The organism is Leptolyngbya sp. AN02str (genome assembly GCF_050565595.1).
GTDB lineage: Bacteria > Cyanobacteriota > Cyanobacteriia > Elainellales > Elainellaceae > Kaiparowitsia.
The window spans coordinates 1-57671 of the sequence record NZ_JBNXVR010000018.1 but is presented as its reverse complement, the minus strand read 5'-3'; the positions used below and the strand labels follow the sequence as shown (position 1 = coordinate 57671).

Genomic DNA, 57671 nt, shown 5'->3' with positions numbered 1-57671 from the left:
CTCGATTTCCTCTTGAATTCGCTGGCGGCTCCAGTCAAAACAGTAACAAACGGGAACAGCATCCCTTTGATCTTTCTGAAACACAGAGACTTTCACATCAGCCGTCGTAAATTCCTGTCCCAATTCTGAAAAATAGACCATTGGACAATCAGTATGAGCACAGAAAAAATATGGCTGCTGTGGGTCTAGCTGTTCCAATGCGATAGGCTGAAGCAAGCTTTTGAGCGTAATGAGTTTAACAGGTTTCCCCTTGCTGCCATCACGAGGGCAAACCGATTGGTTAGAAGGTGTGGAAATGTCTGGAGTTGAACAACAATCGTGCATCTTACAATCCTCTATTCGTAATCGTGTTCCTGCTTTTAGCAGGAGAGAGACTCCCCCTCCTGCGTTTCTGCTCTAAGGCAAGGGGCTATTTTTGCCCAATGCCAGCCGCGACCAAGGCTTCACGAGAAATCGGCTGCTGGTTTTGGCAACACTCGGCTAGCTTCCCATTCACCACCACTGCCGGAACTCGATGAATCCCGTATTGGGTTGCTTTTTCCAGACCTTCAGGGGTTGAATTGCCTTCCCGCAAATCCCACACCTGAATATCACAGTTCTCACACGCAAGCGATCGCACCAGTTTGAGGGTTTCGTCGCATAGCGGGCAACCTGCCGTAAAGACTTCTACTAGACGTTTAGCCATTTCCAAATGTCTCCTTTTAGTGCTGGCTCTAGCGTAAACCCTATACCTGACTTCAAGGTCAAGGGGGGGACTGTAAACGGCTACTGTCAAGCGTCAGCTTTTCATTGCAATTTCATTTTTACGTATTCCATTAATCGACAGTTCTAATAGCAATGGTGTTCTATTCCTTGATGAAAGACTTGACTCTAAAGCCAACCTCAGGCTTTATGATGCAGTTCAAATGATGTGATGTGTCACTAAAACGCTTGAGTTCTATAACCTTCGGCGAACTTGGCTGAAGTAAGAAACTAACGCTGCAAACCGAGGGCTGAAGGAAGTACACATCACATTGGTTCAATCATTTCATTTAGTTTAGGAGTGTTTTTCAATGAAACGCATCATGTTTTCTAGCCTATCCATGCTAGCTATTTTTGCTATCGCTAATCCTGTGTTTGCCATGACTGAGGGATTTGAGCGCGAAGATTTATTGACTGAAAATGGGAAGGATCGAATTGACAACGTTCAGCAGGAAAACCTGAATCAACAAATCTCAACGGAAACACACCTCAACGAACGATTTAGGGAAGCGCGTCGGAGGCAATTGGATAAATAAGTCAGCTTTGGAAGTTAAGACTTAGTTGGGCAACTGTAGTGTGGGCATTCTTTCTGACATAGATAGGATGCCTAACTACAGAATCGCTAAATGTATCTTTGGCTTTGCATAACCTTGTTGAATTGAGTGTCTGTCAATCTATTGACTCTTAAGTTGACTTGAGGGTTTAGTATGTTTCTTCGGTAACTTGTCTGACTCATCATTGAGGAGTGCGAATGAAACTTTCTAAACTGGTTCTCATCGTTTTCAGCGTGACTGGGCTTACCTTCTTGGCAGCTTGCGGCAATGGGCAATCCACGGGTTCAGGCAGTCGCCCAACGGCTGCTTCAGATACGACTGGAAAAACCGAAGCATCTAGCCTCAATATTCAACCTGTGACTCAAACCGGAAATGCGCGGATGACCCTGAGCGAACTGACCATGCCACTGCCGCAGGGAAAGACCACCTTGAGGCTGGTTGTGGCTGATCCAACGGGTCAACCTCTAGCGGTTCAAGGCATTGAGGCTGAAATGACGATGTCTGAGCAAGCGATGGAAGCAATGGGGATGAAGGGGATGGGAGCAGGTTCGGCAAAAACCGAGGTGAAATCAGCTGCTTCACCCGGCACCTATGACATTGAAACGAACTTTCCATTTGGTGGAGATTGGCAGTTAACGGTGGCACTCAACGATGCTCAACCGCCTGCTCGCGCGGTCTTTGATATTCCGGTGCAACAGTAACGTCCTGAAGCAAGGAATGGTCTCACACCCACAGTTGACATAATTCTTCATGCCGCTACTCTTGACTCTATAGGTGACTTGAGAGTTTAGACTAAGGCGATTCACACGCTAAAACAGAAAATGACCAAACCTGCGATCGCTCAACTCACGACGGAATTAGGCAACCATAAACTGTTAAAAATCGGAGAACTGGCGGCTCAAACTCAGGTTGCGGTTGCCACGATTCGCTATTATGAAACCTTAGAATTATTAGCACCTACGACAAGAGCGGATAGCGGCTATCGCTATTATGACGACGAAGCGGTGCAACGGTTGCAGTTCATCAAAAAAGCGCAATCGCTGCAATTCTCCCTCTCAGAGATTCAACAAATTTTAAAGGTGCGATATCAGGGCTGTCCGGCTTGTTCGGTGGTGCGGGAATTGCTCGATCGCAAAATTGATCACTTGAACGAGCAAATTCGTCTCATGCAATCTCTGAAGGGAGAGCTAGAAACCTATCGCACTCGCTGGGCCGATCGCCCGCTTGATGATCCAGATAGCCGAGAGCTTTGCAGCCTGATTGAAGAAGTCGCTTACCAAAGCATCCCTATTTCCAAACCTTGAGGAGAGTTGAATATGCCGCCTGTCCCTAGCCTTGCTGTACTGTTAACGGCTGAATTAACGGCTGAACGGATTGCACAGGCACCGCACAGTATGGAAGAGATGCCAGAAGCAATGCCAGAAGCAATGCCGATGCAGCAAAATTCTGGCAGCCTAATGACAGCTACTGGCCTAGTTTTAGGTGCAGTAGTATTGATTGTAGGAACGGCGATCGTTACAAGAGCGATCGTCACAAAAACACTGCGATCTAAACAAAGAGTTACTTTTGATCAGAATATTAATCATATTGCTCAGGATATAGATAAGGATATAAATCAAGATATAAATCAAAGTATTGCTCAGACCCATCCGGTGAATCCGCCAGATCAGGAGTCTGCTCAGTTGACTGACAATCAGCCCCTCACCCATCAGCCCCTTACCGATCAACCCGTGAGGCGATCGATTTTATCTGTTAAAACCCTCTCGGCGCTAGGAGTTTTTGTGGTGTTGACGGGGGGAATTGCAACCGCCACCAGCTTGCTCAAACCTGCTTCTCTCATGGCAGGCATGGACGGCATGGAGGGGATGGCAGGCATGTCGATGGAGGACATGATGCGCGTGGATGGTTCCTTCAATCCCGTGCCTGTAACGGTCGAAACGGTTGAACCTAGCCTACTAGAAACCAGCGTTCGCTATACGGGGTCTGTTCGTCCTTACCTGGAAGTTGCGGTCTATCCCAGAGTGGAAGGGCAGTTGACGGAATATACCCTCTATCCAGGTGATGCCGTGGCGGCTGGTCAGGTTTTGGCGCGTCTGAATGCAGCGGAACGATCGGCAGATGTGGCGGAGATGATCGCTGAAACCCGCGTCTCTCAGGCAGAGTTGCAGGTGGCACAGGCGGAAATTACTGAGCAGCAACGGGAAGTAGAGCGGATGGCAGCCGAGTATGATTTTTTGGCGAAAGAGGTCGTGCGCGCTCAGGTTTTGGTGACACAAGGGGCGATTTCTCGTAGCGAATTTGATCGAAAAGACAGTGAAGCAACGGCTGCACGAGCCGCCTTGAGCAGTGCCCAAACCAAGCTGGAACGAATGCAGGCTCAGGTGAACGCGGCGGCAGCTAAGGTAGCTCAGACTCAGGTGAGAAGCGATCGCGCCACGATTCTGGAGAACTATACGGCCATTACTGCGCCGATTACGGGCATTGTCCAGGAACGGATGGTAGACCCTGGAGTCTTCGTCCAGCCGGGAATGGCGATTCTTAAAATTGGTGACTATCGTCGAGTGCGTCTGCAAGCGAATGTAGCGCAACAGGATGCCCTGCAAATCAAAGTGGGTTCTGCGATCGTGGCACGGCTGCCGGGAGCGGGGACGGAAACGATTCCAGGCAAAGTTACCAGCATTTTTCCAATGGCGGGGGAAGCAACCCGAACGGTGATGATCGAAGCGGTGGTTGATAATCCAGGTCAGCGACTGGCGGCAGGGCAATTTCTAGAGATGAACATCATCACCGCTCGTAAACCGGGTGCTCTCTCCGTGCCGCAATCGGCAATCACGCTGTCAGAGGAAGAATCAACCGTTTGGGTCATGGAAGATGGCATGGCGAAGCGCAGAGTTGTCACCACTGGGCTGATGAGTGGCGATCGCATTGAAGTCACTCGTGGGCTAAAACCTGGGGAATTGGTGATCACGACTGGCAGCAGCCGATTGGTTGAAAATGCCAAAGTTGTGGCGATCGATGCCTCTGGCAATCCGGTTGCGAGTCTCAATGACGCGAGCCAGGGTAGTGTGCAGATTCAGTTAATTAGCCCTGAGGGTACGGTAGCAATGGGAGACAATCAACTGATTTTGCAGGTACAAGATGCGACTACAGGTGAACCGCTCCCTGTGCGTGAATTAAACGTGAATGTTGCAATGCCCATGCCGAATATGGCTCCGATGCAAACTGAGGTGGAGGTCAAACCTGCCGATCAACCAGGTCGATTCCAGGTCAACACCTATTTTGGGATGCGCGGTACGTGGCAAGTCACCGCCAACGTTAAAGACGAAGAACAGCAAGGGCAAGCAACCTTTACGCTAGAAGCTCAATAAACTACAGCACTTGACTTCTATCCTGCTAACTCGCTCCATACTCCCGGTTTACTCCAATTCCCCCTATGAAAACGTTTCTAACTCGCTGGTCAATCAAGCATCCGGTGGTGGTGGCGGCCCTGTACATCGCGGTGGTGGTGCTCTCGATGCTGACGCTCGTGCTGCTTCCCGTGCGGATGATGCCCTATGTGGAAAGTCCGCTGGTGTCGATCGTGACGATGGCACCGGGTTCTTCGCCAACGGAGGTGGAAACCTATATCACCAAGCCGATCGAGCAGCGCCTGACGGTATTGGATGGGGTGCGGTTCATTCGCTCTAGCTCGCAGCAGGATATGTCGCTGGTGACGATTCAGTTTGCTTGGGGCGACGATATTGGCAAAGCGGTGCAGTCGGTGCAGAGCGTGATGACAGCGGCAGAGGGAGATATTGAACTCGATGGCTTTAACTCGCGTTCCTATTGGGTGTTGCCGATCGATCCGCTGAACCGTCCGGTGCTGACTTTGGCGCTGCGAGGAGAAGGCTGGGACCCCGTGCAGTTGCGGGAATTTGCCGACAATACTTTGGTGGATCGGCTGACCCAGGTGCCAGACGTGCAGGCGGTGTCAATCTTTGGCGGCTATCGACGGCAGCTTCAAGTGGTGGTCGATCGGCAAAAGTTGGCTGCCTACGGACTCTCCATTTTGCAAGTGCGGGATGCGATCGATGCCAATAACGTCAGCCAGGGGGCAGGTGTGTTGACCCAGGGCGACTCCGAAATCCTGGTGCGATCGGATAAACGGGCGTTGAGTGCTGCCGATGTAATGGACTATCCGGTGCTGGAGCAGGACGGGCAGGTGGTCTATGTGCGGGATGTGGCGATCGTCAAAGACACCGCTGAGGAACGGCGCAGCAGCTATCGTTATAACGGCGAGGCTGCCCTGGCCGTCAATGTGATTCAGCAACCCAACTCCAGTTCGCCCCAGGTGATCCGGCAGGTGCGGGCAGAATTGAAGCGAATTCAGGCGGCAAACCCTGGACTGACCTTTGAGGAAGCCTATGACAACTCCTATCTGGTCAACATTATCCTGAACAGTACGTTTCAAGAGTTGCTGATCAGCGTCTTGCTGGCGGGGCTGGTGATTCTGGTGTTTCTAGAAGATTTTCGCGCCACGGCGATCATTATGATCTCTATCCCCCTGTCGCTGGCGCTCTCAACCCTGCCCTTCATCCCCATCCAGATGTCGCTCAACTCCTCCACGCTGATTGGCATGATGATGGCGCTCGGCAAGCTGGTAGATGATTCCATTATTGTGATTGACGCGATCGATCAGAAACTGCGGGGCGGATTGCGTCCGTTACAAGCCGCCATTCAGGGCACCGGGGAAGTGTTTCTTGCCAGTGCGGCAGCGAGTTGCGTCATGATTGCGGCATTGATACCGACTATTCTGGCGGGAGGGCTGACTGGGCTGATGTTTGTGGGCATTGTTTGGCCGATGGTGTTCGCCTTTGTTGCCTCGCTGTTGGTGTCAGTGACGTTGATTCCGTTAATTGCCGCCTTTGTGCTGAAGCCGCCCCAGTCTCAGCCACGCCGAAACGGGTTGCAACGGTTGCTGCTGCCGGTTCAGGTCGGGTTTCAGCGCCTAGAGCAGGGCTATGGCTGGCTGCTCGATCGCTGCTTGAACAATCGGGAAATGACCCTGGCGATCGCTGCTGTCTCGATTGTGTTAGCCGTTGCCCTCTATCCCTTTGTGCCGCAGGAAATGATGCCCCTGGGCGATTCCGGTCAGTTCATGGCATCCCTGGAGATGGAGGCGGGCACGTCCTTTGCCAAAACCGACGAAAGTACTGCCCGCTTTGAGCAAATTCTGCTGGCGCAGCCTGACGTTGAGAAAGTCTCGTCCCAGGTTGGCTTTGAGTTCACCCGCAACAGCACCTACTTCAGCGGCTACAGCATGGATAGTGTCAACGCCGCGTCCCTGACGGTTACTCTCAAGGACAACCGCGATCGGGATATCTGGGAAATTATGGACAGCGTTGCTGCCGAAGCCCATCGCACCATTCCCGGACTGCGCCGCATTGCCCTCAAAGAAATGGGCGTTGATTTGATGTCTACCTCTGCGGCACCGATTCAGCTTGCGGTTTATGGCGAAGAGTTGGACACCTTGCACCGATTAGCGGCAGACGTGTTACGCATTGCCGAAGCCACCCCTAGCTTAGTCATGGCGCAAACCAGTTCGTCCCTAACCCAGCCCGAATATCAACTCACCGTCGATCGCCGCCGGGCTGAGGAGTTGGGCATGAATGTGCAAATGGTGGCAGAACAAGCCCGCTATGCGCTCAGTGGCGGCTTTACTCGTCGCTACTATAACCGTCCCAACCTGCGCCAAAACTCAATTCTGGTGCGCTATGATGCCGCCGATCGCGCTACGCCAGACGATTTAGCCGCTACCTACATCACCACGCCCCAGGGACAGCAAGTGCCGTTGAGTACAGTAGCTACACTGGAGCGCCGAAATGGCCCGACGTTGATTGAGCATGTGAATGGGAAACGGGTCGTGTATGTCAACGGGTACTACCGCAAGGGCGCTCCGGCTTCGATGGATTTGTCGATGGCAGTGGCGATGCGGGCAGGCACGGATCTGAATTTCCCGCCCGGTTACGGACTCGATTCGATGGGCGACATGACCGACATGATGATCGAGTTCAGTCGCTTGCTCAAGGGCTTACTGGTGTCGCTAATTTTGATCTACCTGATTCTGGTGATTCAGTTTGGCTCCTTTATTCAGCCGCTGATTATGATGGGAGCGATTCCCTTGCAATTGGTGGGGGTGTTTGGCGGTCTGATCCTGGCTCAACAAACCCTTTCGACCGTCTCGATTCTGGGCATTGTGATTCTGTCAGGATTATCGCTGTCCGCCGCGATTCTGTTGCTAGAACTGGTGTTGGCAAAGCGGGCCGAAGGAGTCCCGCGCGATATCGCCATCCGCATGGCTGGACCCGTCCGCTTAAAAGCCATCACCATGACCACCCTGACGACGATGATCGTAATTGTGCGACTCGCCTTCTTCCCCGACATTGGCATGGATGCCTACTCACCGATCGCCACCGTGATTTTAGGAGGGCTGACGATCTCAACATTGCTGACCCTGATTGTGATTCCCGTTATGTACAGCGTTGTAGACGATACGATTCAATGGTTTGTTCACCTGGAGACAAAAATAAAAAGGCATAATCATTGGACGAGAGGATAGCGCAGGAGATTTGGCAGGATATCACCTTTATTTCGGGTTTGACCGTCGGCTGACCATAATTAAATTGCTAACAATTTGGTGTTCAGTAGTTATTTCATTGAAATTTTATTTTTCCGCACTATCTATAGAGATAGAAACACTAATAACTATAGGGATTAACTGTCTAGTCAATTGGAGTGTTTAGAGTAGTAGACAGAGTACGAAAATCTCTAGCTGATCGTAATTTCAGTAAGGTTAGAAATTATTATGAAACTTCGTCGTCGTCATTTTCTGACTTTTAGTGCAGCTAGTGCGGGTGGCGTTTTACTCTCTCGTTGGGTGATTGGGCGGAATCAACCTTTACAAGCTGTAGTTCTCTCCCCCGATCTATATAAAAGCAAGGATGGCCTGCTAGAGCTAGATTTGGAAGCAGGCAACCATTCTCTGATAGTGGGCGATCGCCAAGCGCAACTTTTGAGTTTTAATGGTCAGTTTCCGGCTCCGCGATTGGAGGCAAAGCCAGGAGACACAGTACGGATTCACTTCACCAACAAACTCTCGCAGCCGACAAATCTTCACTATCACGGGCTACACATCACCCCAACTGGCAATGCAGATAACGTATTTTTGAGCATTCCGCCCAATGAACGTTTGACCTACGAATTCACCATTCCACAAGATCATCCTGCCGGAACGTTTTGGTATCACCCTCATCATCACGGGAACGTTGCAGAACAAGTGTTTGGCGGATTAGCAGGTCTCTTTATTGTGCGAGGAGATTTAGATGAAATTCCAGAGGTAAAAGCTGCTCAAGAGGAATTTCTCATTTTGAAAGACTTTGATCTCGATGCCAATGGGCGAATCAATCCTCCGAATCACATGGCATTGATGATGGGGCGGGAAGGCTCATTGATGACAGTGAATGGACAGGTTAACCCTACACTCTCCATGACTTCTGGTGGCTTATTGCGTCTGCGACTACTGAATGCCTCCCCATCTCGTTTTTATCGCTTGGCGTTAGAAGACCATCCTTTTTACCTGATTGCCACTGATGGAGGGGCGATCGCAGAACCTATTGAACTAACTGAAATTTTGCTAGCACCTGGAGAACGGGCTGAGGTTTTAGTGAAAGGCGATCGCGCTCCTGGAGAGTATCAACTGCTCAATCTTCCTTACAATCGCGGTGGTATGGGCATGATGGGGGATGGCATGATGATGCCAGGCAGGAGTGGAATGGGGGGCATGATGCATCACACGACTCAATCTCAATCATCGCAGCCGTTAGCGACCCTTACTTATCAAGGTTCTACAGATCCCCTACCCTTACCAAAAACGTTGGCTGACGTGGAAGTGTTGCCAGAATCAAATCAGATCCGTCGCATTGAGCTGTCAATGGCAATGGGCATGGGCAGTGGTATGTCATTTCTCTTCAATGGCAAAACCTTTGATCCACAGCGAATTGATGCAGACGTAAAGCTTGGTACGGTAGAAGATTGGGAATTGGTTAATGTTGATCCCGATCGGATGGATCACCCCTTTCACTTGCATGTCAATTCATTTCAGGTGATGTCTCGTAACGGTCAACCCGCACCTTATCGCGCCTGGAAAGATACTGTGCTAGTCAAAGGTGCAGAAACGGTGCGGATTCGGATTCCGTTTAGAGATTTTGTGGGAAAGACTGTCTATCATTGTCACATTCTCGATCACGAAGATTTAGGCATGATGGGGCTTTTAGAAATTGAGGCATAGCTAAAATCTTCTATTCCAACTTCACTCGCCGTAGCAACATCGCGTTGATTGCAACCACAACCGTAGAGACACTCATAAACAAAGCACCAACTGCTGGGGAAAGTAGAATTCCTAATGGATAGGCAACTCCAGCGGCAAGGGGAATACCAATGATGTTGTAGCCCGTTGCCCAAAACAAGTTCTGGATCATCTTGTTGTAAGTAGCCTTAGCTAACTTCAAGGCATAGGTTGCATCCAGCGGATTACTTTTCACCAGTACCAGATCCGCAGACTCGATCGCCACATTTGTCCCTGCACCGATCGCAATTCCCAAATCAGATTCAAACAAAGCAGGGGCATCATTAATGCCATCACCGACAAATGCGGTGGGTTGTTCTGACTTTAACCGCCGTACTAACGCCGCCTTATCTTGAGGTAGAACACGGGCATAATAGCGATCGATTCCCAGTTGCTCTGCAACCGTCTTTGCGACTGCCTCTGCATCTCCGGTAATCATCACCACCTGCACATCCATTTTTTGCAGTCGTTGTACTGCAATACGGGCTTGTTCACGAACTTGGTCAGCTAGTCCAAACAGAGCAAGAACCTGCTGGTCATTGAGCAACACAATCGCACTTTCTCCTTGTGATTCTGCTGTCTTCAGTCCTTCTCGAATTGGATTTGAGACAGTTAATCCCAATTCTTCTGCCCATTCGGGTCGCCCGACGCGGTAGCGTTTACCGTTTACCGTTCCCTCAACACCTTTGCCCGCAACCGCTTGAAACTCGCTCCCTTTTGGTAATTCCAACTGTCGTTTGTTGGCTTCCTGTACAATCGCTTGTGCCAGAGGATGCTCTGATAGGGATTCTAGGGCTGCTGCGATCGCCAAAGCCTCTGTCTCGTCAATTCCTTCGGTGAACGTGTGCTGTACGCCAAAGCGTCCCTCTGTGAGCGTGCCCGTTTTATCAAAGGCGATCGCTCGAATATTCCGCGCCCGTTCAAATGCTTCTCGTTTACGAACTAAAATGCCATGTTTGGCGGACATCGATGTGGCATTTACTAAAACTAGAGGAATTGCTAAGCCCAGTGCATGGGGACAGGTAATGACCAATACTGTCACTGCCCGATTAATCGCAAACGTGAGGGCTGGACCAACTGCCAACCAAACGACAAATGTTAATGCTCCAATTCCAATTGCAGCCAACGTGAGCCAATAGGCAAGCTGATCAGCCAAGGCTTGATACCGACTTCGAGAAGTTTGCGCCTCTTCTACCAAGCGCATAATCTGACTTAATGTAGTTTGTTCTCCAGTGCGGGTCACTCTTACAGTTAGTGCGCCTTCACCACTGACAGATCCTGCAACCACCTCATCCCCAACCTGTTTTGTCACTGGACGAGATTCTCCTGTCAAAAAGGCTTCGTTGACGCTGGAACCGCCTTCAATTACCTCACCATCTATTGGAATTTGCTCACCAGGACGAATCAAAATTGCGTCATTTTCACCCAGTTCACTCACCGAAACATCTTCAATACGTCCATTCACCAAGCGATGAGCAACAGAAGGGACTAGATCGGCTAAATGCTCTAAAGCACGACTGGCTCCTTGCACCGATGCCATCTCAATCCAATGCCCCAAGAGCATCACATCGACCAGCGTTGCCAGTTCCCAGTAGAAGGGTTCTCCCTCTAATCCGAAAGTAACCGCCACGCTGTAAACAAACGCTACGGTGATCGCTAGCGCAATCAGCGTCATCATTCCAATCTGGCTGCGTAGCTCGTACCAGGCTCCTTTGAGGAAAACCCAACCTCCATAGAAGTAGATGATGGTGCTCAGTATTGGACTAACCCAAGCAGCACCCGGAAACTCGACAGCTTGATAGCCAAACCACATTTGAAGGTGAGATGCAAAGTAAAGAATGGGCAGGGTCAGCAGCAAACAGATAAAGAAGCGACGTTTGAAGATTCCTGGGTTATGACCTGCGTGCTTATCGTGACCCATGTGGTTACCATGCCCCGCATGGTGATCTCGTGCGGATGCAAGCTGTTGCTGGTGTTCATAATGCCCAACATACTCTTCTGTCTGCTGAGGCTGATGATGCTCATGATGCCTCACGTGGGAGCTAGAATTTTGATGCCCGTGCTCGTGGTTGTGCTGCATGGAAGCCCCCTGTAAATGCTAGGAGTGTAATGCGAAACCAGATATCACTACCTGAGACGGAAGTACCTTTTGCCATAGCAATGTTTCTTCTACTTCTCAATTCGCACATAAAAGTGAAACAGGAATGAAATTTCTAGGGTTGTTTATAATTCGTTATTCTTAAATCGCTTTGTTGCTTTCATTTTGATCTGATATTCCCTTGCTGGAATAGAGGCGCTGCATCTTAGCCGAACCACTAGCAGAGGATATTTTGCGCCGAAATTTCATCCTGGTTTTATATTTACCTGCAATACTACTCCTGAAGTTTTGTTAAAACCTTCACCTGTATCATTTTCCCTGCTCTAGGAGATGCCAATGGCTCTTACTCTGAAACACGCCGGTTTGCTACCTAGCAGTCGCATAGTGGGCACATGTCTCACCCTACTGCTACTGACAACTTCGGTCAGAGTACTCGCTCATACTGGGCATGGTGATGAATTCAATCAGAACCAGTCATCTCAACCAGCAGGAGCGATCGCAGTAGACAGCACAACAGCAGAGCAGATTGGGTTGAAAGTAGAACCTGTCACTCGTCAATCTCTAGCATTTGGCGTACAGGCAACTGGACAGATTGAAGCCTCCCCCAGTCGCAGAGTAGAGGTGACAAACCCTGTAGGTGGAACGGTGGTCAAGTTGCTTGTGGAACCAGGAGACGGGGTTGAAGCAGGACAAGCTCTAGCTGTGATTACCAGTGGGGAACTGGCAGAACTGCGCGTTACAGCGCTAGAAAATTCCGCAGAGCGACAAGGGGATGTGCAACAGGCTGAAGCCAACTTGCGGTTGGCTCAACAAAGCTATGAAAGACAACAGCAAATTGCTCAAACTGCCGTTGACCAGGCAAAAACGGAACTGCGCGTTGCTCAAGAGCAGTACGATCGGGATAAAGAACTCGCAGAGCAAGGAGCCATCCCCAGACGGGAATTTTTGGAGTCAGAAGCACATTTAGCATCAGCACGACAAGCAGTGACGGAGGCTGAAAGTCGATTAGCAGTGTTGGAAGCCCGAACTGAGGTAGAACGCGCTCAAGCTGCCCTTCAGGTGGCTCAATCTCGTGCTCAACTGAGTGCAGGAACATATCAAACTCGATTACAACAACTTGGTGCAGAAGCCAATCCAGACGGCACGATTACGATTAGAGCACCGATTTCAGGGACGATCGCCGATCGTACTGTCACATTAGGACAATCGGCACAAGATGCAGGCGCAACGTTGATGTCGATTGTAGACGATCGCACTGTGCTAGCCACTGCCAACATTTACGAGAAAGATTTGAATCAGGTTTCTCAAGGTCAGCGAGTGCGGGTTACAGTGTCGAGCTTGCCGAATCAAATTTTTGAAGGACGCATCACAACAATTGGATCGGTCGTAGAAGGAGAGAACCGAGTGGTGCCTGTAAAGGCAGAGTTAGACAACGGGGATGGCATACTCAAACCGGGAATGTTTGCCGAATTAGAAGTGCTAACCGATCGCACTCCTGAACCCGTTGTTGCGATTCCTCAATCAGCGATCGTTGAGGCAAATGGTCAGCCACTTGTTTTTGTCCAAAACGGTAATACATTTCAACCCATTGAAGTAGTGCTGGGTCGTCAAGCGGGGAATTTAGTGGAGATAGAGAGTGGATTGTTTGAAGGCGATCGCGTCGTCACCCAACGCGCCAATCAACTTTATGCCCAATCCTTGCGAGGTGGCTCTGCTGAACCAGAGGAAGCAGAAGCAACAGAAGTGACAGAAGCAAGCGGCGCTGGTAGAACATTGCCCTGGTGGATTTTGCTGCCAGGGAGTGGGGCACTGGCGATCGGTACGTTTGCAGCAGGTGCTTTCTGGTCAAATCGCCGCAGCCGCAAACAACTGGCTGCAACCCTCAATTCATTAGAACACCTCGACGATCAGCACAATGGACATCACAGTGTGAGCAAAGCGAATCACGAGGCTGCTCTCCTCTCGGCAGATGCTCATCAACCAGATTCTGAGGTGTAAACGCTGTCCCAAATTTGGTAGCAGTGCCCAATTCAACAGCCTATTTGACACAAAGGATGGCTTTGAATTGACAGGGGAACTAATAGTGCCAAAGCGATTAGAGATAAACTTGGTATGCTTAACGCGATTCTAAAATGGTCGATCGTCCAACGATGGTTAGTGGTGATTGGAGCGGTAATCGTCACCGTTTTAGGCACCTACAATCTCACAAAGATGCCGCTGGATGTGTTTCCTGACTTTGCGCCACCGCAAGTCGAGATCCAAACTGAAGCTCCAGGATTGGCTCCTGAAGAAGTAGAGTCATTGATTACGCTACCCATCGAAAGTGCGGTGAATGGTACTCCTGGTGTAGAGACGGTGCGATCGTCTTCTGCGGTGAGCATCTCAGTGGTTAGGGTCATTTTCAATTGGGGAACTGATGTTTATCGCGCTAGGCAGCTAGTCACAGAACGATTGCAGCAAGTACAGGAGAAGTTACCAGAGGGAGTCGGAACCCCGCAGATTTCTCCGGTTTCATCTCCGATTGGCACGGTCTTAATGTATGCCTTTACCGCCGAAACAACTCCACTAATGGACGTGCGACGATTGGTGGATCGAGATGTAACAAACCGATTGCTGGCAGTTCCAGGGGTGTCTCAGGTGATTGCTTACGGTGGGGATGTACGGCAGTATCAAGTCTTAGTTGATCCAGCAAAGCTGACTGCTTTTAATGTCTCGTTGCAAGAGGTGACAGAAGCTGCGGAAGCCGCTAACGTCAATGCTGCTGGAGGGTTCCTGACGACTCCCGATCAGGAAATGATTATTCGAGGGGTGGGACGGCTGGAATCAATTGATCAATTGGGAGCATCGGTTGTCACCGCTCGTGATGGACAACCTGTATTGCTGCGCGATGTGGCACAGGTAAATGTGGGAGCTGCATTGAAACGGGGAGATGGTAGCTTTAATGGTCAACCCGCCATTATTGTGGTGGTGAACAAGCAGCCGATGAATGATACGCCGACGGTGACACGGGCGATCGCACGAGCAATGGAAGAGGTGAAAGCCGGACTGCCCGAAGATGTGACCGTAACCGAAACGTTTCGTCAGGAAAACTTCATTCAAGCATCAATTGAAAATGTTCTCGGTTCATTGCGTGACGGCATCATCATCGTATCCATCATCCTGCTGTTATTTTTAATGAACTGGCGAACCGCCGTTATTACCCTCAGTGCCATTCCCCTATCCATTCTGGTAGGGATGCTGATTTTGAACGCCTTTGGACAGGGTATTAATACGATGACGTTGGGTGGCTTAGCGGTGGCGATCGGGTCAGTAGTAGACGACTCGATTGTGGATATGGAAAATGCCTATCGGGGACTGCGAAAGAACCAATTAGCAGGCACTCCAGAACACCCGTTTAAGGTGGTCTACGATACCTCTGTCGAAGTACGGGTGAGCGTCATTTTCTCGACGGTGATCATTGCGGTGGTCTTTGCTCCGATTTTCAGCCTCACAGGTGTGGAAGGACGGATTTTTGCCCCAATGGGGGTTGCTTATTTGGTGTCAATTTTTGCCTCAACCTTTGTGGCGATGACCCTTTCACCTGCTTTGTGTGCCATCCTGCTAGCAAACCGTCCTCTCCCTAGTGATGAAACCTGGGTAAGTGCCTTTTCTCAGCGGCTCTATCGCCCTGCCCTCACGTTTGCGATGCGTCGCGCCAAGGTTGTGCTGATGATTGCAGGGGCTTCATTAATTGCATCCCTGATTGTGTTCTCCAGTCTGGGACGAGTGTTCTTGCCGGAATTTCAAGAGCCTTCCCTGGTAAATGCGATGTTGCTCTATCCCGGTGTTTCTTTGGAAGCAACCAATCAATCTGGGATAGCGGTGCAAAATGCGCTCAAGGATGATCCGCGCTTTGCTACTGTGCAGTTACGAGCCGGACGTGCCCCCGGAGATGCTGATGCAGGTGGGGTGAACCTGGGGCATTTAGATGTGGAACTGAGTCAGGAAGGGTTGAAAGACCGGGAAGCATCGCTGGAAAAAATCCGTGAAGAATTTGCCCGCATTCCAGGAATTGCACCGAGTGTCGGTGGTTTTATCACCCACCGAATGGATGAGGTGTTATCAGGAGTCAGGAGTGCGATCGCTATCAAGATCTTTGGTCCTGATCTGGACGAACTCCGCTCCATTGGTAGCGAAGTCGAAGCGGCAATTCGAGATGTAGAGGGCTTGGTCGATCTGCAACTGGAACCCCAAGTCCCAATTCGGCAGGTGCAGATTCAGTTCGATCGCTCAGCCGCCGCTCGATATGGTCTAACGGTGGGTCAAATTTCTGAGATAGTTGAAACAGCACTCAATGGTCGCGTTGTCTCGCAAGTATTGGAGCAACAACAGCTATTTGACCTGCTGGTCTGGTTGGAAGACGAATCTCGAAACAATCTAGATACCATTCGCAACTTGCTGATTGATACACCCACAGGTCAAAAAATTCCCCTGGCTCAAGTTGCCCAGATTGATTACGGAACAGGACCGAATACGATTAACCGTGAAAATGTCTCTCGTCTCATTGTGGTATCTGCAAACGTGGCTGGACGAGATTTAGGGTCTGTTGTGAATGAAATCCAGTCCAAGGTAAAAGAAACTATACCGCTTCCCTCTGGATACTTCATTCAGTACGGAGGTCAGTTTGAGTCAGAGCAACGGGCAAGCCAAAATTTGCTGATATTTGGTGGGTTGGCGATTGTCGTGATTTCGATCCTGATGTACTTTGCCGTGAAATCCGTTGCCGGAATGCTGATGATTATGATTAACCTCCCTCTTGCCCTAGTCGGCGGCATCTTTTCAATTGCATTAGGAGGAGGGATCGTTTCCGTTGCCTCACTCGTCGGCTTCATTACCCTGTTTGGGGTTGCCACTCGCAACGGCTTGTTGCTGGTTGACAATTACAACAATAAATTGGCGCAGGGAATACCACTTCAAGAGGTAATTGTCGAAGGTTCAATGGAGCGACTAGTAGCCATTCTGATGACAGCACTCACTTCAGCCTTGGGAATGGTTCCTTTGGTCATCGGCACGGGAGCCGGGAAGGAAATTCTGCAACCATTGGCGATCGTAGTTCTAGGTGGTTTATTTACCTCTACAGCGTTGACGTTGCTGGTGTTACCTGCCCTCTACTCGTTGTTTGGACGATATCTAATTCCAAAAGAAGCGGCAACATCTGTTTCAACCGATGTCTTTCAGGATTCTATTCCTGACGAAGTTCCGATTGCATAAGTTCAATTCCATTTCCTAAAGAAAGGTTAAACCCATGAAATTCAGTCAATCCTTTGCCACTGTCACTGTTAGTTTAGGGCTGCTGCTGGGAGCCTGTGCTAGCGGTGGAGAGCAAGCTACTTCAGAAAGCCCTGCAACAACTTCACCTGTGGCAAGTTCACCTGTCGCCGATCCCACTACATCTCCTGAAGTAACCGATCATTCTGCACCGGCTCAAGGAGGACAGGTAGTTGAAGCTGGACCATATCACTTGGAGCTAGTCACCGCATCAGAAGCTAGTGGAACTCACTTAGATCTTTTCCTACAATCTGGAGATACCCATGAAGCAATTGAAGGGGCAACCGTCACAGGTCAAGTTCAGTTGCCAGATGGCTCTCAGAAAGAGATCGATTTTGAATATGATGCTGAGGGCAAGCACTACACAGCACTGCTACCTGAAACAGCATCGGGCGAGTATCAGGTTGCTATCTTAACCGATATTAGTGGCGAAAAAGTTAATGGGCGCTTTAGCTTTACTAAGTAGATAAGTTACTGTTAAAAATTCTGACTGACAGATTCTTCAATTATTAAATGAAGCGGGAGGCATTTCTGACTTTAAAGCGGAGAATGCTTTCCGCCTCTTTAATTTGGGTAAATTTTTTATAATTAATAGTAACTCCTACTTTATTGGAAAGAAACAGTTTTTTTGATGGATGAGTTTAATATTATATTTAGCACTTTGCTAGTTATTGATTTCGACAAAAAGTGTAAATTCAATCACAAATTTCATCTTCGTTTTACTTTCTTCCGCCATACTTAAAGGGGTAAATCGAAAGGAGTACATTCATGAAAACAGTAATTTCTGCATGTCTTATTGCTGCTACTCTTGCTGTTGTAATTTTGCCTGCTAACGCTGATCCTGGAAAACATTCTTCTCAAGAAGAACATCGTAGGCATCATCGTGAACAGGTTCTTAATAACTAACAGTTTATAGCCAAGTAGCCAACTTAATAGTTTGATGCTCTACTCAATTTTTTATAAACTTTGGGTAGAGCACTTATCAATAAATATATTTAAAGATTTTTGAGCATTTTTGAGATTTAAATTTCTAGGTATAGGACAGCAATAATTGAATTCAATTGAGCAGTATATGTGCTTTATTGCTATACTTATTCTAAGGTAGTTAAATCTTCAAAGAAACTCTTGTAAATGAGGATTCTGCTTGTTGAAGATGAATATGATCTAGGTGCAGCTCTAGAGCGATCGCTCAAACGCGAAAAATACGTTGTGGATTGGGTCAAAGATGGAGCAGAAGCATGGCAATTTCTAGAAAACGGTTGGAATCAATACACCGTTGCTATCTTTGATTGGCTACTTCCAGGGTTATCTGGAATTGAGTTGTGCCAACGACTTCGAGCAAAGCAGAACCCGCTTCCAGTCTTGATGTTAACAGCACGCGATCGCATGGAAGATCGCGTCATGGGGCTGGATGCCGGAGCCGATGATTATTTGATTAAACCCTTTGGTATGGCAGAGTTGCTAGCTCGATTGCGGGCACTTCAACGGCGATCGCTTCAGATTCAACCACCCCAACTTCAGGTTGGCAATTTACTGCTAGACTACGCCACATCAGCCGTTTCGATTTCTACCCACACAGGAGAACTGCAAAATATTCCGCTCACTGCCAAAGAATTTCAGCTATTGGAATACTTTATGCAACATCCCAACCAAATTCTGTCGCGCGACCAAATCATTGGTCGTATCTGGCGGGCAGAAGCAGATTTTAATAGTAATGTGGTCGCGGCTCAAATGCGCCTGTTGCGGCGAAAGCTAACCGAGTATGGCTACGATCAGTTGATTGAAACCGTCTACGGCATGGGCTACAAACTCAATACCCATGAAACATAATCGAGTTTTTCATACAACTCGTTTGCGCTTAGCAGGGATGTATGCCGGAACGATGGGATTTATTCTCACCCTTTGTGCCGTTGGTTTCTATGAAGCGATGGCATATAGCCATGTCTCTGAGTTAAATCATCGAATTGAGTCGGTAGCAGGCACACTGCATGACGGGCTAGAAGCCTCACTGAAACAACCGGGTAAGCTAGAACCGATCGTGCAAGAGTTTATTCCATCGCTCTGTATTGCTGGAACAACTTGTGCTTACAAATCTACAGCAGCTCACTATTTAGGGGTCTTTCAAGAACATGGTTATTACATTCGCTTTGTTACTCTATCAGGGCAGTTGTTAGCCAGTGCAGGTGAGGTAACAACGGACTTACCTGTGCGCATCGAAACCGAATCCTGGCAAACATTAGAAGCTCCTGACGGAACTCGTTATAAGCAGTTGTCTCTGCTGCTGAAGACAGCTAATCAGGATGCTTGGGGATATATGCAGGTTGGGCGATCGCTCTCTGACATTAATGGACACATGGTTTGGGTAAGGCTAATTCTGCTGATTGGCTTGCCCACGGCGATGCTTCTCGTTGCGATTGCCAGTTGGTGGCTTGCTGGACAAGCGATGTTGCCCGTATACAGGTCTTACCGTCAGATGCAACAGTTCACTGCTGATGCTGCTCATGAACTCCGAACCCCATTAGCAACAATTCGAGCAAACTTAGAATCTACCCTTACACCAGATGCAACGGATGCCGATGCTTGGGATACCCTTCGTACTGTGGAGCGCCAAAACGGTCGCCTATCCCGACTTGTCCATGATTTGCTAGTTCTCTCCCGCGTGGACTTGCAGGGACTTCCTGCTAAACAAGAGTCCTGTAATCTCAATGATTTAGTGAATGACTTAGTAGAAGAGTTTTCGGCACTCGCAATTGCTTCAAACATCTCACTCACCGCAGACATTCAGACAAACACACCCATCACAGTATTCGGTAGCGAGGAGCAACTCTATCGCTTGGTCGCTAATCTCATCACAAATGCCATTCAATACACTCCTGCTAGCGGTCAAGTCATCGTTCATCTCAAGCGGGACGATCACCATGCGCTGATTCAGGTTCAAGACACAGGAATTGGTATTCCATCTAAAGAGCAAGCACGTATTTTTGATCGGTTTTATCGCGTCAACAGCGATCGCTCCCGCCATACCGGAGGAGCAGGATTGGGGTTAGCCATTGCCCAGGCGATCGCGAAGGCACACCAAGGGACCATTCAAGTAAAAAGTGAATTAGGGAAAGGCAGTACTTTTACTGTTCAGCTTCCTTTAAGAAAGGATAAGTAGTCCTAAGAATTTTAGAATTGAGCAACCAAATTTAATTACTCTAATGGAAAGAAGTTATCAACTTTTCTATTCAAACAACTCTCGACAAACGTAAGCAAACCTTGAGCGATCGTCCCCACTCGCAGGTCTTGCATAGGTTGCCAAATTCCGAATTGCCTGCATCTGTTCCGCTTCCCGCTCCATAGCTGGGGTAAACTGCTGCCGTTGCGCCAACAAATCCTCCAGTTCAATTTGCCCTGGTTTGTCCCTATAAAATGCCTCCTCTGCACAACGCCGCACTGCATTTCCTATCTCAGCAGGGGTACAAATTCGGTACTCCGTCAATAGACTGCGCCACTGGTCATCAGTCCAGGGAGATTGACCATCCCCTTGAAATGCTGAAAAGTACTTTGCTAGATGCAGGTTAAACACCTCATATCTGGCTCCCTCATGAGGCAAGTCTACGAAGAAGATGTCCTCGAACCGCCGGATCAATTCAGGTGGTAGTAGCCCTAAACGGTTGACGGTCGCGATCGTGTAGATCGGTTCCTGGTGTTCCTGCATCCAGGTTAGCAAAGCAGCTGAAAGACGACGGGCTATCCCACCATCAGCATTTGAATCCCAGCCTGCAAAGCCCTTATCAAAGTCGTCCCAATATAGAACACAAGGAGCCAGAGATGTGACTACACCAATAAACTCCTTCAAAGCGCGATCGGGATTAGAACTGCTCAAAAGAACTCCCCAATTTGCAGCCAGCAGGGGTAATCCCATCTTTTTAGCCGCTAGTTTGGCAGACAGACTTTTACCTGTGCCGGGTGGTCCCCACAACACCATGCCCGTGGGTAAGCTCAAGCCATATTGTTGAGCTTCGGGTCGAAGCAGGGCGGCGATCGCCTCCAACCGTTGCTCTAGCAAATCTAATCCGGCAGCAGTTGGCACATCTGGTTCTGCAATGTACTCTAATCCCCGTCCCCGTAGCTTATTGATCTTATGATCCAGAATCAGTTGAACCAGTTGCTCAGGGGTACTTGCAAACGTCAACAGTCTGCCCAGCACCATTTCAATCTCACCCACTGGCAACCCCTGACAAGCTGTGATCAGTTTTTGGTTAGCTTCTGGATCATCCTTGCTCAGCCAGGGATGCTGGTTACAAAACTGGGTAGCGATCGCTTGTACCTGCGGACGATCAGGCAGTGCATGAGACAGTACTGAAATAAATGGTTGCAGTTCTAGAGGCAAGTGAACGTAGGTTTCTAGCAAAACCCAGTAATGAGGCACTGAGTTCCATAGCGCCTGATGGTAAGCATTTAGGAGTTGGTAGCAACGTGGCTGACTCATCTCTGCAACCGTGCTATGCAAAACCCCTTCTAGAAGATAAATACCGGGTTTCGGCTGCTCTAACAAGAATTGCAGAATGTCTTGCTCAACCGTTTGCGTTGTGGATTGCAGAATGATTTGCTCTTGTGGTGCGACCAACTGTTGAAGCGTTGAGTAACCAGGGTTCCAGACATACACTGGTAGCGATCGCACTTTACCCCATTGATAAAACTGGCTCAACACCGCCATCCGATCGGGAATTTGATACTCTAACGCCACAATTGGAGCGTTCTGCTCAATCAGTGTTATCCAATCCTGCAACTGTCGCATGATCTGAAACTGTAGGGGTTCCCACTGGTTTTAACAAAACAAAAACGCTCCTTGCCTCGGTCAATTGGACACTTTTACCTAACACTGTGATGGAGGTTGGAGGGAAATGCCGCTAATGCGGCGAGGGGGTGAAATCCTCAAATTTGGGAGTTTATAAAATGGCAACAACCACAAAATCTCGCACCCCCAATGGCACTCGCAATGGTGCCACCTCCAAAACGGCTAAACCTAACGGTACAGCCTCAGCCACCAAAGCCAAAGCGCCGACCGTTGAGGGACCACCGGAAACTCATGCAGCGGCACTGCTTAAAGAATTGCGGAACTTGGTATTCAAGGAGTACGGCGTGAAGCTGCAACTCCGGGATGCTCGTGTCTCGACCAAAATTGGGCACGCCACTCGCGAAAAACTCGGACTTGACATTGCCGCTCAAGTGAAAAAGAAAGGCGGTAACAAAAAGTTCGATTGGCAGCGATGGAATACGAAGGTGTTCCCGCGACTGTTTGGGCAGCCGGATGCACTGAAGTATCCACCGGAAGTGGTGGCGATCGTCATGAGCCTGCTGTATGACACCATTCGGACTGATCCAGAGCAAGCTGTTGCAGACCTGGTGGAATTCAATCGGGCATCACTTGAGCGGCGCAACTCCTTCCAGGCAGAGCAGGACGACGACCTGGATGATTTGGAGGATGAGCTTGACGATGATCTCGATGACGACCTTAGTGATGAACTTGATGACGAAGCTGTCGATGAACTAGACGACGATTTAGATGATGAGCTAGACGAGGATCTGGACGAGGAGGACGAATAACATATATTCAGGCTTGCTCACTGCCTAATTGTTTGCCCTGCATTAGTTTGACTGATGCAGGCTTTCTTTTTTCCCGCCCACCTCCCTTGCACATTGAAGGGGAAATAAAATCTCAAATTGGAATAGGAAGGCATCTGTCGATGCGATCGCTATGAGAAATCCAACTCATCAATAAAGGAGCAATTCTCATGGTTACTGCAACTGCAACACGCAAATCTGCAAAACCCTCTGCACGCAAGGTACCGAAGCACACGCCCGCTTTGCAACGGGTGATTCCCTATCAAGAAAAAGTTCGATTGATGGTGATTGAAGTGCTACGGGAAGAGTCTGGACGGGAACTGGCAGCATCCGCTCGTTTCAACGGACAGGAGTTCGATTGGGAACAGCACAATGCTCAGTTTCGCCAAGACTATGCCGAAACCTCACTCCGCGATCTGCTGACCTACGCTCGCAAGCTCTATGGATTGCAAAATTTGGATGAAGTGCGCGATCGCCGTGCAGCTCACAAAGCAACTCGCACGGGGCGCTTGAATGCGCTAAACGGTTTGAGTACAACGGATGATCTGGATACGGATGAGGAGCTTGAAGTTGATCTGGAAGAAGACATCAACCTGGATGACTAATTCCTGGACAGCTTCCGCAGCTTAATATCAAACCCCGGCGATAAGTCGGGGTACTTCATTTCCCACCCACCCTCACCCTGCGAGTATAGTACAAGGTTCTAGCTGTCTATATTTTCAATATCAGCTAGAACTAGTTCTAGAGGTTCAGTGAGTAGTGCGATCGCCTGCTCTAAGGCTCCTTCCGCAATCTGAAGCTTTGTTTGGAGTTGGTGTAATCGGTTGCGGCGTTCGATGCCCAGCCGTCCTTCAGCGTTGCGTGGATCATCGTCGTGGCTGAGGTGAATGACCTTGACTTTCTCCTCTTTTTCCTCTGGCTCAAAAATTGCTTCTCTGCTAGTGAGCTTGTTATACCAGTAAGTTCCAGACGGGCGCTTGACATTGTAGCGGTGTGCCTCACAGTTATCGGGAGCGATGTAGCAGTCTTGGGTGAACTGTTCTGTACGCGATCGCAACTCTTGAAGCCGCGTCTCGATCGATGCCAATGAATCGACTACACCAAAGTCTTCCAGGGATTGTGAACAGCCTCTCTCCATCAACATCGTCACGGCTGCCCAGTGACGGCTCACCCGGATACGTTCCTGAATCCGCTCCCATTGCTGCTGCGCTTCCTGCCGTTGAACCTCTCGAACCCGAATTAGCTCCACCTCTTCTTCAGGGGTCAATTCGGAGGCAGAACCACAGGTTTCATAATTAGGGCAGTCTTTTGGCTCTAGACCTGGCTGAAGCATCATGGCAGCACAACTAAAGCCAAAGCCGCACTTCTTCCGGGACATAGGTTTATTGTTCTAGCTTTATTATTTAATATAATAAGCTAGAACCAATTGTCCAAGATCGCTTGGACAATTGATAGTCTCTCCGCCGCAGTACAGGATATGCTGGTTTCTGCCCGTCATGTAAAACGCCCAATCGCACAGTGTAGTAAGGTCTGGATGTCCCTCAGCACCATGTTCTGTAAACGAAATGGCAAGTAACCTGTCTTCAGATAGCTATGGTCGCTTTCTGGATGACCTCAAACAATGGATTCAGAGTGCTCAACTGCGGGCAGCTACCGCAGTCAACCGGGAACTCGTGACTCTGTATTGGAAAATCGGGCGTGCCATTCTCGCTAAACAACAACAGGAAGGGTGGGGAGCTAAAGTCATTGAGCGCTTATCCAAAGATCTGAAATATGCTTTTCCGGAGATGAAAGGCTTTTCTCGCTCCAATCTGCTTTATATGCGAGCCTTTGCTCAGGCTTTTCCTGATGAAACACTGATTCAGGCAGTGATGGGACAAATTACTTGGTATCACAACATTGCTTTGCTGGACAAGCTCAAAGCCAATGAGGAACGGCTGTGGTACGCCCAAAAGACGATCGAACATGGTTGGAGCCGTAGTGCCCTGGTTCACCAGATTGAAAGTGGTTTGTATCAGCGGGTTGGAAATGCAGTCAATAATTTTGACCATACGTTACCCCAAAGTCAGTCAGATCTGGCTCGTCAAATTTTGAAAAGTCCCTACAATTTTGAGTTTCTAGCCCTGGCAGAAGCCGCTCAGGAACGGGATTTTGAACGAGCATTGGTGGATCACATTCGAGATTTTTTGCTGGAACTGGGAGTGGGCTTTTCTTTTTTGGGTAGCCAGTATTCGCTTGAAGTAGGTGGCAAGGAATATAAACTCGATTTGCTCTTCTACCACGTGAAACTGCACTGCTACGTGGTCATTGATCTAAAGATGGTCGAGTTTGAGCCTGAGTTTTCCGGCAAGATGAGCTTCTACATCGCGGCTGTGGATGATTTGTTGAGGAGCGAAATGGATAATCCAACGATCGGGATTGTCTTGTGCAAGTCTAAAAACAAAGCAACGGTAGAATATGCGTTACGGTACATTCAACATCCAGTTGGCGTAGCAACCTATCGACTGAAGGACACGCTACCAGAACCGTTACAGGGGAGTTTACCCAGTATTGAGCAACTTGAGATGGAGTTGAATACGCTATCTGTGGAGGCGATCGCAGACCCTACAGAAGACGAGTAAAAAATTGTCCAAGTGCTCTTGGACAAATTGCAAAACCCCTAATTTCAGTTAGCAGGCGCAGGTTCACAACCCACTCCTCCAAAAGTCGGCACTGTAGAATCCGAGAGCGTTCCCGTCACCAATTCGTGAACGTGTTGATTAGAAAGTTGAGTTTGCGTCATTTCAATGGTCGGTGGCTCACCTCCTCGATTGACCTGAATGATCGTATCAGCCCAGTAAAACTGCTCCTGTGATGGTTGAGGATATGCTGGATAGCAGCCCTTGGAGGCGATCGCTACCTTATGCTGCACAGCCGACACGGACGGCAAGGAAACTCCAGTCTGCACCAACTTTGCCTCACCAACAGGACCCCAAAGCCGAAGCTGAGTTGAGACGCAACGTTTTCCATCTTCAAGTGGTGCAATAATGTTGCCGCATACCTCTACATCCACGTTGTATAGAGGCGGATATTCTGGAATTGAAGGATTCTGTGCTTGAGTTGCTTCATTGCCGCTCCCCGTCGTTGTGCGAGGAGTACAACCAACGGCGATTAACCCTGCCAACATCAGAACTGTCCAGAATTGGGTAGCTTTACAAATCCCCATTGGTAAATCCCCCTCAAGTTTTGGATAGATGCTTAGTTTCCTTGAATCGGTGCAAATTCACGTCGATTGGGAGGCTGAACCCAGAGTGTGCAGAATCCAGCGGTTGCTTTTCGATCAGGTAACATCTCCAGGGTGACACCTAAGCGCTCGACTTCATTGCTACAAACAAGCTGACCATTACGATCGCGGCTCAACAAATCCTGATTCCAACTCATTAAACTACGGGCAAACTTTCCCTCTGTACTGGTTGCCCATTCTAACGTCTCAGCCTGTTCCAAAGTGAGTTGCCGCAGTCCTGTAGGGTCGAGGGGACGGCTAGACTGATACCAGGACAGTCCTACAACGCCCAGCAAACCTCCCAGCCCTGCTGTAACCAGGAGCAATACCCCAGCTGCGATTAGTGAGGGAACAGAATGGATTGCTCGCTCAAACTCGGTGCGACGGATTAGGGCAGAAACGGTTTGGGCGATCGCCTTTTGGTGTCCCTTGATCGCCACCTTTTCATAGGTCTGGAGCCGATCATAGAGTTGCGTCTGCCACTGATCAAACATGGTCTCCATCTCTTGGGGACTGTCTTCTAGCAACACCTCTAGCCTGCCAGTCGCAACCAGCATCAAGAAGGCTGGATCATCCGGGTCAATTCCCGTTTGCACTACAATTTCCCACACCCTGGCTTTAAAGGAATCATCCTTACCGCGAATTGCCAGATCGAGCAGGGTCGGGTAAGGTATTCGGCTCAGCCCTTTGCCCCGGGCCGCCATAGATTCCAGGAATTGATCATCCAAATCCAAGGGTTCTTCCACTGGTCGGGGATTGGTCATGGGACTTCACCTCCCTTAGCTTGAACGTTTGCTATTGCGAGACTTAGAGCTGCTTGCTGCTGGTTCAGCCGCTTTAGTGTCGGTTTCTCCGGTTTCCACTGATGTACCATTGGCATTGATCGCAGTTGTCTTTGAAGAACTGACTTCTGACGGTGAGAGTTTCCAGATGTTTGCCTGGTCGATCGCTTGATAAGCACCTTTCAGGAACGTATGCAGTCGCTGCTTCCCCAAAACGCCCAGTTCACTACTCTCCCTGCCTTTGGAAAAAGGAATTCGTTTAGCATCCAGGTGATCACGCTCGCGATAGCTGAACTTAGGAAAATTGAGCACTGGAACTTTTTGCTTTGCCAGAAGTTGTTGCAGTTCTTCTCTGTCTTCCAGATGTGACCAGTCATCACATAATCCCCAATTGCGGACAAAGACATGTTGTACTTTGCCATCAAACCGCTTTAGGGATTCAATGAAAAGCTGCACACTGTCATAACCGCCGGTGCAGATAAACCACTTACAAATACTGACCCCATGCTGCGTCCCCATCTCCAGCACCCCGTTGCGCTCAATCCAATCGGTGACGGCTGGAAAGACTTGAGCAGGAAGATTTACAATCACTGGAGTTTTAATTGCCAGGTCAAAGATGCGATCAGCATCGTAGGCTTTACGTTCGGCTTCGCTAAAAATCGCTCGTTCACATCCTTCAGGGTAGATTTCGCCCACATCCGGATTGCTGCGATCGGCTTCTACCAGCACATAGGAAAACTGGCGATCAATGCAATATTGCACCATCACGCGAGCAAACAGAGACTTGCCCACGCCGCCTTTTTCACCATCAATAAAATGAATTGTTGCCATTGTGTTCTCCTATTGCCACATGGTTCGGGTTGCTCGATCAGCAGGTTTGCTGCTGCTATTTTGGCGATCGCCATTTGAATGTTCGATCGTTGAAGATTCGGCAGATGGAATTGGCAGTTGCAGACATTCCCGGATGTAGGCTGCCTGACGTTCCAAAGCTCGGCAGCAACTTAGCCCAAGTTGGCGTAGTTCTTCCTGACTCAACAGCCCCTCTGCCTGATGAGCAGCTACCATCCAAAAAGCCCTGGCAGACTCCAGCATCAACTCCTTGCCTTGCCTCACTCCATCTCCCCTTTTTAGAAAGGCTGTCAACACACCATCTGGAGTGTCGGTGTAGGGCGAATAGCGAAAGCTAAAATCTTCGCGTTTGCGAGAGGTCTGGGGAGTATCGTTCATGCCACCTCTGCTAGTTGCTCAACAAAATCGCAGTACATTCCGAACGCATCTACCAAGCGGAAGGATAACGCTTCAGCATCCGGACGATTCGAGCGATAATCCAGCTCTAACAATTCTTGTAATCGTCGTTGTAAATCTGTTCCCCAGTAGGTCGGAGTTCGATTGAAATATGCTTCTAATTCATCGTGCAGATAGAGAGCAGCTCCGCCAGAAATAATCACTTCTGTGACATTCGGTAACACTGTATCTAACCAATCCTGCAATCGTGACCAGTATTCCTCTTTGGCAGTCAGAATAGCAGTGACAATTTGTTCACGTTCTAGTTTTTGCTCAGTAGGCGATCGCGTTTTTACCAAATGTTGAACTTGTGCATTAGTCGGTGTAATTTCGTTGCCAATAGCATAGATCACACTGGTTAATGCATCTGCATTTTGACCCGACGTGCGGTGTAATACCTTATCTACCAGTTGATGAAAACCTAAATCAGTCGTGTTGCCGATCGCCAATTTACCCCGCTCAAACAACAATAGACTGGTGTTCCGGTGCCCAAACATCAACACAGCCAGCGTTTGTTGCTGGAACCACTCTGCCCCGTTCTGCATCACCCTTGCCATTGCCAAACCGCCCCCTTCTGGACGACACTCAAAGGCTTCTAGCTTGACCTGGAGGCGTTCACCGCGAAAGCTGTAATTCTTGAGATGCTGCTTCAGTAGTTGCTGAAGGCGTTGAGCATTTTGATATTCGCTGTAAGGTAGGAGAGCAGAGATAGCAACAGAAAACTTTCGCGGTAGATTTGTTTGTTGAGAGATCGCTCCTACGGCTGCCAGCACCTTATATAACGCCCGCTCGTATTTCACCTCATTCATTCGCACCGTTGCTAGAAACGGACGCGCTAGATAGCCAACCACCTGACACTGCTTACTGTCAACACACTGTAACCAGGCATCATCTTCAGAGCGGGTGATGCCAATATTTCCTCTGGTTTTCAGATGGGTAGTAATGGAATCCAGGCTAAGTTCAATCACTTCAGGTTCCATAAGCAGCAGCCGAGGCTTGCCGTCCGTCAAGTGATAAATAACTTTGCTAAGCGAAGAGCCTGGATCAAAGGTCAACGTGAGGTCAGACATCGTAGGTTGATCAGTAAGTTGACGCTTTCTTAACTTAGCGGGCACTTAGTGAATACTCATCATCCACATGGATAAAAAGGAAATACTTGAATTTCTTCCCGCACAGAAGTTCACGCGCTGCCACAATTTTTCTCAGCGTTCCACCTCTATCCCCTTTTACACACAGGATTGAAGTGCTGTATTTTCAATAGCTTAAGCTTATTGACAGTCAATTCCCTCAAATTTCCACAAATTTCTTACAGCCCTCCACCATTGACCCGCATTTTTGCAACAGGCTACGGTACTCGCTCAAACTTCGGGATGCAGAGCAAGCCATGTTGTAATGTATATTCATCTCCTCACTAAAAATAATTGCTCATTTTGTAACTGTAGAAGGTTATTCCATCAAGCAGCAGCTAAGAAATAACCGCCTGGTAGATATCAGATAAACGTATTAATGGCAAAGCTAGAGAAGAGCGATCGCTATCTCCCTGGTTGTTAGAATGTCACCTCAGAAACGTCCGATCAAGTTTCATATTTCGCTCAGTGCTAAAGAAAAAGAACTGGTGCGCCGCAGGGCAGCGGAAAACAACCTGACAATGGCAGAATTATTTCGTGCTAAGACATTAAAAAATCAACTTCCCCGACGTGTAACTCGGATTGCAGGTCTAACCTACTGGGAATTAACCCGAATCAGTGACAGTTTGAGCCAGATTGCAAAAGCAATCCTTGCTAACACTACTACCCCATTTGGAGAAACCCCAATCGTCATTGACCAGGAGTTGCTAAACCAAACCAGAACCCTCCTCAGTCAAGTGCGGCGAGAATTGGTGGACTTAGACTTTTTAACAGAGATTGAAGAAGAACCGTGATTGGTAAACAAATTAAAGGTCGAAGCTTCAGCAAGTTGCTCAACTATCTGTTCGGCAAGGATGGAGCTATCTTAATTGGCAGCAATATGGAGGGAACTACCCCACGTGAACTGGTAGCCGAATTCCGGTTCTCCCAGCAACTCAATCCCAGAGTGAACCGAGTGGTCTACCATGCCTCCCTGAGTTTGCCTCACACTGAGCGTCTAGAAAATGACGCCTGGCATGAAATTGCCAAAAAATATCTTCAGGCGATGGGCTTTGATATGAATCAGTACGCAGTAGTGCGGCACAGCGATCGCGACCATGATCATGCTCATATTGTTGCTAGCCGGGTTCGTCTAGATGGCACAACAGTTTCAGATAGCTGGGACTATCGTCGGAGTGAAGCAGCCATTCGCCAGTTGGAGCAAGAGTATGGATTGCGATCGCTCCAATCCAGTCACGAAAAAGACAGCCGTAGTCCCACTACTGGAGAACAACGGTTATTGGCTCAAACTGGTGAGGAGAGTATACGAGTGCAGCTTCAGCGATCGCTTGATCAAGCCACTCAATCTCCTGTCACTATGCCTCAGCTAATTGGGCAGCTACAGCAAAACGGTATCAGTGTTCGGATTTGCGATCGTCAAACTGGTGGGGTAGAAGGCATCAGCTACGAATTAAATGGTATTGCTTTCAGTGGAACTCATCTGGGCAAAGCCTACACCTTCCAAGGCTTACAGAAATACCGGAGGGTGAACTATGACTTACATCGAGATACTGAATTAATCAAGAAACTGGTAGAACAGCCCGTTAATTCATCAACTACCAGTGGAATCGACGCAGACTCGTTAGTGCAGGTATCGAATATAGAAGAGATCCAACGAGACGATAATGCAGCGAAACATCGCAAAAAATCCAGATTATCAAAACACCGACAACGAGAGTTAGAACTTTGATAGTCAGGGCAGCTAACGCCACTCCGAGAGTAACAATGCTCTTGGCTTAACTGCGATGAATGTCAATCTGCGACAAATGACGATTCAATTTCTCAGGCACATTGGCTTTGTGTCGGGTGCTAAAATCTGGTTACGAATTTCCTGGGATCTGCCTGTAGAAATCATTCCTGATAACTGGAACTGCTACTGGAAGAACAATCAACTGATCTACGGTCATTACATTTTTTGTGGCAGCATCACTCCCCAGGGCTTTACCCTCTACTGCTGCACTCAGGGTGGGCGCGATCGCCTGGGTAATACCCGCTGGCAACTCACTCCCAAACGCTATGCAGATGGATGGGCACTCGCGTTTAGATTTTCCTATCTGGGTGCAACCGTCAGCTTCTATCCCAACCAACCAGATAAAGGGATTAGCAACAACCACGTCAGGCAATGTCAGTGTCTTTTCTACGAAATTGATGATTTACCTCTGGCTGGTCAACACGATGCACTGGAACGATTTAAGCATACAACTGGGTTGGAACCAGCAGCAGTTGTGTATACCGGGGGAAAATCCCTTCACGTCTATTTCAGATGCACCATCGGGCTATCTCCAGAACGCTGGATTCGCCTGAATCGAAAACTTGCGATCGCTCAAAATGCTGACCCAGCAATCTGCAATTTAGCGCGTTCTATGCGGCTTCCAGGTATGGTTCGCAGGGAAGTAAAAAATGGGGAGTTGAGCAGTGCTAGAGCAATCACCTTGGAGGATTATTCCACGTCCCAATACAGTTTCAGGAAGCTGAATACTGCTTTGGATGCCACTGGACTGTTTCCTTATGGACTATCGGATCAGCAGTGGCGGAAGTGGGTACAACTGGTTCATCTGGCGAAAAAAAATGATTCTGTTGACCCACACTCCGCACTGACTCAACCGCCTGCTCTAAGATCCCGCTCAACTGTGCTGAAGGATCGGAGACTTGGAACAAGCCTTGCAACAAGAGATAATCACTTATCTCTCAAACATCACCGCGCTAGCGGGATCTCAATTCCGCTAACCATCTGCCTGACAAAAAGCGATCGCTCCCTCTTGAAGTACGGCGAGTTAGAAGGCAACCGTAACAACGCAGGTTACAAGCTGGCTCGAAATCTATTGGGAACCTCCGATTTATTAACCCGACACCAAATTGTTCACCACTCCGATCCCCATCAACTCTTTAAGCAATACTGCGATCGCTGTACACCCGCTTTAGATGCTGCCGAAGCAGAAACCATCTGGCAGAGTGCTAGCAAAACCCCTGCTTTTGCTAGTCGCAGCCTTGACTCAATTCTCGTAAGTGTAAGTCAATGGCGATCGCGGAGACATAAAAGGCAGCGTGCTCAGACAAGAAAAATTAGTGTTCGGTAAAGCCCATTCCTCCAATGGCTCATCACTATTGGAGGAAATACTTACTTGAATTGCCCTGCTATCGCAGCTCTACCTCCAGACCTTCACCCTGTCTGGAATCATGACTCTGGAAAAATGTTCTCTACATCATGCTGGTATCAAGCTATCCCACATCAACAAGCTTCATGAATTAGGTATCTACACCATTCTGGATCTGCTTTACTATTTTCCGCGTGATCATATCATTTGTAATTGCGTAAAGCTTGCAGAAGCAAAAGTAGGAGAAACTGTTACCATCATTGGCAAACTCAAGCAACATCGCATCTTCACTGCCAAGAATGGCAAACTCACTATTCAACAGTGGAGCATCACTAACAAATCAGGTTCCGCCAACATTACCTGTACACACTTCCATAATCACCCCTACTACCAATCAAAAAAATGGCGATCGCAGCAGTGTAATTTTTATCGAACAAACAGAATTGTCATGCTCTCCGGTAAAGTCAAGCTGGACAACTACACAGGTGGTAAAGCGATTGCTGCCTCAGAGGTTAAAGCCATTGACGTAGCTGAGATTGTCTCAGACGCAAAAAACAGCACCATTCAGCCAATCTACACCTTAACCAAGGGAATCACTGGAAATCTAATTCGGGAATGCCTTCAGCTTGCCCTTAAAAGTGTAACCTTGGCTGATCCTTTACCTAACGCATTACGGAAGCAGTACAAATTAGTGGGATTAAATCAGGCGATCGCTCATATCCACTTTCCTGCTACTCAAGCAAACCTAGAAGCTGCTCGTCGCCGACTGGTGTTCGACGAATTCTTCTATCTGCAACTGAGCTTGCTGCAACGGAGGCAGGCTCGTCGCCAAATTCAGCGGGACGCACTCCTCGCGCAAGGAATACTGTTGGAGCAGTTTTACAAAATTCTGCCTTTTCAGCTTACTCAAGCACAACAGCGAGTCACGAGCGAGATTCTGGATGACATGAGCCGAAATACGCCGATGAATCGTTTGATTCTGGGAGATGTGGGATCGGGTAAAACGGTAGTTGCGATCGCAGCAATTCTGGCAGCAATTCAGTCTGGTTATCAGGCAGCATTAATGGCACCCACAGAGGTTTTAGCGGAGCAACACTTCTGCAAAATTGCCCACTGGTTCAAACCGCTGAAATTGGCTGTGGCGCTTCTTACCGGTTCTACTTCAATGTCCAATCGCCAGGAGATACAACGCAATCTACAAACTGGCAAATTACCGCTATTAATTGGCACCCATGCGTTGATCCAGAGTTCGGTTCAATTCCATCAATTGGGATTAGTTGTCATTGATGAACAACATCGATTTGGTGTGCAGCAACGGCTCAAGCTGCAACAGAAGGGCGATTATCCCCACCTACTGACCATGACAGCAACCCCCATCCCAAGAACGCTGGCTCTAACCTTACACGGAGACTTAGATGTAGGGTGGATCGATGAACTACCACCAGGTAGACCGGGGATTATCACTCAAGTCTTAACAGAGCAACAGCGATCTCAAGCACACAACCTGATTTGGGAACAGGTGATGCAAGGGCATCAAGCCTATATTGTGCTGCCGCTGGTAGATGACTCTGACACAGTGGATTTAAAGTCTGCCATCAGCGAACACCAATTCTTACAAGACAATGTGTTTCCAGAACTTCGAGTGGGTTTGCTACACGGGCGTATGAGCAGTACAGAAAAGGAGGAGGTGATCGCCCGCTTCCGTAACTGCCAAACTCAGGTTTTGGTGTCTACGACTGTGATTGAGGTTGGAGTAGATATTCCCAATGCCACAGTCATGCTAATCGAGCACGCCGAGCGGTTTGGATTGTCTCAACTTCATCAACTTCGAGGACGAGTCGGTCGCGGCAGAGCCAAGTCCTATTGCTTGCTCATCAACACCTCTAGGTCTGAAGAAACAAACAAACGACTGAAAGTGCTGGAGCAGTCCCAGAATGGCTTCTTTATTGCCGAAATGGATTTGCGCCTGCGAGGTCCGGGAGAAGTTCTAGGCACGACCCAAGCTGGGCTGCCTAGTTTCAAACTGGCAAATTTAGTGAAAGATGCTGAGATTCTAGATCAGGCAAGGGAAGCTGCCCAAAAAATCATAGTTAGAGGCGCAAATCTCAAGTGTTGGAACAATCTAATGACAGAACTAGCAAGACGTAATAAGCACCTTCCGCGTCAAGATACTCCTCTCAATTAGCTACCGCTATTAATGAGCAAATAGTCTCTACCTAGCCTCATGCACACAATTCATACTGGACAAGCTGTTGTTGTCTTCACTTGCGGTGTCAGCATCCGAGGAATTGTTCACCAGATTCAACTTTCTCCTTGGGGCGAACCGTGCTACCAGATTCACAACCAATGGTACAGTCAGGACGTTTACCCCGATCCCAACATTAAACCGCGATCGCAATGGTTCCTTGGCAAGCTGTACACTGAGCCATCTGACCCGCCTATCCTGCTGATTAAGTACCCCTGCAATTGACTTAGGGAATAGATCTTGCTAAAACTTCAGTTTTTTATTCCCTAAGCCAACTTTAGAGCTATCGCTCCAACGCTTTCAAATCTTTAATCTCTGAGCAATATGGAGTACTATCTCAACTTCAACCTGGTCGGCGAACCGCACCGCTTTCATGTGAGTCTTCCCTGGATAAACCTCCACACCGTAAACTTCAATGCCGTTGACGCGCATCTGAAGAGCGTGATACCAGAGGCGATATACGATCGCACTCGCAAGCTTAAACCCAGCGATCGCGCACCAGAACCTGAAAGTATCGACTTTCATAATTGGCTCCGGCAAGGGCAGACTAATCAGGACATCGCTATGAATCCCTATCAACAACAACTCGCTAAGTTGATCGGTGGTCAGATCCACCAGGCTGGCTTAACTCAGGATGGCTACCCTTACCTGATCGTTAAACAACCAGATGCAGAAGCTTTCTTTTATGTCATCGCTCAAGCAAACCCGGAAGGTACGAACGTCGGGTTTCTGCACATTACCGAACGAACGGGAAACGTCATTTAAGAACCTCTAGCTCGCTTCTGCTGGCTCCTTCAGGCACTTGTCTGGAGGATTTTTTATCTCTATGCCATGATTCCTCAGCTACATCTCCTCAATTGGGGCATGGGAGTCGAGAGCACAGCAATCCTCGTGCGTTGGCTGCTGGAGCCTCAGTCTCGTCCCTTCAATGACTTCCACAATCTGATTGTGCTAGCCGCGCAAACTGGCGATGAGATGGGTGAAACCAAATCCTTGTGTGAAAATTATCTCTTCCCACTCATGCGGGACCACAAGGTTCGATTGGTGCAAGTTGCCAAAGCCTCTGCCAGTAAGCTGGATGGCTATATCATTCTCAGTGACACTCACCAGCCCTATGATCTGCACACCGAAGGATACTTTCCCCTCAGCCGTGATTTACTCCAGTCTGGAACTGTACCTCGCTTGGGACGACCTCATATTTGCGCGCAACGCTGGAAGGGAGAGGTGCTTGATGCCTGGATCTCAGACCACATCACAGAAGCCTTTGGTCCCTATTTGGGTTACAACGCCGATGAAACCAAGCGAGCAGGTAAAGCTGACGGCTATACCTGCCAGGGACACCAGTTTCTCTATCCGCTCATCGAATGGGGATGGACAAGAGACGACTGCATTGAATATCTCTACAGCACTTTGGGAGTTCTTTGGAGAAAATCTGCCTGTAGCTATTGCCCCTTTCAGCAAAAACAAGCTGCGATCGCCCGATACGATCGTGACCCAAAAGCCGCAGGATTCACACTGCTAATGGAGATGAACGCCCTGGCATTTAATCCTCGAATGCACTTATTCTCATCGGGTACTGCTTACGATCTGATGGTAAAAAGTGGTAATCAGGCTGCCTTTGATGAATTGGAGCAGCTATTACACCAGTTACAGTGGGCAATCTATCACGTGCAACGCACTTACAAACAATTGATTGGGAAGAATGGCAAGCCCTACGTCAATGCCGATCGCAACGTGGTTCTCGTTGATGAAGGCAAGAAAGCTCAGATGGAATGTAAGTTAGAAGTAATTTGCCAACGTCATCATGCCTCAACAGAAGACCTGCACGGCAAACGGTGCTATCTCCATCGGCGACAAGAAGGCATTTATCCAGCTTTCGAGGAGTTTTATGTCGTTGCTCCCAAGCTGGCAAAAAACAAATGCCGTAACCTGAAAGCCTTTGATCAGAATTGGAGAGGACTGACAGGACCCGCTAAACCTGTTCAATTGACTCTCTTTGTTCCCTAACCCAAGCACAGACAAGATAGTTGCGATCGTGATAGAGCTTCCGCTCCAGACATGTAGGCGGGCTGACAACCTTAAGCAGGTTTACATGCCCTCGCCTGTTCACCAACATGGAGCGGTCTATGTCTGAATCACTAAACTTAAATTCTCCAACTTTCGTCGTGGTTAAGGTCGATGAACCTTTACCGTGGTCAGAACAAGAGACTTTCTATCCCATTTTACCAACGGAAGAACCCCACACCTATGGTACGCTTCAGCGTGCAGTGGAGCTAGTTGCCTCGTTGATTGAGGACTTTGGGTACACCACCCAAAATACTCGGATTTATCGCCTCGTGCCTGTTGCTGATGAAGACACGTTGCCACTCATTCAAAGCGCTCTGACGACTCTACAACAAGACAGTGAGTAGCTCATGTTTTTCTACTTCAGTGGACTTTCTGAGATTAATGATGCCCTCATGTTGAAACGGGCTGGCGTGAATCAAGTTTTGGTGAATCCAACAAAAATTCATCTGAGTCAGGGTTTTCTAAAGGTAGCTTTAGATTCTAATGCTTACTATCACTTTAGGTACGGCGGTACGCTTGACGTGATTCGATACATGGAAATTGCAGTGTCAGGAAACTATGCCTGGATCAGTGCTCCAGATGTGATTGGCGATCCGGAGACGACGTATCAGAATTGGTTGACGGCTCGTCGATGGCTTAAGCAAAACTTTGAGTCTTCGCCGGTGAGAATGATTCCGGTATGGGGATGGGACACACCCAAGAAGTTCCTGAATCACTACCTGCAACATAGTCGGATTGTAGGCATTGGTGGCTTGGTGATGCTCATGCGTCAGGGCAAATCCAAAAACCCAGAGGAGCGGGCGATCGCCTACAAAATGCTGCGTCAATTGAAAGCCCTCTGCCAGCAATATCCTCAACGGTTTCACATCTATGGGTGCAATTGGACGGTCGCCCTCAATCACCTTCGGAGCTTGGCTTACAGTGCAGACAGTAGCCTTGCCTGGGATGGTGCCCGCTATGGATTGATTATTCATACCCGTAACGGTAAACTAATTCGCACACCTGCTTGGGAATTAGAGTTTGAGGGAAACCGGGAAGCTCGGTGCATTGCGTGTGCTAGAAACATTCGACGGTTTATGGCACAGAGGTAGGGCGCTATCGCGCTGGTTCATGCAGTGTGATCAAGGCTACCCTCTATGCAAACTCTAATAACCAGTTCTACTAACGACTCAACGCCACTGACAATCACTCATCTTGATCTATCTCTTGAATCCGATCAATCCTCAGAAGAAGACATTAATCCAGGCACTCTGATGATTTTGGCAGACATCGAAGCAGAACGAGACTATTACGAATCTTGCGGGAGGTGGTAATCATGACCTTCCCTCTCGCTCAACAATCTTTAGTAGGACTTTCACAAGCAGCAGCGGAACTCTGGGATCTGCTGACCCACTCCCAAACAGCCGAGGAAGAAGCTGAACTTCTTGCAGCGATATGGGAAACTCAGGAAGCGCAAGAAGATGCGATCGACCTTCACGCTGAACTCGCATTTCAACTTGATGCTGAAATTGCAGGGATCAAACAGCGGCTGGAACACCTGAAAGCAGTCCACCAAGAAGCACTCGATCGCTTGGAACGATGGCGACAGGCACTTGACCAGAGCATTCTGGAGCAAAACCTTGCCGGAGGGCTACCCGATGAAGTCGTCGGTCATTCACTCCGCATCATCATTCGTGAAAACCCTCCCAGTTGTGAGCTGCTAGTGGATGCTGAGGAATTGCCTGATGAATTCCGCAAAAAGAAAACCGCTTACTCGGCTGACAAGAAAGCGATCATCGCTGCCTGGAAGAAAGGAATTCCGGTCGATGGCACTCATATTGAACGCAGGCGGCGCGTCATTTATTCACTGACCGCCACAGCGATTCAAGATTTCAAAAACTCACTGTTGGCAGAACAGTAAACTTTATTGCTAGCCAGTAGCAAGGATTCAGTTTTGCTGCTGGCTAATTTTTAGCTTGACCTGGCTACCGCCATTTCAGCTAGACCATTAATTTGGATCTGTTATGAAATGGCTCACACCAGAAGAAGCGATTCTCAAAATGAGAGGCTCCGCCAACGTCACCGCAAACTTAACAGCAACGGCGGCTAAATTGGATGCGATCGCCAAAAGTACCAATGGCAAAAAGACGGCTGAAGAACGATTTCATTCTCTTGGGTTGTTGTTCGATCGAGAGCGATACGAAGCAGGACAACTCGACTTTTTGAAACTCTTGAATTCGGCAACTGACGAAGAAGAACAAACTGATGAAGAGGATTTAGTAGAAGCTTTTGCCGATGAGGAATCCTCAAACTCTACATCCCCTACTCAGTCAGAATCAGAACCCTATATTTTTGAGCAGTGTAAAGTTCAGGTCGTGATTACTCTGTTGCCCAACACAGGACAACCAGGAGATAGACCTGTGCTGTTAGCTGCCAGCAGTCATGGTGATTTTCCTATTGTGGCAATGCTAACTCAGGAAGAATTGGGTTCGCTCCCACCTGCGATCGCCCAACTGCTAGACGACCTGAAAGCTGATTTCCCCAACCGCCAAATTCGCCGTAACATCGCTCAGACTCAAACTGCCAAAATCCCTCCTCAACGAACAATCCAGCCTCAAGACAAAACGAGTAAAGCCGGTTCTACCACCCCTCAACCGAGCAGCAATAGTCAAACCCAAATTTCATTGTTCTAATCGCCATGACCACCAGCACAACTAACAAACGACTTGTAATCTACGAAGGGCAACAACACTGGCTACCGGACACGATCGCCCTTGACGATCAACTTTTGCGCGATGCCTTCACTCCCCTCTGCGCCGAACTAGCGAATGCAGAAATTGAACGCAAAGACGGAGAACCCATCCGTATCATCAAAAAGCCGGGTCGAAAGGGTATTTCCCCCTTGGAATCTCTGATAGCTGCACCTGAAGAGGTAAATCCAGCCGTGCAAATGTGTTATCAACTGCGGCAACACCAGCTAATGAATGGAATTGACTGGAGAAATGCAGAACAATGGGCAGCGCAAATTGAAGAGGCGATCGCCGCTGGGACAGTATTCACACAAGCAGTTAATCATTCATTAAAAGCCCTAACTTCTTGTAAGCTAGCCTCCAACGGCATTCCTGAAGGATTTTAGCCATGAGTCTTGTCCCCAGCACTCCAGCGGAAGCAATCTACAGCCTCCGCCAGTGCCAGTTAACAATCACTCCGCTTAAAGCTCTCGACTATCTGGAAGTCCAACTCAACACTTATCAAATGCTGGCACTCTACCAGCATTTTTTCCCATCTGAATGGGCAACTAGCCAGACTTCTCTTTATCTGCCTATTAATAATGAAGGCAACTCTAAAACAGTCTCCTCAGAAAATCGCCATAGCCCAAGGGAATTGGAGTTCATCACCCTAGTCTATACTCACCTATTTCCAATGTCATTTTGGGCGGTGGAGAGTGCTCACGAAGAACGCCTTCAGGCTATCTCCATCACTTCAATGGGCGTAGATTGGCAATTGGAGGAGGGAATTGAAAATTTGAGGATGGGATGGAAACTGCTGCTTCCGTTCAGTAAAGAAGGTCGCTATTGGTTAGATGATGTGGAACCGGAAGGTAGCGAATGGTTTGACAGTGAATTTGAAACTCATCACGTTTCTTACAAAGATATTCATCATCCCGATCGCATCGACAACAAACGGTTGAGGCGGCTTTGTTGTGAACTCACTACACCCTTACAGTTTCTACCTCTGGCATTGAAACTCCTGGATCATGAGACTGAAAATCTCTGGCTGGATGAGTCCCCAGACGAGATGAACTACGGGCTGTACGCCTCCTCTCTACCCTGGTCCAAATCATCTATCAATCTCCTGCACCGGAAATGGAAGCAAGCAAGCCGCATTTTGGATGCTGCATACCTGTTAATTGAGTGGTTGGAAACTGATATGAAAACTCACACACAACTTCTACTACAGCTATGGACACGCGCATTAAAACGAACCTAGCAGCTTTATCCAACCCTATTCTCTCCAGTGAAATCATCCAAGCAGTTCTCGCCGACCCTCCCAGAAAATCTTCTACCATTCAAGCCGAATTGCTGTTTCTGGATGGCTATTACATCTTTCATAGACGGGATAAAGATCTGCCAGCCGCTGACATTTACAAGTGTGTTTCCCCAACTGCACTCCGGGCTGCTTTTAGTCACGAACCCATCGATACTGGATGGATGCAGCCTGGTATCGTTCGTTATGGCACTGGAAGTACAGGCACTTACCTGATCAAATTTATCCCTCCGGCTACCCATCTACTCAACTGTGACGAGGTTGGAACTCTAAAAATTCCGCTGCCTGCAATGGTCTTCATGGGAATTGAGACAAAATATTGGGTTTGGACGCTCAAGGACAAGATATTCGATCCCAAAGCATTTGCATTTCATACCCCACTACCCAATATCTACAATTCAGGACAGGTTTGTTGGGGTGTTAACGAACCTCCTGATGCCAGTCCTCAAACCATCGATGTAGCCTGGAATCTTTTCATTTCCAGCCTCTTTACAAATCACCTGGCTACAGGGAAATCAAAATCTCATTCGGGTGATGTGCGGCAACAGCTTCTGAAACTGCATCAGCAAGGCAAGCGTTCCACGTATCCAGCTTCTGACTTGATGCCTATCGGCAACAAAAAAAGTGTCGATGCGCTTGTGCAGGAAATTCTAGATGAACGAACTTACTAAACCACTGATCGGTTATGCAACTGCGGCTGATTCCCTCCTTGATTCAGGCAGCGCTCTCACCTACCTTCTGGCTGGTAATGGCGTTTTTGCCAGCGCCGCTCGTCCTGGCATCAAAGTTCTCATGCCTGTCTGTCTGAGCGATCAGCGGATCAAAGGGCTACCTCACCTGACTCCTCATCTCACCATCACACCCCGAATTCCCAAAGAACTTTTGCTAGAAGTGTGGCGATCGAGTTGTAATGCCTGTGCTGAATCCAATGCAGAAATATTATTTCACTTCCACAAGCAAGACGCTGAATGGAAATTACAAACACCGGAGCAAACCCAAAACACAACCAGTTGTCAACCTACAGAATCAGGCAGCTACTCTTCTCATTATCACGCTGTCGTAGAGATCCATTCTCATGGAACCATGCCTGCATTCTTCTCCAGCACAGATAATGCAGACGAAACAGGCTTCCGAATCTATGGCGTATTGGGTCGGGTGAATACAACCAAACCAGAAATTCAAATGCGCGTCGGGCTATTTCAGCATTGCTGGAATATTCCGGCAAAAACCGTGTTTGATATTGAGTCTGACTTCTTCATGACTGATGTTTCAGTCATATCTGGATGTCAGTTCTACAGTACAGACTTGCCACCTACAAATGTATTGGAGAGCCTATGGAACTAAATCTTGATCTGGCAAACGCCTCTCCTGTTCTCACGATTGACTATACCGCGATCGAACTTTGGCTAGTGGGATGCGGCGGAACAGGTTCCTGGCTGGCTCCATCCATTGTTCGATTAGGTAGAGTTCTGTCCAGTAAAGGGAAGAAAGTCAAACTCTACTTTGTTGATCCAGACCACGTTGAAGAAGTTAATGTGTTACGCCAGTGCTTCTGTGATGCAGAGATCGGGCTGAACAAAGCCAAAACACTAGCATTACGCTATGCGATCGCCTGGAAAATGGAAGTAGGCGCGATCGCTCAATCCTTCGATCCAGCTTGGGTTACTCCTGGCTACAGCACCCTTGCCCTGGTTGCTGGGTGTGTTGATAATGCCAGAGCCAGACAATTGATCTCCCAGGTACTGGAAAATAACAATCACCAACTCGCCCCTCACACCTGGTATCTGGACTGTGGCAATTCCCGCCGAAGTGGGCAAGTTTTAATAGGCTCCCACCTTTCTACCAAACCAGACGATTATCAATTCAACACATTGGGATGTTTTCGGCTCCCTGCCCCAACCATTCAGCAACCCGACCTGTTGGTTCCACAACCAGAAGAAATGGAAGACAATACCCTCTCCTGCGAACAGCTTGCTCTACTGAACAGCCAATCCCTCAGCATTAATCAGCGTGTCGCGGCTGAAGCATTTGACTATCTACTGCAACTAACCACTGGCAAGCTACGACGGTTCGCCACCTATTTTGATCTGGAAAGTGGGAGTGGGCGATCGCTCTACACCACTCAAATCAGTGTCATCCAATCAATCTCTCAGCCCTCTAGCTAGTCAGCCCTCACTGCATAGTTTCCGCTATGCAAATTTTTTATTCGATCAGCCCTGCTCGCATTGCCAGTACCGCAGCTTGAGTGCGATCGCTGGCACACAGTTTACTGAGGATACTACGAATATGAACTTTAACCGTGCCAAGACTCATATAGAGTTGCTGAGCAATTTGGTTATTGGTGTAGCCCTGAACCATCAGTTCCAGCACCTCCAACTCTTTTTTCGTTAGAGGATCAGCCTCCAGAATGGTAGCTTGCTCCGAATCCAGGGCATTGATGGTTACAGTTTGAGGTTCATTCGTACTTGATGGTGGCGATGCAGATTGCCTAGCGTGCTTGAGGACAATGCGGGCGATCGCCGGATCAATCCAAGACTGTCCCTCAAAGGTCATATGGATGGCTTCCAGCAGCAATTCAAACTTAGTATTTTTGACACAATATGAATCAGCCCCTGCTGCAAAAGCCGCCAGCACCATTCTTTCCTGAGTGTAGGAAGTTAACATGATAAATCGGGTTTGAACATCTGACCCTGGAGGGAGAGCATTCCGAAACCTTTGCACGACCTCTACCCCATCAATATCTGGCAAACCGATGTCTACGATCGCCAGGTCAGGTTTCGTTTCTTGAAGTAGCTTTAACCCTGCAACCCCCGTCTCAGCATCTCCTACAACAGTGATATCCTGCTGTTCATTCAGAGAGCTGCGAATCCCGGTTCGGGTCAGGCTGTGATCCTCGACAATTGCAATTCGCATCGTTTCCACCATTCACCCGATCGTGACTACTCCTAAAGGCAGATAGATGCGAACCCTAGATAAAAAGCGGCATTGACAAGACGCAAAGTTTTGCTAAATTCGCTAGACTGATTTCTTTACATTGCTGTTCCCTCTACAGAGGTTTGCTTCTTTCTCTTGTACGTTTTTATTTCCCTGGGATGAAGGCTAAGGAAGCCTGTACCAAGCAGGCTTAGAGCAAGTTAGAAGCACAGGGGCATCGCCAGTTTGCCGTAAGTCTCACCGACAACCGACAAATAAAGCGTTGGATAAAATATGCTCTCAAAACCTTTAAACCCAACGACCAGGTTTGCTTCATCGGGAGCAAAACGCATTCTGCTGGTGAATGCCCTTCCTAATATCTTTCGTCCTATGCGATCGCTGCTCAGGAAACGGGGGTATCAAGTAGACAGCGCCCATAGCGGAGTAGACGCACTGATTCAGCTTGAACAATTTCCACCTGATTTATTACTACTGGATACAGCCACTGCTGATATAGACGGTTACGAAGTGACCCGACGAATTCGACGGAATGCTGAACTACCCTTTTTCCCAATCATGCTGGTAGCAGATCACAATCATGCCAGTGTGGTTAAGGGCTTAGCACTGGGCGCAAATGATGTCATCCGTCCTACAGTAAAAAAGCGAGAGCTATTTGCCAGAATCCAGTCGATGTTAAAACTGAAACACAGTATCGATGAGCAAATCAGGATTAATCAACAGCATGAAGACTTCATCGCTAGCCTGACTCACGATCTACGAACCCCGCTCATTGCAGCAGACCATATGCTGCATTTGTTACGTCGAGGTACTTTTGGTAAAACGTTGCCCGAAATGCGGGATTCTTTAGAGCAGGTTGTTCAAAGCAACCAAACTTTGCTAGAGATGGTAGATACTCTTCTGGAGATTTATCAGTATGAAGCAGGGTGCAAAAATCTTCACTTTCATAAGGTTGACCTCTGGGAATTAAGCCAAAGTGTTGTTAGAGAACTAACTCCTCTGGCTATGACTAAAGGCTTAGCGTTGAACCTAACCTTAGTAGGAGCCACTGACGAAACATCCTTGTGGGTGAGGGGCGATCGCTTGGAGCTTCGCCGCTTACTGACTAACTTGATCGGTAATGCCATTCGCTACACCGATGCTGGCTTAGTGGAGCTTCGCCTACGATATATGACCTGTGATTCTCCAGAAAATAGTTCTATCATCTTGGAAGTAGAAGATACAGGAATTGGTATCGCTCCAGAGGAGCAGGAGTTTCTGTTTGAGCGATTTAGACAGGGGAATCATCAACGTCGAGGAAATGGGCTGGGTCTTTATTTATCTCATCAAATCGTGGAAGCTCATCATGGAAACATCCACATTAAATCTGAGGTTGGCAAAGGAAGCTTGTTTACTATCCAAATACCAATCTTAGTTTGATAGAAAAATTATTTCTAGACCACAAGACTGCTCCAGTGTTAGAAAGTTATCTTAATGTTGCTCCCTCTACAGCAGTTTTAGTTCCTCCACCATGCCGAGTAACGCGAGGTCTAATTTGGATCTTCTGAGGGCGTTGGGTAAATCTTGGGTCAGTACTACGTTGTGCCCAAACCAGGGCTTCACCTGGAACCAGGGCAGAAACTTGATTCTCTGTGACATTATCTAACGCAGAAATCGCACCTTTGAGGTGCTTGAGCCATTGCGGAGAGGTCATACGATGGAGAACCAGGAGAGATGTCAACTCAATCACAGAACGAGGTACTGAGAGCGGATCTTGGCTAGCAATTACTACACTTGTAGCTTGATGGCGCATCTCGCGGATAATCTCTACAACTTGTCCAATCAATTCTGATTCAGTGATGTATTTGTGAGCTTCGTCAAAGACCATCATTTTGTTGAAGTCTTTCCCCATATATTTTGCTTGTGAGAATGTCTTCATGATGACTACAAATAACCCAAGGGCATCCTCTTTCTCAAGCCACTCGTCACGCAAATCAACAATTATTGTTCGTCCGGGTTTTAAAAGGTTACGAAGGTTAGCTTGATCATCGATATACGGCTCAGCAAGCCCGATTCGATCTTCAGCGAGCCGTCGTGTAGCAGGAGAGAGTTCAGCTTCTTCGATCTCTTGACGAAGCCTACCTAGTGTTAGACGATCGCGGTAGCGACGCATGATTGCAACTAGTTGTCGTACGTAAAGCGAATCATTACCAAAAGCTCCCAGAAGAAACTTCCAGCTGTCAGCTCCAAGTTCTGCTGAACTAAATTTGATGGGTTGCACTTCAATACTTGGATACTCCTGCCGACGCTGTTCTAGCTTGGACTCCGGGACAAGAAGTATAAGATCTCGTAGCCCTGCTGGTTGAGCTTGATATTCAGATTGAAGCCTTTGAACCTCACGAGTTTTGTTATTGGGGGCAATGGCGGCAAGAAATTCTGGTTCGTAAGTATCCGATTTGTGATAGTGAAAAATGACGGTTGCCAGAGGAGTCATTAGAGTATTGATTCCAGGCATAGATTGAGCACCCATTTCAGCAATAACTCCAAGAGTGTAGGATTTCCCAAATCCCTGTACTCCAAACAAACTAATCGTATTACATCCTGTTAGATCAACTGCTATACGAGCATTTGCGAACCGACCTAACAACCCGTATTGAGGAGTCATTTCTGTGCTCCCAAGCAAAATATCGGGTCGAAAACTTGAGGTTTCTGCTTCTAAATCTGGTTGAAGTACTTCGACTTGTGAAACTATTTCTGTTATGCTCAGCTCCTCTGCTACAGGAACTACTGTAGGAATTTCAGCAGCAATGCTTTCAACTGGTGAATCCGTAGAAAGTTCAAAAAATGTCTCATCTGATGTTGCCTTCACTGTAGTTAGGGGAGAAACATCTTCTCCTAGACCCGTTAAATCCTCAAGGCTATCAAATGTATTGACGCTATTTTGGGAACGATCGCGCTTAGGGGCATCAAAGAAACTACGGAGACTGTCTACTTCTGCATCTGAAAGAGTATTAGTAGATATGGAAGGCAAATCTGATCCACTATCAATTGACGATATATCTACTTCAGGCGAAGTTAGATTAGCAGCAGTTGGATTAAGCAATAGTGCTGCTGTATTGGGTCCAAAACGATGAACAGGAAAGCCAATTTCATCTTCGTCAACGTGATGACCAGATGTCTCTTGAGTGTAAACAATACCGCGAGTTCTGAAGTTAAGATGATATCCTTCTTCTAGTGACGAAATGAAGGGTTGAGCACGGATTACTTCGTCCTGAGAAAGTAGATCGTAGCGAAGTGAACGTCCAATATAAAAGCTCAGTAGCGAGAAAAATTCTTTGCATCGAATAAGGAAATCTGCTCGTGGGTGAGATAAGAAATCAGGGTCGAAAAGTCTACGTAATCTTTGAACTGTGTTATCAGATTGCTCTCGCATTTCTGCATAAAGCTGGACACGATCGCTCGCTGCAAGCGTACTTCGCAGCTTCACTTCAACAACTGTAATATCTATAGTGCGAGTAAGAGCATCTAGTGCCACAACAAGAAGATCAGCCCGACTTCGTGAAATATTCGTATCTGTTTCTGCAAACCATTCCTGATGTGCATCTATAGGAATAATGATTCGATCATTCAGAAGTTCGGCTTGCTCTAGCAGGAGTCGAGCAAGTAATAACCCCAGAACTTCTCGTGTTGCATTTAATCCACTAAATAGCCGAAGCGCTAACTTACCGGAAATGGAACGTAAAGTCTCCAGCACAAACTGTTCCTGCCCTACTGACAATTCAAGTCCTGCTACCCGAATTGCTGGTTGAACTAGAGCAATTAGCTCCTCAGTACAGCGTGTAGTAAGCAGTAGACGCTCTCCATCCCCACGAATAAATCCAGGTGAAAAGTCTAGAAGATATCCGGTATCAAGTTTAGTACTGGCACTATCAAAGTAATCCAGTCCTAAATTGCGATCGATGGTAAGCACTTGATCACTAATATCATGAATAGCACGAATAAGCCCCTGATCAATGCTGTCTAACCGAAGCGCAATGACTGGGCTACTGCTTATTCCATCACCACCGGCAACCGCTGCTTGAAGCCGCTGGCTCAAGCGAATGGTTTCGACCAAAAGGCGATCGCATGCATCAGACAAGTTTGGCATATCCGCGCGCAAGCCACGAATCCAGCCATAGGATGAACCACCAGAAGTTTCCAATTGAGTTTCTGCTTCATTAACCAGTCCATGCACAAATGAACCTCGGTCAAAACGGCTGGTTTCTCCCAAGCGACCATCTACTCGAAATTGCTCCAGTAGAATTGAGACGTGAGCCGTGAAATCGAAGGGGCGGCGCAAGAACTCTTCCAAAGTACTACGAGAAATGAGTAATTTGGGTTGCAAATGGCTGAAGGAACCGATCGTGAATTCATCGTCTTCAGCAACATGGCGCTCAGGATCGAGAAGTGCATCAAGTGCTTCCCCTGCACGATTGATATGTTCTGGCGAGGTCAGCAGATGAACGGCATAACGCAGTTCTGGCTGATATTGACGAAGACCTTTCGGTAATCCTTGTCGAAGTTTCTCTACCTCACGCAACATTTGGGCAATACGTTCACCATCGCCTGGATTGAAAACATTTATCCGCAACTGCTCAACATAGGGATGACGTTGCAGATAATCAAAAATTCGCTCAGCAAGCGTTTTGGGTTCCACTTCCCCCAATCGCATAGCAGTACGACGAATTCCAAGAAACGTCCGAACTTGCATTCGGATTAAGCTAATATCACTTCGATGTCCGTTCTGATCTGCTGGCAATAGCAGTGTCCAGAACGGAGTCAACAAGTCTTGCTCGATGTAAGGACGACCTCGATGATCGAACATTACAGAAGGCAAATTAGTCGGAAGAATACTATTTTCAAGGGTTTGCAATAGATAAACGGGATCTAGCACTTCTTGAGTGCGCTGCAAAACTGCCTCGATTGTTGATTCCCGATAGCGTGCATGTTGAAGATGCCAGAGCAAGCGAAGTGGATGGGTAGGCCCAATAATCAACCCTTTTCCTGGATCAGATGCATTAGAGTGCCAACGCAATTCTATGGTGTCAAGATGGGCAAGCAACTCAAGCCTGCCAGCTCGAGAGCGGCTATCTGGTTCTTGCAGAACTACTGCTGATAGCTGAAGAAACGCCTCAGCGTAAGCAAAGATTTCCTTTTCTATTGCTAGCAAATCACAAATTTCTACAATACCAACGCACATTTCTGGCTTACTGGCTAATCGACGTTTCTGATGTTGTTGGTTAATGCTCTGAAAAGCTGCTTCCCTTGCTACCAAGAACTTATCAAACCCAGTTAAATCGACTTGGTTATCTCTACTACGGTTCTCTACGGCAATATCAGCAACAGTACGAGCATTGCGGAGATTCAAGTGATATCCTCGAAGGTTCTGAGGATTTTCAAGAATAGTAAGCTCTATTTTTCTAAGCAATCCTGGCATTCGGACTGTTCTTCCGGCAGCCCCTGTCGTAGATAACTCAAAAAACACCTCCGATCGAGTAGCACCAGTACCAGGAGTATCCCATTCACCAGTTAATAACTCGAGTTTTGGCGATTCTTCTTTAGTTTTGCTCTGTGTAAGCAGCGCTTTACCTCGAAGCCCAAAGTAACAATCCATCAGTGAGTTTACAAATACAGCGCGCGGTTCATCGGGTGGATCAACCACAGTGCTTCCAAACACCACTAAAAAATTTTCAGATTCATTTTCTTTGCGCTCAGTGGCTTGAGATGGGTCAATATTCATTTGTTTAGTCAGCACCGCCCCATCTGCTCCATAAGCTTCAACACGAAGAAAATAAGTTCCTTCTGCCAAGACATTGCGGAGATCTGATGCTTTGATGGTTCGGTTAACCTTGGCATTCTTCTTCGGCTTTTGAAGGCTGTTTGACTCCCACAGAAGAGTAGGCACGTCATCAGTGGGTGAAAGAATTTGAAGCCGATACGTCTTCCAGGCTTCCACATCGCTGGGTCCCGGAATTGAGCGAAAGGATACCTTCAAAGTAATATTGCTGTCGAGATCCAGTACGGGTAAGGAGATGGTCTCTGCAAATCTATCAGGAGCCTGTTTAGGCAGTGCAAGCGGATCAAGAACGATGCGAACCTCGTCTGTGTTACCACTATCCTCAAAGGGCCACTGGTTAAATGACAAATCATACCAAGAGGGTTTAAGGGCAATATCCGCCATCCACATGCTTTCAATACCAACCATGCGATCGCGCAAATAGGAAAATAGTCGTGGTTGAATGCTTCCAGGCTGAAGTCGAAGTTGAGAAATACGCTCTTGTAAGGGATGGCGTAATTCTTGTAACGTGCTGACCGCTTTTTCATTACGAGTCAACCATTGAACCAATTGGGCAGAGTGGGAAAATAATCCAAAATCTGGAACCAATCCCAAGACGAATAGTGCTCCTCCAGCTGCCTCTGGTGTTCCACCATTATTGAGGACAGTCAGTAAGTAGCGCGCGACCGTGTCTTCATCCCGAATTACTCGCCGCTCTCGCAGTAGCTTCAAAGCTTCAATAACAGGTTTTCGGATTGATTCCGGCAGCTTAGCAATTAAACTGGCTACTACTTTCTCTGGAATAGCATTAAGTTGAATTTGCTGAAATGTAGCAATATCTAAAGAGTCTTCAGCAGCCGTGCGAAGTCCTGTCGGCAAAAAGACTAATAATGGACGCTCTTCACTATTACGAAGCTCAATTAGCTTCGTTGCAGAAGCCTCATAGGGATGTACGGATTGATCATTTGTGAGCGATCGCACTACCCAACGATCATTATCCTGGAGATCTGTGCAAAGGCGATGAATTACCCTTGAGGGTAAGTCTGTAACCCGCAAACGATGAAATGTGCCTGCTTGAGATAATGCATCCTGTAATACAGGTAGACATTCGTCAGCGACTAACTCATCTAGAGCAGATGGAGCAATGGGTTGAAGTGTTAGAGATAGAGTCATGGCGCAATGCGTTGGTCGATAGTATATCGAGGGCGAATAGTCTGGGCATTGAAAGCATCACTTAAATCGTCAAAGAACCCAATTTCACGTAATTGACGTTTTAATTGCCGGATATTTTCTCGGAAAGCGGAATGCTCAGCTAGGGTAGGTGAACCATCTGGATCACTTGTTCCTGCCAACACAAAGCCATACCGCTGCTCCAACCATTGAACAAAGGTATCAATCAAAATCGGCTCAGTGTAGTACTTTTTACGACCTCCTTCTTCTTCCCACTGAAGAACAGCCAGTTGGACAAAAACTTCGAGTATCCGTGCCCCAAAGTGCCATCGTCGAGGATTAGTCTTACTTTTACCTTGAACAAGAACACCATACTCGCCGTTTTTCTGAAAGAGTTTATCGAGCATCTGAATCAAATAATCTCGGTGAGCGCGATGCCGAACATGGCTAACCAATTCGATGTAGCGCTCAAAGGGAGACAATTCGAGGTTAAAAATTGCTATTTCCTCCGGTTTCATTTGCTCTTCCCCACGGGTATTTTCACTCCGGATTTGATCGAGCAGTGCTTCAAAGAAACCATCAAAGGAGGCTGGAGGATCAGCAAGAATACTCATCACCTCAGCAGGCGAATCTTTTGAGGATAAGCCTTTACTATTGGCATATCGAAGGAGTTGATTGACAACAAAAATTGAGCGAATCAATTCTGTTAACCGTCCATACTCTGCTGCTGCACTATCCTGAGCCAAACGAGCCATACGGGAGCGGAAGTCGTTTCCCATGTCCACTACAAAACGCTGATTATAAGGACACTCCCTGAATGGTTGTTTAAGGTTGCCATAAACTGGACAATTGCGGCAAGCCTCATGAGATTGTTTATCTTGAGTCCATCCAGCTAATTGACGAGCCAGCCTCAGCGTATATAGCCCTGTATGCAGTCCCAAAACCGCCTTCAGGTACTCAATCATCACCGCTCGCGGTACTACATCTCGATACACTAACAACCGCTGAACATCATCACACAAGACTCTTGCCTGACCAATGCAAACCGGCGGATATTCGGCGACTGGGTTGCCTGAAGAATGGAGATCTCCTAAATCCTCAACTAGCTTAAGAACCGTGAGAGTCTCCAGATCAAGTCGGGTTGTTTTGTCATATTGCCCGCTGCCTGGATCTCGCCCCCGATCAAGATATTCTTTTAGTTCACTGACGGTTTTTTGTTCCCCGTGAGCGAGACAGGCGTATAGGTGGTCAGCAACAAAGTAATCCCGACACCGTTGCGCAATCCGAATCTTGGCAGCATCAATATGTAACGGACGCAAAGAGGCGATCACTTCTGTATCTGCACCCTTACCCCGATTCACTACGTCGAATACATCGCTTTCCAGCCATGCCTGAGCCACAGCAGCATATTCTTCAAAACCCTGGTTATTAGGACTTTGAGCAAGCTTCTCACGGTGATGTCGAACCCGATCGAAATTTGCTGGAGGGCGAGATCGGGACGCGGGACGGGAACCATTGCATCGCAGCAGAATAAACAGGTTGACCAATACCCGATCAAGCTCCACAGCTTTAGGATCTGGATAAAACACTTTAGGGTTACGGAACTCCTGATCTTCTGTACGCAATTTCATGGCGTTCCTCCCACATTTTCAATATCACGCGGCTCAATCTGCAAGGAAACCTGACCCGAAGCAGATGAATTGGCACTAATTTGATAAAAATGCTCGTCATCCTCAGTCACAAGCACTGAGGTGTAAGGTAAGTGCAACAAGGCATTACGGAAGATGACCAGATTGACAAACAGCCCACCCATATCGTTTGTATTAGGGCGATAACCGTGTCGAACCATTTCTAGCATTTCTAATAAATCTAAGGAAAGCCGCAGTGAAACCTGACCAATTTCAGCATCGTTCGACCGGAGAGTTACTGTATCTGGGGCAACTTCTAAATAAGGCATAACCGACGATCGATCCTCTACGTGCAAAGCAAATCGAGATTTGGGAAATAGGCGAAAGCTAAGAGCAGAGGCGTTTCGTACTTGGGACGCACGAAGACAAATAAACTGCCGACGGACAATAGGATGGCGAACTCCTTCTAATAGGGAAATAGCCTCAACAATACAATCCTTGAGCCGTTCTCGTTGTTCAGTCGTTTGTGCCTGTAGATCTGCAAGGGTAACTCCTTCCAATAGTTCTAACGCTTGATAGGGCAGCATTTTACGCCAACCTTCATCCCGACGCTCGAAATAAACTCGTCGTCGCAGCGATCGCAACAATTGCCGTTGTCCATACAGGAGCGCAACTAAATCATCAGTCTCCGTCGAACTGGGGGTGCGATTTCGTAGAGCAGTAAACACCTCGTCCACGTACAGGCTTCTCCCCTCAAAGATTAGCCAGGGAACCGCAGTTTCAGGATCAAACGCCAATTTTCGATCAAGGTCAGGAGTATCGACTTGCCCAACATCTGCCTCTCGCAACAGCCGCACCAGGCGATCTTCTGTAACCTGAATTCCGGACTGGTTGAAAGCGGAGTTATCTTGCTGGGCAAAGGCTTCTGTGTAGGAAAGACGAATCAATACTTCGGTGGCATCTTCTGAACCCAGAATCCGGGCAACATCCTCACAACCGTGATCACGTAGCAGCAGATAGGACAAAGCAGAACGCAAATCTCGCATCGTAACGTGCTGTTGACGGCGGAGATGAACCACTTCAAACAACCGTCGAATTCTGGCTCTGACCAACGGACCTGAAGACGTATCACTCAAGGTGTCAGCATTTGCCTTCAAAGGACACCGCTGTTTGAGACTACACGCTTCACACGGTGCCCAAATCTCTGGTTTGAGCATCGCTTGCAATTGCTGCTCCATTAAGGAGCCTGATCCACCTGCCGCGATCGCTCTCAAATTCAAATTGACGACCAGCATTCCCTTGGGTGGATTTTGCCCATTCAGGAAAAACCCCAGTACGGCACGGCGCAATCCTTCAAACTTATTGCGGAGTGGGGAATGGTCTAGGAAATCGCGCAGGCGACCTTCGTTGATTGCAATAATACGGGCGTGCTGTTTTGACAAACCCGCCAGAGAATTTCCCTTAAAGGGCACCAAAAAATTAGCAAGTACCGCATCATTTTCGATGCTGCCTTCATCCTGCGATCCATCGTAATTAGACGCATAGGTGATGCCGTCATAAATCCATTCAGCCCCATTACCAGAGGAAAGACGGTCTAGGGTTGCACCTTCCTGTTCAAACCGGGCTTCCAACTGCTGAAGAAAAGCGGTTTTGCCATCTCCCGCATTGCCTGTCACAATGACGAGCCGGAACTGTCCATCTAAAATGGCTGGAGTCAGAGCCGTATCCAATTTAGTTTGAACGTAGGTGAGACGGGCAATATCATCTAGCCCTCTGGTGCCAGCATTGGAGCGTCGCGCCTGACTATAAAGCGTGAGCAACCGAGTCACGTAGGGATTGTAGTCGGGTCGTCCAACTTCATCCGATTCCAGGTTCAGGTCAGCAAAGTTAGTACTTGGAACAGGTAAGGTTGCTGCATGGAGGATGGGGAGTTGTTGCAGGGCTTCCCGCATCTGTGCGGCAGTCTGAAATCGTTGGTTGCGAGCGGGCTTGACAGCTTTTAGGAGAAAATCAGCAAATTCCTGGCTAATGCTAATTTCGGGTGCGATTTGCCTTGGATCGTAGGGAGTCCCATTGCCTGGTGTGTTGTTGGCATACGGGTGACGATGGGTGACTAATTCGTACAGCACTACACCCAGCGAGAAGAGATCAGCACTGGGTTCCCACTCCGGTTGTCCCCGATCGGGTGCCCAATAGCGAGGAGTGCCGCCCCGCCCGACTGCATTTTCAGCCACAACAGCAATATTAAAGTCAATCAGTTTGGGATTGCTGCGCTGATCCAGCAGGATATTTTGGGGCTTGATGTCTCGATGTAGAATGCCGCTCTGCCTGAGCAACTCCAACTCATCCGCCTCATCAGCCGTCAGCGTTTTTTTCTTAAGCTGATTAATCCGGTCAGTTTTAGGGTGGATAGCATCTAAAGCATCCAGCAAAGCCAAGACAATCCGCTGAATTTCCGAAAGCGGCAGAATTTTGGAGCCATCACAGTAAGGAGTCAGCGGCTCACCATCAATGAATTCGGAGAGAATATACGGGGTATTGTCGGGAGGTGGAAGGCGGGAGAGCCATTTAATCGCAGCAATATTTTTATGTTGAGGCAACATATCCCCTGTCCCAAACTCCTGGAACATGACTTCTGCTTGTCCCTGATCTTTCAACACCTTCATGGCGTAGTATTTGCCCTGAACGACGTGCTGTACTTTATAAACGGTTGAGAAGCTGCCTTCCCCCAGCCTAGACTCAACTTTGTAGTAGCTGGCAATAATGCTGCCTTCGGTAAAAGAAATGGGTTCTGGCTCTTGCGTCGATTCGGTGGAAGGGATGCTCACCGCTGTTGTGCCTTGCAGCACCTGATTCAGCATATCCAGTGCATCCTGAGCCGTAGGACGGGCATTAAAATCATCAACACGGAGCAGATCGAGAACCAGTTGATCAATTTCGGGGGGCACGTTGCCGCGCACATCGGATGGAAGCTGGGGCGGTACGCCTGAAGCGGCGATCGCTTCCTCAGATTTAGCAAAAGGTGGATTGCCTACGAGCAGCTCGTAGAGGAGCACCCCAAAGCAATACATATCGGACTTGGTACTGAAATCATAATCAACCGGATCTGCCAATTCGGGCGGGAGATAGGCTTCGTTGCGGGTCTTGGTGGCAGCAAAGACAGTAGCAGCGCTACCCCGTTTGAGATAAGCCCGATCGAAATCCGTCAGATGGGGTTTTAGATCAAAGCCGATCAGGATGGTTTCTGGACAGATGTTGCGATGGACAATGGTTTTTGCATGGACTGCCACCAGCGCGTTGGCAATTCCGGCGGCGATTTCCAACCGTTCCCGGACAGTCAGTTGAGGGCGAGAGGAATTATTCAAATAGCCGTGGAGGGTGCCAAATTCAGACCATTCGGTGACTTCATAAAAGCCAAATTCATTCGGCAATTCATCAAATTGCAGCACCCGCAGCAGGTTAGGATGGGAGCCAATTTGGGCAACTGCTTCTGTGGGGCGACGAATGACATTTAGTCGTTCTTTAGATTCGGCTTCTGAAAGCTGGGGCGAGAGGTTCCAGATTCGCACTCGATATTTGCTGTTGTCGGTAATCAGGGCATGGTGAGCCAGGTAGGTCTTGGCTCCGCCTTCTTCTTCGTGAAGCATGTCAACCAGGTTATAGCTGCCGACTTTTTTTCGAGGGGCACGGATGCGCTTACCCCAAGATCCCTGAATAATGCGAACCAAGGTTTGCTGATCGCTCTGGGAAAGGCTCGCGCTCGTGACCCCAATGCGTGCTGGTTCTTGCAGGAATTTAAGGGATTGGCTCAGCGTCAGGCAATGTTGTTTCCAGCCTCCGGTAATTTGAATTCGAGTGGCATCGGGCAGCACATAAAGCGGGGAAACTCTGGCTCGTTGGGCAGGTGCGCCTAGAAAGGATTTCAGAACCTTACATTTGATCTCTAGCAAATCCATTGGTTTGCCAAAGGCATGACGATCGTTGAGCAACCATTCCCAATCATCCCCCGTGAGCCGCCCGTACCATTCTTTACACTCCACCACATAAATGGCATGGGGAGCCAGCACCACAATATCCATTTCGTAGGCGTTGCGTTCTGGTCCCTGCTTCAAAATGAAGTTGGGCAAAAGATAGTATTGCTTGGGCAATTGCCGCTGAAAGGTGTCTAGCACCGATTGCTCAAACTTATTGGGTGGTGTTCCCCCTGGAGGGCTATCAATTATGCGAGCCATTCAGGTAACACCTCCTCTTCAATGATCCGAACTGCCTCTTTTTCGGCATTGGCTGCTGTGACACGAGCTTCCAGCGCATTCTTGACGTGAGTGTTGACTTGTTGTGCTATCGATGAGTCAAGTGTAGGAACTGGTAAATTCTTCACTAGGTCTAACCGCATCATAGGAATGCTATTCCCAACCGCAGAAGTTCTCAAAAGACGCAAGCCTATTGAAGTAGACAAGAAAGCATAAAGCTGAAGGGCATACTCTGGGAGTATGTGTAATCGGACTGCATCTCCAGTAATTGCAACTTTAGCCATTTCTGCTGTGGCGATGGTCACTTTGCCAAATAATGCCCCTTCAGTAAATTGACCACGGCTTGCGATCAGCAATGTATTTTCTGGTACAAGTAAGCCTGAATCTTGCTGTTTTGGTGTCGGAATTCTGAATGGTATTGGTCGGATTAAATGGAGGTCACGTTGTGACCAAAAGTCAATACCGTATGGAGGTTGACAACGAGTACGAGAAGATCTAGGACCATATAGCAATCCTCCAGGCTGAATAAAATCACCTAGCCTAGCGGTCCATCTCTTTCTCAAATAAGATAATGCCCTGCCAGTAGAAGCATAAGTCCATCCCGTCATTGTAGGCAGTTCACCATCCCAAAGAGCACAACGCGCCCTTCTCTCTTGGCACATGGCGATCGCCTCTTGCATCTCTGGCAATGCTTCTAAACACAATCGACCAAATTGAGCCTCTCGCACATATCGTTCTCGCTCATTAACAGTGATACGAATCAAGTCAGCAATTTTTTTTAACGTGGTGTCATCAGCTAAGGGTATTGGTAGAGCTAGTAATAAGTCGCTACTGATGCTAGGGACAGAAGATCCATACGCACAAGAATGAACCATCCTGATGCCAATTTTTGAACAAAGGAAAGCGTATGTGTATAGAGCTGTATCTAAATCATCAACCGGGGATAGCCGCAGAATATGTGGACTAACGATTTTACCGATTAAGCGTTCATCCGCAATGATGGAGCGTCCAAATAAATTGGTTTCTTCCATTTGACCAGCACCGGCAATAAGCACTTGCCAACGATGGATTCGATGCTCCTCTAAATTACGAATAGCTTCTCCCCGGATAAATCTTCCTTCAGGTTCAGCAGCAAATATGTCAGCTTGAGTAACTAGGGTTTGCTGAAAAAAGCAGCAAAGGTTTACAGTGCCTAGTTTTCAAGCGAGATCAAGTCTGCTAAAGTGCAAAGAAAAAGTGTAAAACCTCTCAAAAACCTTGCACGAGCTTGCCGATGTA

The 57671-nt window shown here is 48.1% G+C and carries 47 protein-coding genes (1 of these 47 running past the window's edge); 32 read left to right on the top strand and 15 right to left on the bottom strand.

Annotated elements, in window-relative coordinates; all coding sequences use genetic code 11:
* Together ACQ4M4_RS15050 and ACQ4M4_RS15045 are read right to left on the bottom strand one after the other, a co-directional pair.
* Nucleotides 1-324: the 5' portion of a putative iron-sulfur cluster-binding metallochaperone gene (locus tag ACQ4M4_RS15050; RefSeq protein ID WP_430685289.1), read on the bottom strand. 186 nt of this gene lie to the left of the window's left edge; only the first 324 of its 510 coding nucleotides appear in the window; its start codon is at nucleotides 322-324; the stop codon falls past the left edge of the window.
* Between the two features lie 85 nt (nucleotides 325-409).
* Nucleotides 410-685, bottom strand: coding sequence for a thioredoxin family protein (locus tag ACQ4M4_RS15045; protein WP_430685288.1), 276 nt, complete (start codon nucleotides 683-685; stop codon nucleotides 410-412).
* A gap of 367 nt (nucleotides 686-1052) precedes the next feature.
* Between ACQ4M4_RS15045 and ACQ4M4_RS15040 the strand changes: the two genes are divergently transcribed.
* The 6 genes from ACQ4M4_RS15040 (at nucleotide 1053) to ACQ4M4_RS15015 (ending at nucleotide 9621) form a co-directional block, all read left to right on the top strand.
* Complete coding sequence (locus ACQ4M4_RS15040) at nucleotides 1053-1277, top strand: hypothetical protein (RefSeq protein ID WP_430685287.1); 225 nt, start codon at nucleotides 1053-1055, stop codon at nucleotides 1275-1277.
* A 215-nt stretch (nucleotides 1278-1492) separates the two neighbouring features.
* Nucleotides 1493-1996 (top strand): FixH family protein, encoded by a 504-nt coding sequence (locus ACQ4M4_RS15035; RefSeq protein WP_430685286.1) that lies wholly within the window; start codon nucleotides 1493-1495, stop codon nucleotides 1994-1996.
* 120 nt (nucleotides 1997-2116) lie between these two features.
* Nucleotides 2117-2599 (top strand): heavy metal-responsive transcriptional regulator, encoded by a 483-nt coding sequence (locus ACQ4M4_RS15030; RefSeq protein WP_430685285.1) that lies wholly within the window; start codon nucleotides 2117-2119, stop codon nucleotides 2597-2599.
* 12 nt (nucleotides 2600-2611) lie between these two features.
* Nucleotides 2612-4663 (top strand): efflux RND transporter periplasmic adaptor subunit, encoded by a 2052-nt coding sequence (locus ACQ4M4_RS15025; protein ID WP_430685284.1) that lies wholly within the window; start codon nucleotides 2612-2614, stop codon nucleotides 4661-4663.
* 65 nt (nucleotides 4664-4728) lie between these two features.
* Nucleotides 4729-7893 (top strand): efflux RND transporter permease subunit, encoded by a 3165-nt coding sequence (locus ACQ4M4_RS15020; RefSeq protein ID WP_316437145.1) that lies wholly within the window; start codon nucleotides 4729-4731, stop codon nucleotides 7891-7893.
* A gap of 246 nt (nucleotides 7894-8139) precedes the next feature.
* The gene (locus ACQ4M4_RS15015) at nucleotides 8140-9621 is read left to right on the top strand and encodes a multicopper oxidase family protein (protein WP_316437146.1); all 1482 of its coding nucleotides are present in this window, start codon (nucleotides 8140-8142) and stop codon (nucleotides 9619-9621) included.
* Nucleotides 9622-9631: 10 nt separating this feature from the next.
* Here the strand turns inward: ACQ4M4_RS15015 and ACQ4M4_RS15010 are convergent, their stop codons facing one another.
* A complete protein-coding gene (locus ACQ4M4_RS15010) occupies nucleotides 9632-11758 on the bottom strand; it encodes a heavy metal translocating P-type ATPase (protein WP_316437147.1) in 2127 nt (708 codons plus the stop codon).
* A gap of 354 nt (nucleotides 11759-12112) precedes the next feature.
* On the opposite strand from ACQ4M4_RS15010, the gene ACQ4M4_RS15005 reads away from it, so the two are divergent.
* From ACQ4M4_RS15005 to rppB, 6 genes are all read left to right on the top strand, one after another.
* On the top strand, nucleotides 12113-13774 hold the full coding sequence (locus ACQ4M4_RS15005; protein WP_316437148.1) for an efflux RND transporter periplasmic adaptor subunit: 1662 nt from the start codon (nucleotides 12113-12115) through the stop codon (nucleotides 13772-13774).
* A gap of 114 nt (nucleotides 13775-13888) precedes the next feature.
* On the top strand, nucleotides 13889-17026 hold the full coding sequence (locus ACQ4M4_RS15000) for an efflux RND transporter permease subunit (RefSeq protein ID WP_316437149.1): 3138 nt from the start codon (nucleotides 13889-13891) through the stop codon (nucleotides 17024-17026).
* A 34-nt stretch (nucleotides 17027-17060) separates the two neighbouring features.
* Nucleotides 17061-17549, top strand: a complete 489-nt coding sequence (locus ACQ4M4_RS14995; RefSeq protein ID WP_316437150.1) for a hypothetical protein — start codon at nucleotides 17061-17063, stop codon at nucleotides 17547-17549.
* Nucleotides 17550-17851: 302 nt separating this feature from the next.
* Entirely contained in the window at nucleotides 17852-17989 is a 138-nt protein-coding gene (locus ACQ4M4_RS14990; RefSeq protein WP_316437151.1) for a hypothetical protein, read from the top strand.
* Between the two features lie 225 nt (nucleotides 17990-18214).
* Nucleotides 18215-18913: a two-component system response regulator RppA gene (rppA, locus tag ACQ4M4_RS14985; RefSeq protein WP_106175263.1), complete on the top strand. Its 699-nt coding sequence runs from the start codon at nucleotides 18215-18217 to the stop codon at nucleotides 18911-18913.
* A complete protein-coding gene (gene rppB / locus ACQ4M4_RS14980; protein ID WP_430685283.1) occupies nucleotides 18903-20240 on the top strand; it encodes a two-component system sensor histidine kinase RppB in 1338 nt (445 codons plus the stop codon). Before rppA ends, rppB begins: the two co-directional genes overlap by 11 nt.
* 66 nt (nucleotides 20241-20306) lie before the next feature.
* Here rppB and ACQ4M4_RS14975 read toward each other — a convergent pair whose 3' ends face one another.
* A complete protein-coding gene (locus tag ACQ4M4_RS14975) occupies nucleotides 20307-21866 on the bottom strand; it encodes an ATP-binding protein (RefSeq protein ID WP_316437153.1) in 1560 nt (519 codons plus the stop codon).
* Between the two features lie 158 nt (nucleotides 21867-22024).
* Between ACQ4M4_RS14975 and ACQ4M4_RS14970 the strand changes: the two genes are divergently transcribed.
* Together ACQ4M4_RS14970 and ACQ4M4_RS14965 are read left to right on the top strand one after the other, a co-directional pair.
* Nucleotides 22025-22675: a hypothetical protein gene (locus ACQ4M4_RS14970; RefSeq protein ID WP_316437154.1), complete on the top strand. Its 651-nt coding sequence runs from the start codon at nucleotides 22025-22027 to the stop codon at nucleotides 22673-22675.
* A gap of 188 nt (nucleotides 22676-22863) precedes the next feature.
* Nucleotides 22864-23298: a hypothetical protein gene (locus tag ACQ4M4_RS14965; protein ID WP_316437155.1), complete on the top strand. Its 435-nt coding sequence runs from the start codon at nucleotides 22864-22866 to the stop codon at nucleotides 23296-23298.
* 98 nt (nucleotides 23299-23396) lie between these two features.
* Here the strand turns inward: ACQ4M4_RS14965 and ACQ4M4_RS14960 are convergent, their stop codons facing one another.
* Complete coding sequence (locus ACQ4M4_RS14960) at nucleotides 23397-24071, bottom strand: hypothetical protein (RefSeq protein ID WP_316437156.1); 675 nt, start codon at nucleotides 24069-24071, stop codon at nucleotides 23397-23399.
* Nucleotides 24072-24258: 187 nt separating this feature from the next.
* On the opposite strand from ACQ4M4_RS14960, the gene ACQ4M4_RS14955 reads away from it, so the two are divergent.
* Complete coding sequence (locus ACQ4M4_RS14955; protein ID WP_316437157.1) at nucleotides 24259-25314, top strand: PDDEXK nuclease domain-containing protein; 1056 nt, start codon at nucleotides 24259-24261, stop codon at nucleotides 25312-25314.
* Between the two features lie 44 nt (nucleotides 25315-25358).
* On the opposite strand, the gene ACQ4M4_RS14950 is transcribed toward ACQ4M4_RS14955, so the two are convergent.
* The 5 genes from ACQ4M4_RS14950 to ACQ4M4_RS14930 form a co-directional block, all read right to left on the bottom strand.
* Nucleotides 25359-25859 carry a hypothetical protein gene (locus tag ACQ4M4_RS14950; RefSeq protein ID WP_430685282.1) on the bottom strand — a complete coding sequence of 167 codons (501 nt, stop codon included), beginning with the start codon at nucleotides 25857-25859 and terminating at the stop codon, nucleotides 25359-25361.
* Between the two features lie 71 nt (nucleotides 25860-25930).
* Nucleotides 25931-26719 (bottom strand): DUF6753 family protein, encoded by a 789-nt coding sequence (locus ACQ4M4_RS14945; protein WP_316437159.1) that lies wholly within the window; start codon nucleotides 26717-26719, stop codon nucleotides 25931-25933.
* 15 nt (nucleotides 26720-26734) lie between these two features.
* Nucleotides 26735-27568, bottom strand: a complete 834-nt coding sequence (locus tag ACQ4M4_RS14940; protein WP_316437160.1) for a mobilization protein — start codon at nucleotides 27566-27568, stop codon at nucleotides 26735-26737.
* A 9-nt stretch (nucleotides 27569-27577) separates the two neighbouring features.
* Nucleotides 27578-27964, bottom strand: coding sequence for a hypothetical protein (locus ACQ4M4_RS14935; RefSeq protein ID WP_316437161.1), 387 nt, complete (start codon nucleotides 27962-27964; stop codon nucleotides 27578-27580).
* Nucleotides 27961-29091, bottom strand: coding sequence for a ParM/StbA family protein (locus ACQ4M4_RS14930; protein WP_316437162.1), 1131 nt, complete (start codon nucleotides 29089-29091; stop codon nucleotides 27961-27963). The genes ACQ4M4_RS14935 and ACQ4M4_RS14930 overlap by 4 nt, the downstream gene beginning before the upstream one ends.
* A 482-nt stretch (nucleotides 29092-29573) precedes the next feature.
* On the opposite strand from ACQ4M4_RS14930, the gene ACQ4M4_RS14925 reads away from it, so the two are divergent.
* From ACQ4M4_RS14925 to ACQ4M4_RS14850, 16 genes are all read left to right on the top strand, one after another.
* Complete coding sequence (locus ACQ4M4_RS14925; RefSeq protein ID WP_316437163.1) at nucleotides 29574-29942, top strand: plasmid mobilization protein; 369 nt, start codon at nucleotides 29574-29576, stop codon at nucleotides 29940-29942.
* On the top strand, nucleotides 29939-30877 hold the full coding sequence (locus ACQ4M4_RS14920; protein ID WP_316437164.1) for a relaxase/mobilization nuclease domain-containing protein: 939 nt from the start codon (nucleotides 29939-29941) through the stop codon (nucleotides 30875-30877). The genes ACQ4M4_RS14925 and ACQ4M4_RS14920 overlap by 4 nt, the downstream gene beginning before the upstream one ends.
* 55 nt (nucleotides 30878-30932) lie before the next feature.
* Nucleotides 30933-32264: a hypothetical protein gene (locus ACQ4M4_RS14915; RefSeq protein ID WP_316437165.1), complete on the top strand. Its 1332-nt coding sequence runs from the start codon at nucleotides 30933-30935 to the stop codon at nucleotides 32262-32264.
* Nucleotides 32265-32364: 100 nt separating this feature from the next.
* Nucleotides 32365-34467, top strand: coding sequence for an ATP-dependent DNA helicase RecG (gene recG / locus ACQ4M4_RS14910; protein ID WP_316437167.1), 2103 nt, complete (start codon nucleotides 32365-32367; stop codon nucleotides 34465-34467).
* A gap of 39 nt (nucleotides 34468-34506) precedes the next feature.
* Nucleotides 34507-34752, top strand: a complete 246-nt coding sequence (locus ACQ4M4_RS14905) for a hypothetical protein (protein ID WP_316437168.1) — start codon at nucleotides 34507-34509, stop codon at nucleotides 34750-34752.
* Nucleotides 34753-34851: 99 nt separating this feature from the next.
* Complete coding sequence (locus tag ACQ4M4_RS14900; protein ID WP_316437169.1) at nucleotides 34852-35292, top strand: hypothetical protein; 441 nt, start codon at nucleotides 34852-34854, stop codon at nucleotides 35290-35292.
* Nucleotides 35293-35358: 66 nt separating this feature from the next.
* Nucleotides 35359-36534 (top strand): hypothetical protein, encoded by a 1176-nt coding sequence (locus ACQ4M4_RS14895; protein WP_316437170.1) that lies wholly within the window; start codon nucleotides 35359-35361, stop codon nucleotides 36532-36534.
* Nucleotides 36535-36653: 119 nt separating this feature from the next.
* Nucleotides 36654-36938 carry a hypothetical protein gene (locus ACQ4M4_RS14890; protein WP_316437171.1) on the top strand — a complete coding sequence of 95 codons (285 nt, stop codon included), beginning with the start codon at nucleotides 36654-36656 and terminating at the stop codon, nucleotides 36936-36938.
* Between the two features lie 3 nt (nucleotides 36939-36941).
* Nucleotides 36942-37685 (top strand): hypothetical protein, encoded by a 744-nt coding sequence (locus ACQ4M4_RS14885; protein WP_316437172.1) that lies wholly within the window; start codon nucleotides 36942-36944, stop codon nucleotides 37683-37685.
* A gap of 224 nt (nucleotides 37686-37909) precedes the next feature.
* On the top strand, nucleotides 37910-38494 hold the full coding sequence (locus tag ACQ4M4_RS14880) for a siphovirus Gp157 family protein (RefSeq protein ID WP_316437173.1): 585 nt from the start codon (nucleotides 37910-37912) through the stop codon (nucleotides 38492-38494).
* A gap of 103 nt (nucleotides 38495-38597) precedes the next feature.
* Entirely contained in the window at nucleotides 38598-39266 is a 669-nt protein-coding gene (locus ACQ4M4_RS14875) for a hypothetical protein (protein ID WP_316437174.1), read from the top strand.
* Nucleotides 39267-39271: 5 nt separating this feature from the next.
* Complete coding sequence (locus tag ACQ4M4_RS14870; protein ID WP_316437175.1) at nucleotides 39272-39709, top strand: hypothetical protein; 438 nt, start codon at nucleotides 39272-39274, stop codon at nucleotides 39707-39709.
* Between the two features lie 2 nt (nucleotides 39710-39711).
* Nucleotides 39712-40563 carry a hypothetical protein gene (locus ACQ4M4_RS14865; RefSeq protein WP_316437176.1) on the top strand — a complete coding sequence of 284 codons (852 nt, stop codon included), beginning with the start codon at nucleotides 39712-39714 and terminating at the stop codon, nucleotides 40561-40563.
* Nucleotides 40536-41291 (top strand): hypothetical protein, encoded by a 756-nt coding sequence (locus tag ACQ4M4_RS14860; protein WP_430685281.1) that lies wholly within the window; start codon nucleotides 40536-40538, stop codon nucleotides 41289-41291. The genes ACQ4M4_RS14865 and ACQ4M4_RS14860 overlap by 28 nt, the downstream gene beginning before the upstream one ends.
* Entirely contained in the window at nucleotides 41275-41964 is a 690-nt protein-coding gene (locus ACQ4M4_RS14855) for a Mov34/MPN/PAD-1 family protein (RefSeq protein ID WP_430685280.1), read from the top strand. Before ACQ4M4_RS14860 ends, ACQ4M4_RS14855 begins: the two co-directional genes overlap by 17 nt.
* A complete protein-coding gene (locus ACQ4M4_RS14850; RefSeq protein WP_316437179.1) occupies nucleotides 41955-42785 on the top strand; it encodes a ThiF family adenylyltransferase in 831 nt (276 codons plus the stop codon). Before ACQ4M4_RS14855 ends, ACQ4M4_RS14850 begins: the two co-directional genes overlap by 10 nt.
* A 37-nt stretch (nucleotides 42786-42822) precedes the next feature.
* On the opposite strand, the gene ACQ4M4_RS14845 is transcribed toward ACQ4M4_RS14850, so the two are convergent.
* Nucleotides 42823-43533 (bottom strand): response regulator, encoded by a 711-nt coding sequence (locus ACQ4M4_RS14845; RefSeq protein WP_430685279.1) that lies wholly within the window; start codon nucleotides 43531-43533, stop codon nucleotides 42823-42825.
* Between the two features lie 294 nt (nucleotides 43534-43827).
* On the opposite strand from ACQ4M4_RS14845, the gene ACQ4M4_RS14840 reads away from it, so the two are divergent.
* On the top strand, nucleotides 43828-44970 hold the full coding sequence (locus ACQ4M4_RS14840) for a hybrid sensor histidine kinase/response regulator (RefSeq protein WP_430685278.1): 1143 nt from the start codon (nucleotides 43828-43830) through the stop codon (nucleotides 44968-44970).
* 46 nt (nucleotides 44971-45016) lie between these two features.
* Here the strand turns inward: ACQ4M4_RS14840 and ACQ4M4_RS14835 are convergent, their stop codons facing one another.
* Genes ACQ4M4_RS14835 through ACQ4M4_RS14820 form a run of 4 tightly spaced genes read right to left on the bottom strand, consistent with a single transcriptional unit; the run spans nucleotide 45017 to nucleotide 57424 of the window.
* Nucleotides 45017-50518, bottom strand: a complete 5502-nt coding sequence (locus ACQ4M4_RS14835; RefSeq protein WP_430685277.1) for an ATP-binding protein — start codon at nucleotides 50516-50518, stop codon at nucleotides 45017-45019.
* A complete protein-coding gene (gene mads7 / locus ACQ4M4_RS14830; RefSeq protein WP_430685276.1) occupies nucleotides 50515-52146 on the bottom strand; it encodes a methylation-associated defense system protein MAD7 in 1632 nt (543 codons plus the stop codon). Before mads7 ends, ACQ4M4_RS14835 begins: the two co-directional genes overlap by 4 nt.
* Nucleotides 52143-56375, bottom strand: coding sequence for a methylation-associated defense system protein kinase MAD6 (gene mads6, locus ACQ4M4_RS14825; RefSeq protein WP_430685275.1), 4233 nt, complete (start codon nucleotides 56373-56375; stop codon nucleotides 52143-52145). Before mads6 ends, mads7 begins: the two co-directional genes overlap by 4 nt.
* Nucleotides 56363-57424, bottom strand: a complete 1062-nt coding sequence (locus ACQ4M4_RS14820) for a hypothetical protein (protein WP_430685274.1) — start codon at nucleotides 57422-57424, stop codon at nucleotides 56363-56365. Before ACQ4M4_RS14820 ends, mads6 begins: the two co-directional genes overlap by 13 nt.
* Between the last annotated feature and the right edge of the window lie 247 nt (nucleotides 57425-57671).

Bases quoted from the DNA above. Each gene is read 5' to 3' on its own strand.
- ACQ4M4_RS15045 (WP_430685288.1), bottom strand. From the start codon at position 685: ATGGCTAAACGTCTAGTAGAAGTCTTTACGGCAGGTTGCCCGCTATGC.
- ACQ4M4_RS15040 (WP_430685287.1), top strand. From the start codon at position 1,053: ATGAAACGCATCATGTTTTCTAGCCTATCCATGCTAGCTATTTTTGCT.
- ACQ4M4_RS15035 (WP_430685286.1), top strand. From the start codon at position 1,493: ATGAAACTTTCTAAACTGGTTCTCATCGTTTTCAGCGTGACTGGGCTT.
- ACQ4M4_RS15030 (WP_430685285.1), top strand. From the start codon at position 2,117: ATGACCAAACCTGCGATCGCTCAACTCACGACGGAATTAGGCAACCAT.
- ACQ4M4_RS15025 (WP_430685284.1), top strand. From the start codon at position 2,612: ATGCCGCCTGTCCCTAGCCTTGCTGTACTGTTAACGGCTGAATTAACG.
- ACQ4M4_RS15020 (WP_316437145.1), top strand. From the start codon at position 4,729: ATGAAAACGTTTCTAACTCGCTGGTCAATCAAGCATCCGGTGGTGGTG.
- ACQ4M4_RS15015 (WP_316437146.1), top strand. From the start codon at position 8,140: ATGAAACTTCGTCGTCGTCATTTTCTGACTTTTAGTGCAGCTAGTGCG.
- ACQ4M4_RS15010 (WP_316437147.1), bottom strand. From the start codon at position 11,758: ATGCAGCACAACCACGAGCACGGGCATCAAAATTCTAGCTCCCACGTG.
- ACQ4M4_RS15005 (WP_316437148.1), top strand. From the start codon at position 12,113: ATGGCTCTTACTCTGAAACACGCCGGTTTGCTACCTAGCAGTCGCATA.
- ACQ4M4_RS15000 (WP_316437149.1), top strand. From the start codon at position 13,889: ATGCTTAACGCGATTCTAAAATGGTCGATCGTCCAACGATGGTTAGTG.
- ACQ4M4_RS14995 (WP_316437150.1), top strand. From the start codon at position 17,061: ATGAAATTCAGTCAATCCTTTGCCACTGTCACTGTTAGTTTAGGGCTG.
- ACQ4M4_RS14990 (WP_316437151.1), top strand. From the start codon at position 17,852: ATGAAAACAGTAATTTCTGCATGTCTTATTGCTGCTACTCTTGCTGTT.
- rppA (WP_106175263.1), top strand. From the start codon at position 18,215: ATGAGGATTCTGCTTGTTGAAGATGAATATGATCTAGGTGCAGCTCTA.
- rppB (WP_430685283.1), top strand. From the start codon at position 18,903: ATGAAACATAATCGAGTTTTTCATACAACTCGTTTGCGCTTAGCAGGG.
- ACQ4M4_RS14975 (WP_316437153.1), bottom strand. From the start codon at position 21,866: ATGCGACAGTTGCAGGATTGGATAACACTGATTGAGCAGAACGCTCCA.
- ACQ4M4_RS14970 (WP_316437154.1), top strand. From the start codon at position 22,025: ATGGCAACAACCACAAAATCTCGCACCCCCAATGGCACTCGCAATGGT.
- ACQ4M4_RS14965 (WP_316437155.1), top strand. From the start codon at position 22,864: ATGGTTACTGCAACTGCAACACGCAAATCTGCAAAACCCTCTGCACGC.
- ACQ4M4_RS14960 (WP_316437156.1), bottom strand. From the start codon at position 24,071: ATGTCCCGGAAGAAGTGCGGCTTTGGCTTTAGTTGTGCTGCCATGATG.
- ACQ4M4_RS14955 (WP_316437157.1), top strand. From the start codon at position 24,259: ATGGCAAGTAACCTGTCTTCAGATAGCTATGGTCGCTTTCTGGATGAC.
- ACQ4M4_RS14950 (WP_430685282.1), bottom strand. From the start codon at position 25,859: ATGTTGGCAGGGTTAATCGCCGTTGGTTGTACTCCTCGCACAACGACG.
- ACQ4M4_RS14945 (WP_316437159.1), bottom strand. From the start codon at position 26,719: ATGACCAATCCCCGACCAGTGGAAGAACCCTTGGATTTGGATGATCAA.
- ACQ4M4_RS14940 (WP_316437160.1), bottom strand. From the start codon at position 27,568: ATGGCAACAATTCATTTTATTGATGGTGAAAAAGGCGGCGTGGGCAAG.
- ACQ4M4_RS14935 (WP_316437161.1), bottom strand. From the start codon at position 27,964: ATGAACGATACTCCCCAGACCTCTCGCAAACGCGAAGATTTTAGCTTT.
- ACQ4M4_RS14930 (WP_316437162.1), bottom strand. From the start codon at position 29,091: ATGTCTGACCTCACGTTGACCTTTGATCCAGGCTCTTCGCTTAGCAAA.
- ACQ4M4_RS14925 (WP_316437163.1), top strand. From the start codon at position 29,574: ATGTCACCTCAGAAACGTCCGATCAAGTTTCATATTTCGCTCAGTGCT.
- ACQ4M4_RS14915 (WP_316437165.1), top strand. From the start codon at position 30,933: ATGAATGTCAATCTGCGACAAATGACGATTCAATTTCTCAGGCACATT.
- recG (WP_316437167.1), top strand. From the start codon at position 32,365: ATGACTCTGGAAAAATGTTCTCTACATCATGCTGGTATCAAGCTATCC.
- ACQ4M4_RS14905 (WP_316437168.1), top strand. From the start codon at position 34,507: ATGCACACAATTCATACTGGACAAGCTGTTGTTGTCTTCACTTGCGGT.
- ACQ4M4_RS14900 (WP_316437169.1), top strand. From the start codon at position 34,852: ATGGAGTACTATCTCAACTTCAACCTGGTCGGCGAACCGCACCGCTTT.
- ACQ4M4_RS14895 (WP_316437170.1), top strand. From the start codon at position 35,359: ATGATTCCTCAGCTACATCTCCTCAATTGGGGCATGGGAGTCGAGAGC.
- ACQ4M4_RS14890 (WP_316437171.1), top strand. From the start codon at position 36,654: ATGTCTGAATCACTAAACTTAAATTCTCCAACTTTCGTCGTGGTTAAG.
- ACQ4M4_RS14885 (WP_316437172.1), top strand. From the start codon at position 36,942: ATGTTTTTCTACTTCAGTGGACTTTCTGAGATTAATGATGCCCTCATG.
- ACQ4M4_RS14880 (WP_316437173.1), top strand. From the start codon at position 37,910: ATGACCTTCCCTCTCGCTCAACAATCTTTAGTAGGACTTTCACAAGCA.
- ACQ4M4_RS14875 (WP_316437174.1), top strand. From the start codon at position 38,598: ATGAAATGGCTCACACCAGAAGAAGCGATTCTCAAAATGAGAGGCTCC.
- ACQ4M4_RS14870 (WP_316437175.1), top strand. From the start codon at position 39,272: ATGACCACCAGCACAACTAACAAACGACTTGTAATCTACGAAGGGCAA.
- ACQ4M4_RS14865 (WP_316437176.1), top strand. From the start codon at position 39,712: ATGAGTCTTGTCCCCAGCACTCCAGCGGAAGCAATCTACAGCCTCCGC.
- ACQ4M4_RS14860 (WP_430685281.1), top strand. From the start codon at position 40,536: ATGGACACGCGCATTAAAACGAACCTAGCAGCTTTATCCAACCCTATT.
- ACQ4M4_RS14855 (WP_430685280.1), top strand. From the start codon at position 41,275: ATGAACGAACTTACTAAACCACTGATCGGTTATGCAACTGCGGCTGAT.
- ACQ4M4_RS14850 (WP_316437179.1), top strand. From the start codon at position 41,955: ATGGAACTAAATCTTGATCTGGCAAACGCCTCTCCTGTTCTCACGATT.
- ACQ4M4_RS14845 (WP_430685279.1), bottom strand. From the start codon at position 43,533: ATGCGAATTGCAATTGTCGAGGATCACAGCCTGACCCGAACCGGGATT.
- ACQ4M4_RS14840 (WP_430685278.1), top strand. From the start codon at position 43,828: ATGCTCTCAAAACCTTTAAACCCAACGACCAGGTTTGCTTCATCGGGA.
- ACQ4M4_RS14835 (WP_430685277.1), bottom strand. From the start codon at position 50,518: ATGACTCTATCTCTAACACTTCAACCCATTGCTCCATCTGCTCTAGAT.
- mads7 (WP_430685276.1), bottom strand. From the start codon at position 52,146: ATGAAATTGCGTACAGAAGATCAGGAGTTCCGTAACCCTAAAGTGTTT.
- mads6 (WP_430685275.1), bottom strand. From the start codon at position 56,375: ATGGCTCGCATAATTGATAGCCCTCCAGGGGGAACACCACCCAATAAG.
- ACQ4M4_RS14820 (WP_430685274.1), bottom strand. From the start codon at position 57,424: ATGGAAGAAACCAATTTATTTGGACGCTCCATCATTGCGGATGAACGC.